The sequence below is a fragment of the Pseudomonas sp. UMAB-40 genome, assembly GCF_900095275.1.
Lineage (GTDB): Bacteria > Pseudomonadota > Gammaproteobacteria > Pseudomonadales > Pseudomonadaceae > Aquipseudomonas > Aquipseudomonas mandelii_B.
The window spans coordinates 1-57160 of record NZ_LT607571.1 but is presented as its reverse complement, the minus strand read 5'-3'; the positions used below and the strand labels follow the sequence as shown (position 1 = coordinate 57160).

Here is a 57160-nt window from a genome sequence, read left to right as displayed (position 1 = left end):
ATCTGCGGCAGAATGCCGAACGGACCGTGCCAGCCACCGAAGAACAAGGTCACCAGCAGCGCCGAAATCAACACGATGCCGATGTACTCGCCGACGAAGAACATGCCCCATTTCATGCCGGCGTATTCGATGTGGTAACCGTCGGCCAGTTCCTGCTCCGCTTCCGGCTGGTCGAACGGGTGACGGTGAGTCACGGCGACGCCGGCGATGAAGAAGGTCAGGAAACCGAAGATCTGCGGAATCACGAACCACAGGTTCTGCGCCTGATATTCAACGATGTCACGCATGTTGAACGAGCCGACCTGGATCACGATGCCCATCAGCGACAGGCCCATGAACACTTCGTATGACACGGTTTGTGCCGAGGCCCGCAAGCTGCCCAACAGCGCGAACTTGTTGTTACTGGACCAGCCGGCGAACAGCACCGCGTAGACCGACAGACCGGCCATGGCGAAGAAGAACAGGATGCCGATGTTGATGTCCGCCACACCCCAGGTCGGGGTGATCGGGATGATCGCGAAGGCAATCAGCAAGGCGCTCATGGCCACGACCGGTGCCAGGGTGAAGATCACCTTGTCGGCAAACGGCGGGGTCCAGTCTTCCTTGAAGAACATCTTGATCATGTCAGCCGCGATCTGGAACGCGCCGAACGGGCCGACGCGGTTCGGACCGTAACGGTCCTGCCAGAGGGCGAGCAGACGACGCTCGACCCAGCTCAGCAGCGCGCCGCACACCACAACGGCGAGCAGAATCACGATGGCCTTGAGGACCGCGATGATCACGTCAATCACTTCAGGCGTGAACCAGGTCATTGAGCTGCCTCCTGCAGACCGTCAACGGATTTGCCAAAGATCGCTGGCGGAATGCCGGCGATACCGGCCGGCAATGCGACCAGACCGGCACCCAGCTCTTCGTTGATGCGCAGCGGCAGACGCAAGGTCTGGCCGGCTACGTTCAAGCTGAGCATGGCGCCGTCATTGACACCCAGGCGATCGGCTTCGGATTTGGCCAAAGCGACGTAAGCGGCCGGAATGCGTTCCTGAACCGGAGCGGCTTTCGAAGAGTTCTCTTCGCTGCCGAACAGGTGGAAGAACGGCACGACCTGCCAGGTGCCTGGAGCCGGGTTGAACGCACGCGGAACACTGGCGAACCAGTTCAGCGAATCACCGGTGCTTTCGATCAGGCGGGTGCCCGGGTCGCCAGCGCGGATGTGACCACCGACTTCGTCCTGGAACTTGTTCCAGGCTTGCGGCGAGTTCCAGCCCGGAGACCAGGCGAATGGCACCTGCTGACGCGGTTCGACCGAGCCCGAGTAACCTTCCATGGAGAACGAGAACGCGGTGTCGTTATCCTGGGAAGTACGCGGCTCGTGCACGCTGATGTCGGCGCGCATGGCGGTACGGCCGGAGTAACGCAGCGGTTCGCGCGCCAGTTTCAGGCCTTTGATACGGAACGCGGCGGACGGCGCAGCGTCGACGATGCGCGCCAGTTGCGGCGTGCTGGCGGCGACGGCTGCGGTGACGTGGTCCAGTTGGGTCCAGTCGATCGGCTGGTTCAACAGGGTGGAGCGCAGGGCATGCAGCCAGCGCCAGCCTTCGTGAACCAGGATGCTCGCGTCGAGGTAAGTCGGGTCGAAGACCTGGAAGAAACGCTGGGCGCGGCCCTCCTGGCTGACCAGCGTACCGTCGCCTTCAGCGAAGCTGGCGGCTGGCAGAACCAGGTGCGCGCGATCGCTGGTGGCGGTCTTCTGATGGTCCGCCACGATCACCACTTTCGCGGCGGTCAGGGCGGCATCGACACGGGCTTTGTCGGTACGGGTGTACAGATCGTTTTCCAGCACGACGATGGCGTCGGCGTTACCGTCGATCACGGCTTGCAGCGCTTCGTCGACCGAATTGCCACCGAGCATGGCCAGGCCAAGGCTGTTGGCCTCTGGCACGATCAGGCTGATGGAACCGTTCTTCTCGCGCAGCTTCAAGGCTTTGGCGATGTTGGCGGCGGCTTCGATCAGGGCTTTGGAACCCAGGGAAGTACCGGCAATGATCAGCGGGCGCTTGGCCGCGAGCAGGGCGTCGGCGATGCGCTTGGCCAGTTCGAGGGCTTCAGCATCCAGGCCTTCAACCGCTGGGGCGCTGGCGTCGAGGGCGTGAGCCACGGCGAAACCGATGCGCGCCAGGTCGTCTGGGGCGGCGTGAACGCATTCTTCAGCGATGTCGTCGAGCTTGGTTTCAGCCAGGCTGGCGATGAACAGCGGGTTCAGCGCGTGCTGACCGATGTTCTTCACGGCGGCGTCGAGCCAAGGCTGAACGCGCATGGCATCGGCCATGTCTTCGGCTTTGCCTTTGACCGATTGACGCAGGGACAGCGCCATACGGGCCGCGGTCTGGGTCAGGTCTTCACCCAAGACGAAGATCGCATCGTGGTCTTCGATGTCGCGCATGTTCGGGATCGGCAGCGGGCTGTCTTTCAACACCTGCATGACCAGACGAATGCGTTCCAGCTCGGCGGCTTCGATACCGGAGTAGAAGTGCTCGGCGCCGACCAGTTCGCGCAACGCGTAGTTGCTTTCGAGGCTGGCACGCGGCGAACCGATACCGACGATGTTGCGACCGCGCAGCAGGTCAGCGGCTTTATCCAGCGCTTCGTCGAGGCTCAGCTTGGCGCCGTTGGCCAGCAGTGGCTGACGCGGACGGTCTTCGCGGTTGACGTAGCCATAGCCGAAACGGCCACGGTCGCACAGGAAGTACTGGTTTACCGAACCGTTGAAACGGTTTTCGATACGACGCAGTTCACCATAACGCTCGCCCGGGGAGATGTTGCAACCGCTGGAGCAGCCATGGCAGATGCTCGGCGAGAACTGCATGTCCCACTTGCGGTTGTAGCGCTCGGAGTGAGTCTTGTCGGTGAACACACCGGTCGGGCAGACCTCGGTGAGGTTGCCGGAGAACTCGCTTTCCAGGGTGCCGTCTTCAACGCGACCGAAGTACACGTTGTCGTGGGCGCCGAACACACCGAGGTCGGTGCCGCCGGCGTAGTCCTTATAGAAGCGCACGCAGCGGTAGCAAGCAATGCAGCGGTTCATTTCGTGGGAAATGAACGGGCCCAGTTGCTGGTTCTGGTGAGTGCGCTTGGTGAAGCGATAACGGCGCTCGTTGTGGCCGGTCATCACGGTCATGTCTTGCAGGTGGCAGTGACCGCCTTCTTCACAGACCGGGCAGTCGTGCGGGTGGTTGGTCATCAGCCATTCGACGACGCTGGCGCGAAACACTTTCGCTTCTTCGTCTTCGATGGAGATCCAGCTGCCGTCGGTGGCGGGGGTCATGCAGGACATGACGATCCGACCACGGGTGTCGTTGGCGTCGGTGTACTGCTTGACCGCGCACTGGCGGCAAGCGCCAACGCTGCCAAGGGCGGGGTGCCAGCAGAAATAAGGGATATCGAGGCCTAGTGACAGACATGCCTGTAACAGGTTGTCTGCCCCATCGACTTCGAGCTCTTTGCCGTCTACGTGGATAGTGGCCATGGTTCAAAGTTCTTCGTTGGCCCGGTGTCAGCGGGCGTGGCTAATGGAATCTTGTTATTCGCGTGAATCAACACAGCCGTTAAAGGCGTCATCACACGACAAAGCGAAGGGCACGGACCCTTCGCTTCTTTAAGCGTTTACGCGCCGACTACGATCGGCCTTGCCAGAGGCGGGACGACGGCGCTGGTGGGCGCGATGCCGGCTTCGAACTCATGGCGGAAGTATTTGATTGCGCTGCCCAACGGCTCCACGGCGCCCGGTGCGTGAGCACAGAAGGTCTTGCCCGGGCCGAGGAAACCGACCAGACCCAGCAGGGTCTCGATATCGCCGGCTTGCCCTTCACCGTTCTCGATCGCGCGCAGCAGCTTGACGCTCCACGGCAGACCGTCACGGCACGGGGTGCAGAAACCGCACGATTCACGGGAGAAGAACTCTTCCATGTTGCGCAGCAGGGACACCATGTTGACGCTGTCGTCCACCGCCATGGCCAGGCCGGTACCCATGCGGGTGCCCACTTTGGCGATGCCGCCGGCGTACATTTGTGCGTCCAGGTGTTCCGGCAACAGGAAACCGGTACCGGCGCCGCCTGGCTGCCAGCACTTGAGTTTGTAACCGTCGCGCATGCCGCCGGCGTAGTCTTCGAACAACTCGCGACCGGTGACGCCGAACGGCAATTCCCACAGGCCCGGGTTCTTGACCTTGCCGGAGAAGCCCATGAGCTTGGTGCCCATGTCTTCACTGCCTTCGCGCGCCAACGATTTGTACCAGTCCACGCCGTCGGCAATGATCGCCGGCACGTTGCACAGGGTTTCAACGTTGTTCACGCACGTCGGCTTGCCCCACACGCCAACGGCGGCAGGGAAGGGCGGCTTGGAGCGCGGGTTGGCGCGACGACCTTCGAGGGAGTTGATCAGTGCGGTTTCTTCACCGCAGATGTAACGCCCGGCGCCGGTGTGGACGAACAGCTCGAAATCGAAGCCGCTGCCCAGGATGTTCTTGCCCAGCAGGCCCGCTGCCTTGGCTTCTTCCACGGCACGGTTCAGGTGCTTGGCGGCGGTGGTGTATTCGCCACGCAGGAAGATGTAGCCACGGTAGGTTTTCAGCGCGCGAGCACTGATCAGCATGCCTTCGATCAGCAGATGGGGCAGTTGCTCCATCAGCATGCGGTCTTTCCAGGTGTTCGGTTCCATCTCGTCCGCGTTGCACAGCAGGTAACGGATGTTGATGGATTCGTCTTTGGGCATCAGGCCCCACTTAACGCCCGTGGGGAAGCCTGCACCGCCGCGACCTTTGAGGCCGGCGTCTTTCACAGTCTGGACGATGTCGTCCTGGGCCATGTCGGCGAAGGCTTTGCGCGCAGCGGCGTAACCGTTCTTGGCCTGGTATTCGTCGAGCCAGACAGCTTCGCCGTCGTCACGCAGACGCCAGGTGAGCGGGTGAGTCTCGGCCGACCGCTTGATGCGGTTGGCAGGACCGAAGGAAGTCAGGGTCATACGTAGCCCTCGAGCAATTTGGCAACGCCGGCAGGCTGCACATCACCGAAAGTGTCGTCGTCGATCATCAACGCCGGCGCCTTGTCGCAGTTGCCGAGGCAGCAGACCGGCAGCAGGGTGAAACGACCGTCGGCGGTGGTCTGACCCAGGCCGATGCCCAGATTGCTCTGGATTTCGCTGACGACCGATTCATGGCCGCCGATGTAGCAGACCATGCTGTCGCAGACGCGAATGATGTGGCGGCCAACCGGCTGACGGAAGATCTGGCTGTAGAACGTCGCCACTCCTTCAACGTCGCTGGCCGGGATGCCGAGGATCTCGCCGATGGCGTAGAGCGCGCCGTCAGGCACCCAGCCACGTTCCTTCTGGACGATCTTCAGGGCTTCGATCGACGCCGCGCGCGGGTCTTCATAGTGATGCAGCTCGTGCTCGATGGCCGAGCGCTCGGTTTCACTCAAGGTGAAACGGTCTGTCTGGATAAGCGTGCTATTCATGCTTAGCGGTCCACGTCGGCCATAACGAAATCGATACTACCCAGGTACGCGATCAAGTCCGCGACCATGCTGCCTTTGATCACCGAAGGGATCTGCTGCAGGTGCGGGAAGCTTGGGGTGCGAATCCGGGTGCGGTAGCTCATGGTGCCGCCATCGCTCGTCAGGTAATAACTGTTGATGCCCTTGGTCGCTTCGATCATCTGGAAGGATTCGTTGGCCGGCATGACCGGGCCCCACGAAACTTGCAGGAAGTGCGTGATCAGGGTCTCGATGTGCTGCAGCGTGCGCTCTTTCGGCGGCGGCGTGGTCAGCGGGTGATCCGCCTTGTACGGGCCTTCCGGCATGTTGCGCATGCACTGCTCGATGATCTTGATGCTCTGGCGCATTTCTTCGACGCGCACGATGCAACGATCGTAGGCATCGCCATTGACGGCCAGCGGCACTTCGAATTCGAAGTTTTCGTAACCGGAGTATGGGCGCGCTTTACGCAGGTCGAAGTCGCAACCGGTCGAACGCAAGCCTGCACCGGTAACGCCCCATTCGAAGGCTTCCTTGGTGTTGTAGGCGGCGACGCCGATGGTCCGGCCTTTGAGGATGCTGTTGTCCAGGGCGGCTTTCTGGTATTCGTCCAGACGCTTTGGCATCCACTCGACGAAATCTTTCACCAGTTTTTCCCAGCCGCGCGGCAGGTCGTGCGCGACGCCGCCGATGCGGTACCAGGCCGGGTGCAGACGGAAACCGGTAATGGCTTCGATCACCGTGTACGCCTTCTGACGGTCGGTGAACGTGAAGAACACCGGGGTCATGGCGCCGACGTCCTGGATGTAAGTCCCCAGGAACAGCAGGTGGCTGGTGATCCGGAAGAACTCGGCCATCATGATGCGGATGACGTCGACCTTCTCAGGCACCTTGATGCCGGCCAGCTTCTCGACCGAGAGCACGTAGGGCAGGTTGTTCATCACGCCGCCGAGGTAGTCGATACGGTCGGTGTACGGGATGAAACTGTGCCAGGACTGACGCTCGGCCATCTTCTCGGCACCACGGTGGTGGTAACCGACGTCCGGCACGCAGTCGACGATCTCTTCACCGTCCAGCTGCAGGATGATGCGGAACGCACCGTGCGCAGAAGGGTGGTTAGGACCGAGGTTGAGGAACATGTAGTCCTCGTTCGCACCGGATCGCTTCATGCCCCAGTCTTCAGGCTTGAAGCGCGCGGCTTCTTCCTCGAGCTGTTGCTTGGCCAGCGTCAGGCTGAACGGATCGAACTCGGTAGCGCGGGCCGGGAAATCCTTGCGCAGCGGGTGACCTTCCCAGGTCGGCGGCATCATGATGCGGGTCAGGTGCGGGTGACCGGCAAAGTTGATGCCGTACATGTCCCACACTTCACGCTCGTACCAGTTGGCGTTCGGCCAGATACCGGTCACGGTCGGCACGCTGAGGTCGCTCTCGGATAAGGCGACCTTGATCATGACGTCACTATTACGTTCGATCGACATCAAGTGATAGAACACAGTGAAGTCGGCGCCGCTTGGCAGCCCTTGACGCTTGGTGCGCAGACGCTCGTCCACGCCGTGCAGGTCATAGAGCATGACGTACGGCTTGGGCAGGTTGCGCAGGAAGGTCAGGACTTCGACGAGTTTGGCACGGGCAACCCAAAGCACCGGCATGCCGGTGCGGGTAGGCTGGGCGGTGAACGCCTCGGGGCCAAAACGGTTATTCAGTTCGACGACCACATCCTGGTCGTCTGCCTTATAAGGCGGGATGTACAGAGCACTGCCTGTAGTCATGGTTATTTATCGCTTTCGGTCAACGTAAAGAATGAAGCCAGTTTCTCGTTCTATAAAAGAAGCAGATCTGGATCAGACTTCGTCGGGGCTGCGCAGGTTGGTGACTGCGATTCGCTGTTCGCGGCGCTGTTCCTTTTGCGAAGGCATCTCGGCGCGGTACACGCCTTGATCACCGACGACCCAGGAAAGCGGACGACGCTCCTGTCCAATCGACTCTTGCAAGAGCATCAAGCCTTGCAGAAAAGCTTCAGGACGGGGCGGGCAGCCAGGCACGTAGACGTCCACGGGCAGGAACTTGTCCACCCCTTGAACGACAGAGTAGATGTCGTACATGCCACCGGAGTTGGCGCACGAACCCATGGAGATAACCCATTTAGGTTCGAGCATTTGCTCGTAGAGACGCTGAATGATCGGCGCCATCTTGATGAAGCAGGTACCGGCGATAACCATGAAATCCGCCTGGCGCGGCGATGCCCGGATAACCTCGGCGCCAAAGCGCGCGATGTCGTGGGGCGCCGTGAAGGCGGTGGTCATTTCCACGTAGCAGCACGAAAGACCGAAGTTATACGGCCACAGGGAGTTCTTGCGCCCCCAGTTGACTGTGCCGTTAAGCACGTCTTCGAGCTTGCCCATGAAGATGTTTTTGTGAACTTGATCTTCTAACGGATCGGAAACGGTTTCCCGTTCGCCAATCGGATACTGCTCGTTAGGAGCATCGGGGTCGATCCTGGTGAGATTGTATTGCATTGCCAAAGCCTCATTGTTTCAGCTTCGCCTGCCGCTTGCGACGAGCTTCCGGAGCCCAGTCAAGGGCGCCCACTCGGAACAGGTAGACAAGACCTGCCAACAGAATTGCTATGAAAACGAGAGCTTCGACGAATCCGGTCCAGCCGCTTTCGCGGACGGACACAGACCAGGCAAAGAGAAAGAGGGCTTCGATATCGAAGATCACGAAGAGCATCGCGACCAGATAGAATTTGGCTGAGAGCCGTAAGCGGGCGCCACCTGTAGGTAGCATGCCGGACTCGAACGGTTCGTTTTTGCTGCGGCCCCAGGCTTTTGACCCGAGGAGGCTGGAGACGCCGAGCATGAAGGCGCAAAGGCCGACGACGCCCAGAAGGAAAATGGCAAAGCCCCAGTTGTGGGCCATGAGTCCTGTCGCTTCGGGCATGCTGGTAATCCTTAACAGAGAGCAAAGGTCTCTGAGCTTGAAAAGAAACAAAGCAGTGACGATATGTCGCAGCAATCAATCCCGCTGATTTTATGGCACAACACCGTGCAAGTAAAATTCCTATAGCGAAATTATTTATAGGAATAAGGACATAACGCACCTTCAAAGCCCCGCAGCCCATGCGTTGCGGGCATTAGCCGGGTTTTCATCAATATTGTTTTGTAGAGAATGTAACGAGCATAGTTGCGGCTAAATGATAATCAATATTATTTGGCAGGGTTTTTAAACTGTTTAACGGGTAGATGAGTGGGAAGTTGCCTTATATAGCTTTTAATGCAAGTAGCGGCGATGCACGTTTTACCTCGGTTTTTTGCTCGCGGTACCGCTCTGGATCAATGTTTTTCCCACAAATTTTGGGTTGAGTCGTTCCCTGTGGTGGGGATGAAATCGCGGGCAAAAAAACGCCCCGAACCAGTCGGGGCGTCAGATGTGCGACGTTGCGGTTAGCTTTTTACTCGGTCCGCAACGGCCGTGTACTCAGTATCAGTGGAACTGTTCTTCTTCAGTCGAACCGGTCAGTGCGGTTACCGAAGACGAGCCACCTTGAATCACAGTGGTCATGTCGTCGAAGTAGCCGGTGCCCACTTCCTGCTGGTGAGCCACGAAGGTGTAACCCTTGGAGGCGTCAGCGAACTCTTGCTCTTGCAGTTTCACGTACGCAGTCATGTCGTTGCGGGCGTAGTCGTGCGCCAGGTTGAACATGCTGTGCCACATGTTGTGAATGCCGGCCAGGGTGATGAACTGGTGCTTGTAACCCATGGCGGACAGTTCGCGCTGGAACTTGGCGATGGTCGCGTCGTCCAGGTTTTTCTTCCAGTTGAAGGAAGGCGAGCAGTTGTACGACAGCAGTTGGTCCGGGTATTCCTTTTTGATCGCTTCAGCGAAGCGACGAGCTTCGTCCAGATCCGGCTTGGCAGTTTCGCACCAGATCAGGTCGGCATACGGAGCGTAAGCCAGGCCGCGAGCGATCGCCTGGTCCAGGCCGGCGCGTACTTTGTAGAAGCCTTCCTGGGTACGTTCGCCAGTCACGAACGGCTGGTCGTATGGGTCGCAATCGGAAGTCAGCAGGTCAGCCGCGTTAGCGTCGGTACGAGCCAAAATGATGGTCGGAGTACCGGCAACGTCAGCTGCCAGACGGGCAGCGGTCAGCTTCTGTACAGCTTCCTGGGTAGGAACCAGTACCTTGCCGCCCATGTGGCCGCATTTTTTCACGGAAGCCAGTTGGTCTTCGAAGTGAACGCCGGCGGCGCCTGCTTCGATCATGCTTTTCATCAGCTCGTAAGCGTTCAGAACGCCGCCGAAACCGGCTTCAGCGTCAGCTACGATTGGAGCGAAGTAGTCGATGTAGCCTTCGTCGCCCGGGCCTTTACCGGCTTTCCACTGGATCTGGTCGGCACGACGGAACGAGTTGTTGATGCGCTTGACCACGGTTGGAACCGAATCCACCGGGTACAGCGACTGATCCGGGTACATCGATTCGGCGGAGTTGTTGTCCGCAGCAACCTGCCAGCCCGACAGGTAAATCGCCTGGATACCGGCTTTGACTTGTTGTACAGCCTGGCCGCCGGTCAGGGCGCCCATGCAGTTGACGAAATCTTTATCAGGACGGAAGGATGGCTTGGCGCCCTGGGTCACCAGGTTCCACAGCTTCTCGGCGCCCAGCTTTGCAAAGGTGTGCTCAGGTTGAACCGAGCCGCGCAGGCGGACGACGTCAGCAGCGGAGTAAGCGCGTGTCACGCCTTTCCAGCGTGGGTTTTCAGCCCAATCTTTTTCGAGGGCTGCAATTTGCTGTTCGCGTGTCAGTGCCATGGAGATAAACCTCGTCGCATAGGTCTGGGTGGAAAATTCCTGCTCCTGCCAAGTACGCGATTCAATTGGGGCGTAAGAGGCTGCTCGCTGACCAGAAGCTTAGGTGGTCAAGTCGGATTCGGCGGGATTGGCGACGGGATGAACGATGGGCTCGAGGGGAAGTGAGCAGGTAAGGGCGAACTGGCGAGCGCATTCGGGCGTCGTGGGCCTTGGTACGAACTTCAGTGTGGAGCCGGGTTACCTAATTACGCTTCCGTCCCTCGGGACAACTTCGTTCCAGTCGGCAACCTCGTCAAACACACCTTGTGGGCGGTACAGACACGAAGCGGCTCGCGGGGTAGATACGAGCAGCGCCTCGAAGGCCCTTGCCAGGGCCCCTGATTAGCGGGAGCGAGGCCATCATGCCTTTGCTTTTTTCGATCGTCAAACGTTTTGTAGTGCTTTTTTTTAGGCACTACATCTTTGGTCTAATAAGACTAATCAGTCAGTTTTCGGTGGTTTAGTCCAAAGTATCGACTTTCACCCGCAACGTCATGTCATCCCGGCCCTGAGTCGAGTAGCTGCGGGTCAGGCCCTGTTTATCGGCCTGAGTCTGGCGGTTTACACCGGCCAGGGTGATCCACTCGCCCAGACGTCCTGTGACAGTTGTGTCGGTACTTTGCACATTCACTACATCGGGACGTTCCTGGCTCATGCGGTCACGGTTGGTACTGATCGAGAGGTGAACGATGTCGCCGGTGACGCTGGCGGTGACGTAGAAGCCCTGGGTGACGTTGCGGTACTCGGTCTGGCTGCGCAGGTCGCCGTAGGAATCGGTCTGAGAGCTGGTGAGCGGTACGCTTTGGCCGACCTGAATCAGCGCCGGTGCACCTTCACTGGCCTGAATCTGCTGGATGCCGCCATCGCGGCTGTCGGTGCTGCGATTGATGATGCGTGTCTGGCTCGGCTTGGCGCCGTTGATCGAGTAACCCTGGTCGCCCTGGAAGTTGTTTTCGTTGGTGTCGACGGTGATCAGCAGGCGCTTGGCGGCAACGTCGAGTTGTGCAACAAGGGCCTTAAGTTCGTCGATCTTGCGTTGATCGGCATTGACGATCAGCTGGTTGCCGTAGGCGCTGACCTGACCGTCCTTGCCAATGAAATCCTGCGCCATGGGGAGCATATCGGCACTGGTGCGGTAGTTCAGGGGCACGATCTCGGTGGCTGCCATGACTGAAAAACTGCACGTCAGCAGCAGCGTGGTGAGTAGGGTGCGTAGGGACATATCCGTTATCTCCGACATCTTGAAGTGTTGATATTGCCAGTTTGTCGGCCCGGCGTGGGGCAAGTTGAATCGTAGACAGCAAAACGCCCCGGCATCCGGGGATGGCGGGGCGTTTTGTGTGTTCTTTAGGCCGCCTTCGCGGGCAGGCCTCGCACCTAAGGTTCAGCATAAATCCTGTAGGAGCGAGGCTTGCCCGCGAAGGGTGCGACTCGGTGTCAGACCGAGTGCCGCACCATGTCCACATGCGGAATCCCGGCTTCCAGGAACTCCTCACTGACCAGGCTGAAGCCCAGGCGCTGATAGAACGCCGTGGCCTGGACCTGTGCGCTCAGCATTTGCTGCTTCAGATCGCGCTTCTCGGCTTCACCGATCACCGCTTGCATCAGCGCATCGCCGACTTTCAAACCGCGCCAGTCTTTGAGCACTGATACCCGGCCGATGTGCCCATCGGGCAGCAGGCGGGCGGTGCCAATTGGAAAGTCGCCTTCGAAGGCCAGAAAATGCACCGCCGTTGCGTCATCGGCATCCCATTCCAGCTCTGGCGGAACGGATTGCTCGGCAATGAACACCGTCTCACGAATGCGCCGGATCTCGGCGTTGTCCTTTTGCCAGTCTGCGACACGAACGTGAATTTTACTCATCGGCAAACCCCAGGCTTCCTTGCTTGATCAGTTCACACAGCAGGCCGCGGCCGTCTTCGTCGCTCAGCCACTCGCCCAGATTGTCGGTGTGCAGGGAGTCGGCAGCGCAGATCATTTTAAGCAGCTCACGCAGCTTGCCCGGCAGATAACGGCTCTGGCCGCTGGCGAACAGCAACAGGTCGTCATCGACTTCGGACCAGGCCAGGCGTGCGCTTGGGTTGCGGATCAGTATCGCGCCTTGCTCCAGGCTGGCGAGCAGGTCGTCTTCTTCGATCTCTTCCGGGCCCACCACCAGCTCCGGGTAGCGCGGCTCAGTCATGTACTGGCCAAACCAGGTCAGCAGCAGGCGCTCGTCGCTCATGTGCTCGGCCAGCAGGCTTTTGAGGCGATCAAGGGCGTCATGCTGGATTTGGTGCGGATCAACCGCAGGCAGCGCGTCGGCGTCGGTGTAGCGTTCTTCGTCCGACAGGAACTGGCTGAGGAAGTCAGTGAAGTGAGTCAGCACTTCAGCGGCGCTCGGTGCACGGAAGCCGACCGAATACGTCAGGCAGTCATCGACGGCCACGCCGCAGTGGGCCAGGCGTGGCGGCAGGTAGAGCATGTCGCCCGGTTCCAGGACCCACTCATCGGTGGCTTCGAAATCAGCGAGGATGCGCAGGTCCGCGTGTTGCAGCAACTTGCTCTCGGAATCGCACATCTGGCCGATTTTCCAGTTGCGCTTGCCGTGACCCTGCAGCAGGAACACATCGTAGTTGTCGAAGTGCGGACCGACGCTGCCACCCGGGGCGGCAAAGCTGATCATCACGTCGTCGACGCGCCAGCTCGGCAAGAAGCGGAAGCTCTCCAGCAGTTCAGCAACTTCCGGAACGAATTGGTCAACGGCTTGAACCAGCAGGGTCCAGTCGCGCTCCGGCAGTTTGCTGAATTCGTCTTCGGCGAACGGGCCGCGACGCAATTCCCAGGGACGCTCGCCGTTCTCGATCACCAGGCGCGATTCAACTTCTTCTTCCAGCGCCAGGCCGGCCAGTTCGTCGGCGTCGATCGGGCTTTCGAATTCAGGAATCGCCTGGCGGATCAGCAGGGGTTTTTTCTGCCAGTAGTCGCGCAGGAATTCGCGCGCCGTGATGCCGCCCAGAAGTTGAAGAGGAATGTCAGGATTCATGTGTAACCTATTGAAAAAAAGTACTTTTCAGACGGGAATAAAAACGCCCGGCGCTGCCGGGCGTCTCAAACGGGTAAAGCGGTCGATCAGATGCGTTTGGCTTGCTCTACAGCGTTACCGATGTAGTTCGCCGGGGTGAGCAATTTCAGCTCGGCCTTGGCGGCGGCTGGCATGTCCAGACCGTCGATGAAAGTTTGCAGTGCTTCAGGGCTGATGCCCTTGCCGCGCGTCAACTCTTTCAGCTTTTCATACGGGTTTTCGATGTTGTAGCGACGCATAACGGTCTGGATCGGCTCGGCCAATACTTCCCAGCACGCGTCCAGGTCAGCAGCAATCTTCTGGGCGTTGAGCTCCAGTTTGCTGATGCCTTTGAGGCTGGCTTCATAAGCGATCACGCTGTGGGCGAAGCCGACACCGAGGTTGCGCAGCACGGTGGAGTCGGTCAGGTCACGCTGCCAGCGGGAGATCGGCAGCTTGCTCGCCAAATGCTGGAACAGCGCGTTGGCGATACCCAGGTTGCCTTCGGAGTTCTCGAAGTCGATCGGGTTGACCTTGTGCGGCATGGTCGACGAACCGATTTCGCCAGCGATGGTGCGCTGCTTGAAATAACCCAGGGAAATGTAGCCCCAGATGTCGCGGTCGAAGTCGATCAGGATGGTGTTGAAGCGAGCGATCGCGTCGAACAGCTCGGCAATGTAGTCGTGCGGTTCGATCTGCGTGGTGTAAGGGTTGAAACCCAGACCCAGTTCGTCTTCGATGAAGGCGCGGGCGTTTTCTTCCCAGTCGATCTCAGGGTAGGCCGACAAGTGTGCGTTGTAGTTACCGACAGCGCCGTTGATCTTGCCCAGCAGCGGAACGGCAGCGACCTGAGCAATTTGACGCTCAAGACGGTAAACCACGTTCGCCAGCTCTTTGCCCAGAGTGGTCGGGGAGGCTGGTTGACCGTGGGTGCGCGACAGCATTGGCACGTCAGCGAAACGGATGGCCAGTTCGCGGATGGCGTCGCAGGTCTGGCGCATCAGCGGCAGCATCACGTCATCACGGCCTTCGCGCAGCATCAGGGCGTGGGACAGGTTGTTGATGTCCTCGCTGGTGCAGGCAAAGTGGATGAACTCGCTGACCTTGGCCAGTTCCGGCAGCTTGGCCGCCTGCTCCTTGAGCAGGTATTCGATGGCTTTTACGTCGTGGTTGGTGGTGCGCTCGATCTCTTTGACACGCTCGGCGTGCTCCAGAGCGAAGTTTTCCGCCAGGGTGTTCAACACCGCGTTGGCTTCGGCGGAGAACGCCGGCACTTCGCTGATGCCTGGGTGAGCAGCCAGGCGCTGGAGCCAGCGCACTTCAACCAGAACGCGAGCACGGATCAGGCCGTACTCGCTGAAAATTGGGCGCAGGGCCTGGGTTTTGCCGGCGTAGCGGCCGTCAACAGGGGAAACCGCAGTGAGCGAAGAAAGCTGCATGGGGTGTTCTCGGACAGTCGGGCAACGAAATGGGGCGCGTATCATACATGAAAAAATCCGCCGGTCCGTTGCCAACTGACCGGCGTATTACGCGTTACAGATCTAAAGCAGTGTTGCGGGCGCGGTTCAGCTGCTGCGCATCAGCGGGTAAAGCTCTTTGAGTAACTTGCGACGGCTGATGACCAGCTGCCAGCGATGGCCGCCCAACTGTCGCCACAAGCGCGCCGAACGAATCCCGGCCAGCAACAGGGCGCGGATTTTCGAGGCGTTGCTTGGTTGCTGCAGATTGCGCATGTCGCCGTGGACTTGAATCCGTTGGCGCAAGGTGCTCAGGGTGTCCTGGTACAACGCACCGCAGGCCGCAATCACGTTTTCGTGGGCCGGGCCGAAGTGTTCGACCTGGGACTGAATCTGCGGCAGACGCTTGCCGATCACATCGAGCATGTCGTCGCGCTTGGCCAACTGACGCTCCAGGCCGAGCATGGCCAGGGCGTAACGCAGCGGTTCGCGCTGCAGGGTGCTCGGGTCGCGTTCCAGGGCGCCGATCAATGCGCGATAGCCTTCACGCAGATTGAGGTCGTCGCCGCCGTACACTTCCAGGGTGTCCTTGGGGTCGCGGATCAGCAGGCTGCCGAGCATGCAGGTCAGGCCGGCTTCGGTGGTCTGGCCGGTCTTGGCAATCTTGTCGACGAGGACGGCGGCGAGAAACACGCCGCCCAGCGCCGTCAGTTGCTCCTGAGTGGGGTTCATGCCTTGCTGCTCCATGGCTCTGCGACTTCAATCACGCCGCCGCCCAGGCAGATTTCACCGTCATAGAACACCACGGACTGGCCCGGAGTGACCGCGCGCTGCGGGTCATCAAAGGTCGCGCGGTAGCCGGTCGCGGTTTTCTCCAGCATGCACGGCTGGTCGCTTTGGCGATAACGAACCTTGGCGGTCAACTTGCGCGGCTCGGTCAGGTCGATCGGGTTGACCCAATAGATGTCCGAGGCGAGCAGGGCGCGGGAGAACAGGTACGGATGATCATTGCCCTGGCCGACGATCAGCTCGTTGTGTTCCAGGTCCTTGATCAGCACGTACCACGGTTCGTCGCCGGCGTCTTTCAAGCCGCCGATGCCCAGGCCCTGCCGCTGGCCGATGGTGTGATACATCAGGCCGTGGTGACGGCCGATGACTTCACCTTCGGTGGTCTTGATCTCGCCCGGTTGGGCCGGCAGGTACTGCTTGAGGAAGTCGCTGAAGCGGCGTTCGCCGATAAAGCAGATCCCGGTGGAATCCTTTTTCTTCGCGGTGGCGAGTTCGTGTTTCTCGGCAATCGCGCGCACTTCGGGCTTTTCCAGTTCGCCGACCGGGAACAGCGTCTTGGCGATCTGTTCACCGCCGACGGCGTGCAGGAAGTAACTCTGGTCCTTGTTCGGGTCCAGGCCCTTGAGCAGTTCGGTACGGCCGTCGATGTCGCGGCGGCGCACGTAGTGGCCGGTAGCGATCAGGTCGGCACCGAGCACCATGGCGTAGTCGAGGAACGCCTTGAACTTGATCTCGCGGTTGCACAGGATGTCCGGGTTCGGCGTGCGACCGGCCTTGTATTCGGCCAGGAAGTGCTCGAACACGTTGTCCCAGTACTCGGCGGCGAAGTTGGCGGTGTGCAGCTTGATGCCAATCTTGTCGCACACGGCCTGAGCGTCCGCCAGGTCGTCCATGGCGGTGCAGTATTCCGTTCCATCGTCTTCTTCCCAGTTCTTCATGAACAGGCCTTCCACCTCATAACCCTGCTCGATCAGCAGGAGAGCGGAAACGGAAGAGTCCACGCCGCCGGACATACCGACAATGACGCGCTTCTTTTGTGTGTCAGAAGGGGCTGGATCACGCATAGGGATTCAATGAGTGTCTTGAAAAAGGACGCGATTCTAACAGGCCGAAGCCCGCAAGGCTAAAGAGAAGGGCGGATCAGTTCGAGACCGAAGAATTTGCCGTCCAGATAATCATCGATACAGCGGATGATCAGCTCACTGCGCCAGTTTGCGCGCTGTGCCATGAGTTCGTCACGCGTCAGCCATTTTGCGCCGACGATGCCGTCGTCCAGCTGATAGTCGGGGTGATGTTTCAGCGGTTTTGCGGTGAAACAGACCCGTTGGTAGGTCACGCCGTTGCTGGGGGCGGTGTAGAGGTAAATGCCCACCACGCCGGTCGGTTCGACGTCCCAGCCGGTTTCTTCCAGGGTTTCACGCACGGCGGCTTCGATCAGGGTCTCGTCCGGGTCGAGGTGGCCGGCGGGCTGGTTGAGCACCGTTCGTCCGTGCTTGGTTTCTTCGACCATCAGAAAACGGCCGTTGTTTTCGACGATGGTGGCGACGGTGATGTGGGGTTTCCAGTCCATGAAGCGTCCTCAAATGTTGAATAGTGAAATACAGGACCTGTGGGGGCTGGCTTGCCTGCGATAGCGGTGGGTCAGTCGACATCAGTGGTGGAGGATAAACCGCTATCGCAGGCAAGCCAGCTCCCACAGGGTTTTGTTTGGGCAGTCAGATCTGTGTAGAACCCACAAACAAAAACCCCGGCACGGGGCCGGGGCTTCTTTGCATCCTTACAACCTTAAACCAACGCAGCGATCGCGGCGTTGAAGGTGTTGCTTGGGCGCATGGCCTTGCTGATCAGCTCGGCATTGGCGTGGTAGTAACCGCCGATGTCCACTGGCTTGCCCTGGACAGCGTTGAGCTCGGCAACGATGGTTGCTTCCTTCTCGGTCAGGGTCTTGGCCAGTTCGCCGAACTGCGCTTGCAGTGCAGCGTCTTCGGTCTGGGCGGCCAGGGCCTGAGCCCAGTACAGCGCCAGGTAGAAGTGGCTGCCGCGGTTGTCGATGTTGCCGACTTTGCGCGATGGCGACTTGTTGTTGTCCAGGAACTGGCCGGTGGCCTGATCCAGGGTCTTGGCCAGCACCAGCGCTTTCGGGTTGTTGTAAGTAACACCCAGATGCTCGAGGGAAGCGGCCAGGGCCAGGAACTCGCCCAGGGAATCCCAGCGCAGGAAGTTTTCTTCCAGCAGCTGCTGAACGTGCTTCGGTGCCGAACCGCCAGCGCCGGTTTCGAACAGACCGCCGCCATTCATCAGCGGAACGATCGACAGCATCTTGGCGCTGGTGCCCAGTTCCATGATCGGGAACAGGTCGGTCAGGTAGTCGCGCAGTACGTTGCCGGTCACCGAGATGGTGTCCTTGCCTTCGCGGGTGCGCTGCAGGGTGAATTTCATCGCGTCGACAGGCGCCATGATCTGGATGTCCAGACCGGCAGTGTCGTGATCCTTCAGGTAGGCCTGAACTTTCTCGATCACCACGCCGTCGTGGGCGCGCATCGGGTCCAGCCAGAAAATAGCCGGGGTTGCGCTTGCACGGGCACGGTTGACAGCCAGTTTGACCCAGTCCTGGATCGGCGCGTCTTTGGTCTGGCACATGCGGAAGATGTCGCCGGCTTCAACCGACTGTTCCAGCAGGGTGCGGCCAGCGCCGTCGGAAACCCGAACCACGCCGTTGGCCTTGATCTGGAAGGTCTTGTCGTGGGAGCCGTACTCTTCGGCTTTTTTCGCCATCAGGCCAACGTTTGGCACGCTGCCCATGGTGGTTGGATCGAAAGCGCCGTGCAGCTTGCAGTCTTCGATCACCGCCTGGTAGATGGTGGCGTAGCAGCGATCCGGGATCACCGCCTTGGTGTCGTGCAGCTGGCCGTCGGTGCCCCACATTTTGCCGGAGTCACGGATCATGGCCGGCATCGAGGCGTCGACGATCACGTCGCTCGGCACGTGCAGGTTGGTGATGCCTTTGTCGGAGTTGACCATGGCCAACGACGGACGAGCGGCGTAGACCGCCTGGATGTCCGCTTCGATCGCAGCTTGCTGCTCAGTTGGCAGGGCTTTGATGCGAGCGTACAGGTCGCCGATGCCGTTGTTCAGGTTGAAGCCGATCTGTGCCAGCACGTCAGCGTGCTTGGCCAGTGCGTCTTTATAGAACTCGGCAACGATCTGGCCGAACATGATCGGGTCGGAGACCTTCATCATGGTGGCTTTCAAGTGAACCGACAGCAGCACGCCTTTTTGCTTGGCGTCTTCGATCTCGGCAGCGATGAAGCTGCGCAGAGCATTTTTGCTCATGACCGCGCAATCGAGGATCTCACCGGCTTGCACGGTGGTTTTTTCTTTCAGGACGGTGGTGTTGCCGTCTTGAGCGATCAGTTCGATTTTGACGGCATCAGCGGCGTCGATCAGGGCAGCTTTTTCGCTGCCGTAGAAATCACCGGTGCTCATGTGTGCGACGTGGGACTTGGAGTCCGCAGCCCAGGCGCCCATCTTGTGCGGGTGCTTGCGTGCATAGTTCTTGACCGACAGCGGTGCACGACGATCGGAGTTGCCTTCGCGCAGAACCGGGTTCACGGCGCTGCCCTTGATCTTGTCGTAACGCGACTTGGCGAGCTTGTCGGCGTCGGTGGTCACGGTTTCCGGGTAGTCCGGCAGGGCGAAGCCTTGGGCCTGCAGCTCTTTGATCGCGGCTTGCAGTTGCGGAACCGAGGCGCTGATGTTCGGCAATTTGATGATGTTGGCTTCAGGCGTAACGGCCAGGTCGCCCAGTTCGGCGAGGTGGTCGGCTACGGCTTTGTCACCCAATTGCTCGGGGAAGCTGGCCAGGATGCGCCCTGCAAGAGAGATATCGCGGGTTTCCACGGCGATATCAGCCGAAGCGGTGAACGCTTCTACGATAGGCAACAGTGAATAGGTGGCGAGGGCGGGAGCTTCGTCGGTGAAGGTATAGATGATCTTCGAGCGGGTGGGCATATTCGGATTAACTCTCTCTTCTTTGCTAAGCGTGCGCAGAAACTCGAGGGCGCCGGGTAAGCGCGTTCGTTCAAAGTCATCCATGAGCCGAATGTCGAGGTTTCTTTGCGGTGATGTTGGGTGCATCGGTCGAGCGTCAAGCGGGTGGACTGCGGTAACAGTCCTGCTTTTTCAGGCCCCAAGCCTCGTAGTAGAGAGGTCGGCCGTCGTGACTCTGTGGTCAGCGGGCGGCATTATACATAGGTAGCTGGCAATCTGCCGATGGTTCATATGCAACGATTCTCGTCCATTGGTCTAAAGGTCGCAGGGGCGAGGGGGGCGTAGAGTCTTGCACCGTGCTTGAGTTTGGCGCTTTTCCCTTTGCTTTCAGGCTTGTACGTCGCGAACTGTGCAGCTTTGCGGCAGATGGTTGGAACATAGGGTTTGCGTGCCGATTTAACTGGGGTACGCTCGAACGAAGCCAGATGTTCAATCCAAACAATGGAGTTCAGCATGGGATACAAGAAGATTCAGGTTCCAGCAGTCGGCGACAAAATCACCGTCAACGCGGACCATTCTCTCAATGTTCCTAACAACCCGATCATCCCCTTCATCGAAGGCGATGGTATTGGCGTTGATATCAGCCCGGTCATGATCAAGGTTGTCGATGCTGCTGTTAAGAAGGCTTACGGCGGCGAGCGCAAAATTTCCTGGATGGAAGTCTACGCCGGGGAAAAAGCGACTCAGGTTTACGATCAGGACACCTGGCTGCCTCAGGAAACCCTGGACGCGGTCAAGGATTACGTGGTTTCCATCAAGGGCCCTCTGACCACCCCGGTCGGTGGCGGCATCCGTTCCCTAAACGTGGCCCTGCGTCAGCAACTCGACCTTTATGTGTGCCTGCGCCCGGTGCGCTGGTTCGAAGGCGTGCCTAGCCCGGTCAAGAAGCCAGGCGACGTTGACATGACGATCTTCCGCGAGAACTCGGAAGACATCTACGCCGGTATCGAATGGAAAGCCGGTTCGCCGGAAGCGACCAAGGTCATCAAGTTCCTCAAAGATGAAATGGGCGTCACCAAGATTCGTTTCGACGAAAACTGCGGTATCGGCATCAAGCCGGTTTCCCTGCAAGGCACCAAGCGTCTGGCGCGCAAGGCGTTGCAATATGTGGTCGACAACGACCGCGACTCGCTGACCATCGTGCACAAAGGCAACATCATGAAGTTCACCGAAGGTGCCTTCAAGGAATGGGCCTACGAAGTGGCCGCTGAAGAATTCGGCGCGACCCTGCTCGACGGCGGTCCGTGGATGCAGTTCAAGAACCCGAAAACCGGCAAGAACGTCATCGTCAAGGACGCCATCGCCGACGCCATGCTCCAGCAGATCCTGCTGCGCCCGGCCGAATACGATGTGATCGCGACCCTGAACCTGAACGGCGACTATCTCTCTGATGCCCTGGCGGCAGAAGTGGGTGGTATCGGTATCGCACCGGGTGCCAACCTGTCCGACACCATTGCCATGTTCGAGGCGACCCACGGTACTGCGCCGAAGTACGCCGGCAAGGACCAGGTCAACCCGGGTTCCCTGATCCTGTCCGCAGAGATGATGCTGCGTCACATGGGCTGGACCGAAGCGGCAGACCTGATCATCAAGGGCACCAACGGCGCGATTTCCGCCAAGACTGTGACCTATGATTTCCACCGTCTGATGGAAGGCGCGAAACTGCTGTCTTCTTCGGCGTTTGGTGATGCGCTCATCTCGCACATGTAAACGAGTTCACGCACGACAAAAACCGCCCGATTCAGTGATTGAGTCGGGCGGTTTTTTTATGACTGGATGATCGGTCGTGTCAGCTCGACACTGTTTCTTGTTTGGTAGCAGGCGCGGTCTGTTCGTCAACGGAAGCGACAGAGCCAATCTTCACTGCGTGCAACCCTTTCGGGCCCTGGACGATATCGAAGCTTACGATTTGCCCGGCCTTGAGAGTCTTGTATCCGTCCATTTCAATGGCCGAATAGTGGGCAAAGAAATCAATAAGATGACCGTCTTCGTCGCGACCTTCTCTGGCGTCGGTGTTAATGAAGCCGAACCCCTTGGCATTGTTGAACCATTTCACCTTGCCGACTGACATACCCATATCCCTCTGCAACAGACTCCATCACTGGAGTATCATCCAGTACATCCGCAGTCGGATCTCGAAATAAGATTGACTCCGCGGACCTTTTTTACCCACTGTGGGCTCTATTGGTTGTAACACCGTTTTGCCGATAGTCAAGGTGACCGGGCGGTCGGAGTTGAAATCGTCCATAGCCGCCCCCACCACTGTATTTGCACAACTGACGAACCTTTCTTTCCATGCATGCAATCAGCCAGATTCGACTAACATTCAATCAGGATCGCCCGGCTCTCCAAAAAGATCACCCGGGGACACACGAGGACGATTCCGCAGGCATTGCTGTTCAGGAAGCAAAGCCTGCTTTACAGGCGCCACCGATGTACAAGGTGGTTTTGTTCAATGATGACTACACACCGATGGATTTCGTCGTCGAAGTGCTCGAGGTGTTTTTTAACCTGAATCGAGAGCTGGCGACCAAGGTCATGCTGGCCGTCCACACAGAAGGACGGGCAGTATGTGGAGTGTTTACCCGCGACATCGCCGAGACTAAGGCCATGCAGGTCAACCAGTACGCCAGGGAAAGCCAGCATCCGCTACTCTGTGAAATCGAGAAGGACGGTTAATCGCCGACCACTTGGGTATGAGGTGAAGCTATGTTAAACCGCGAGCTCGAAGTCACCCTCAATCTTGCCTTCAAGGAGGCTAGATCGAAGCGTCATGAATTCATGACCGTCGAACACCTCCTGCTGGCCCTATTGGACAATGAGGCTGCCGCCACCGTTTTGCGTGCCTGCGGCGCAAACCTCGACAAACTCAAGCACGATCTGCAGGAGTTCATCGACTCCACCACGCCATTGATCCCTGTTCATGACGAGGATCGCGAAACCCAGCCAACCCTGGGCTTCCAGCGTGTACTGCAACGTGCTGTTTTCCACGTACAGAGCTCGGGCAAACGCGAAGTGACTGGCGCTAACGTGCTGGTCGCCATCTTCAGTGAGCAAGAGAGTCAGGCAGTGTTCCTGCTGAAACAGCAGAGCGTTGCGCGCATTGATGTCGTCAACTACATCGCCCATGGCATTTCCAAAGTGCCGGGGCACGGCGATCACTCTGAAGGTGAGCAAGATATGCAGGACGACGAGGGCGGTGAGTCTTCTTCTTCAGGCAATCCTCTGGATGCTTATGCCAGCAACCTTAACGAACTCGCGCGCCAGGGTCGTATCGATCCGTTGGTAGGTCGTGAGCTGGAAGTCGAACGTGTCGCGCAGATCCTGGCGCGTCGTCGCAAAAACAATCCGCTGCTGGTGGGCGAGGCGGGCGTGGGTAAAACCGCGATTGCCGAAGGCCTGGCCAAACGCATTGTCGACAACCAGGTGCCAGACTTGCTGGCCAACAGCGTGGTCTATTCCCTTGATCTGGGGGCCTTGCTGGCTGGGACCAAATACCGTGGCGATTTCGAGAAACGCTTCAAGGCGTTGCTCAATGAGCTGAAAAAACGTCCGCAGGCGATCCTGTTCATCGACGAAATCCACACCATCATCGGTGCGGGTGCCGCGTCCGGTGGCGTCATGGATGCCTCGAACCTTCTCAAGCCGCTGCTGTCGTCGGGCGATATCCGTTGCATCGGATCGACCACGTTCCAGGAATTTCGCGGGATCTTCGAGAAGGACCGTGCCTTGGCCCGGCGCTTCCAGAAGGTCGACGTGTCGGAACCTTCGGTGGAAGACACCATCGGCATCCTGCGCGGCCTGAAAGGTCGTTTCGAAGCGCACCACAACATCGAATACAGCGATGAAGCGTTGCGTGCCGCCGCTGAACTGGCGTCGCGCTACATCAATGACCGGCACATGCCGGACAAGGCCATCGACGTCATCGACGAGGCGGGCGCCTATCAGCGTCTGCAACCAATCGAGAAACGCGTGAAACGCATCGAGGTGCCTCAAGTCGAGGACATCGTTGCGAAAATCGCGCGGATTCCGCCTAAGCACGTCACCAGCTCCGACAAAGAGCTGCTGCGTAACCTTGAGCGTGACCTGAAGCTGACGGTATTTGGCCAGGATGCTGCGATCGACTCGTTGTCGACCGCGATCAAACTGTCCCGTGCCGGGCTCAAGTCACCTGACAAACCAGTCGGTTCGTTCCTGTTTGCAGGGCCGACCGGTGTCGGTAAAACCGAAGCGGCGCGTCAGCTGGCCAAGGCGTTGGGCATCGAACTGGTTCGTTTCGACATGTCCGAGTACATGGAGCGCCACACCGTCTCGCGTCTGATCGGTGCGCCTCCAGGCTATGTCGGGTTTGATCAGGGCGGTCTGCTGACCGAAGCCATCACCAAGCAGCCTCACTGCGTGTTGTTGCTCGATGAGATCGAGAAGGCGCATCCGGAAGTCTTCAACCTGCTGTTGCAGGTCATGGACCACGGTACGCTGACCGATAACAACGGGCGCAAGGCGGATTTCCGTAACGTGATCGTCATCATGACGACCAACGCCGGTGCCGAAACAGCAGCGCGTGCTTCGATCGGTTTCACCCATCAGGACCACTCGTCCGATGCGATGGAAGTGATCAAGAAAAGCTTCACGCCGGAGTTCCGCAACCGTCTGGACACCATTATCCAGTTTGGTCGCCTCAGCCATGAGGTCATCAAAAGCGTGGTGGACAAGTTCCTTACCGAGCTTCAGGCGCAGCTGGAAGACAAGCGCGTGCAGCTGGAAGTGACCGATGCTGCGCGAAGCTGGCTGGCAGCCGGTGGCTACGACTCGGCAATGGGGGCTCGACCAATGGCGCGCTTGATCCAGGACAAGATCAAGCGTCCGCTGGCGGAAGAAATCCTCTTTGGCGAACTGGCCGACCATGGTGGCGTGGTGCACATCGACCTCAAGGATGGCGAGCTGACCTTCGAGTTCGAAACCACGGCTGAAATGGCCTGAAGGCTGTAAAGCGAAAAGGCGCCTTCGGGCGCCTTTTTTGTTGTCTATTAAATTGGGTGCATATCCGTTGCTGCGGTAACGGCGGCTTAGGGTTTCGCCCTTACGGCGACTCACTTTTTTTACAAGCGCCTAAAAAAAGTAAGCAAAAAAACGCTCGCCCCAAGCGTCCGGCCCCTCGCTTAAGGCTCGGCGTACCTTCGCTCCGGTATCCATCCGGGGACACTGCCCTCCGGTCTGCTTCGCGACGACCTACATGCAGCGTGTTCGACTGCGTCGAACGGCGCTGCGCGCCACTCCCCGGATGAACACCTCCACTCAGCCTCCCGAAAGGGGCGGGCAGATCAAAAGCTGAAGGCGAGCTAACGCTCGGCCTGATGAGTGGTGAAAAGCGCGCGTACATCCGCTCAACCGCATCCCTTTAGGGGGTTGTCGAGTGAAACGAGGCTGCGATTTTTTGCTTCGGCTTCGGCTTCGGCTTCGGCTTCGGCTTCGGCTTCGGCTTCGGCTGTGGCTGTGGCTGTGGCTGTGGCTGTGGCTTTTGACGTTGATCCTGCTTTTGACCTTTTGCCCCTTCGGCAGGCCGAGCGTAGGTGTTCATCAGGGGATTAGGCGCGTAGCGCCGTTCGGCGAAGCCGAACACATCGAGAGGAGGTCGTCGCGAAGCAGACCGTAGGCGATGTCCCCTGATGGATACCGTAGCGAAGTGCCGTACGCCGGGGCAAAGCCTTAATGAGATGGTCAGCCCGGCGAGAACCTCGGCGAGTCTAAACTTGCCGGGGCGCTCTCTTTACCGAAGGAGGATCTCTCATGAATACCGTGACGCTTCTGGGTATCGACATCGGCAAGAACACTTTCCACCTGCATGGACAGGACGCCAGGGGCCATCAGGTGCTGCGTAAAAAGCTCAACCGCAACCAATTGCTCCCCTATCTGGCGCAGATTTCGACCTGCAAAATTGCCATGGAGTCTTGCGGCGGTTCTCAGTGGCTTGCCCGGAAAATCAAGGAGCAAGGCCATCAAGTGCAGTTGATCGCACCGCAACATGTGAAGGCCTATGTCACCGGCAACAAAAACGACTTCATTGATGCCGAGGCCATTTGTGAAGCGGCCTCGCGCCCTAGAACCCGTTCGGTCCAAGTCAAAACCGTAGAACAGCAGTTGCTGTGCACTGAGCACCGACTGCGCAAGTCATTGGTCAGTCGACGCACCGCCGTCATCAATCAAGTGCATGGATTTCTCCTGGAGTTCGGCGTCATCTTTCCCGCCGGATACGCCGCCCTTGATCGGGTCTCGGGCCTGATGCAAAGCCGTGAACTGCCCATCCGTTTGATAAACGCCATTGAGCGCATGCTTGAAGATATTCGGCACCTGACTGGCGAGATCAAAAAACTGGATGTCGAGATCAAGCAAAACCTCGTCCAAAGTGACGCCGGCCAACGCTTGCAAAGCATCCCCGGCATCGGCCCCCTCATCGCTAGCGCTCTGGTGGCCGATGTCGGCGACGCTTCGGTTTTCAAATCGTCCCGCGACTTCGCCGCCTCGTTGGGGTTGGTGCCGCGACAGTATTCAACAGGTGGCGAAACGGTCCTCCTCGGCATCAGCAAACGGGGCGATAAATACCTAAGAAGCCTGCTGGTACAGGGCGCTCACACCGTTTTGTACCGAGTCGATCACCGCACCGACGCCCTTGGTAGGTGGGCCAATAACTTGCTCGCCCGCAAGCCGCTGAACAAAGTGGCCTGTGCCCTGGCGAACAAAATGGCCAGAATCATCTGGGTGTTATTAACCAAGGGCGGCACCTACAACTCACAGCTTTTGGCTTGATCCGTACGCTTTACCACCGGCTTTTGCGACGTCAGTAGCTGATGACGATAAACGGCAGACATCCTGGCTGAAAACCTGATAAGCAAAAAAGCTTTGGAGGCTGAAGCCTTTTTAAAGGACAGGCAGGAGCGACTACTCATCAAGGGCCGAGCACTATCCGTGCTCACACTGAGCCCGGATACATTAGCGCAAGCTCGATTTACCGTTCATCAATGCTGGGTGGCAGAAGATGGGCTGACCATACATTTGCTTACTTTTCGGCGTTTGGAAAAGTGAGTCGCTGTAAGAGCGAAACCATATTCAGCCGTTACCGCAGCAACGGATATACACCCAAAACCCAAGAACCAAAAAAACCACCAAATCGCACAAACAAAAACGCCCGGCATACACCGGGCGTTTTGTATTGACTTGATTAGCGAGCGCGGTAAGTGATGCGCCCTTTGCTCAAGTCATAGGGCGTCAGCTCGACGCGCACTTTGTCACCGGTAAGAATACGAATGTAGTTCTTGCGCATCTTGCCGGAGATATGCGCGGTTACGACGTGCCCATTTTCCAACTCCACACGAAACATGGTGTTGGGCAGGGTGTCGACGACAGTGCCTTCCATTTCGAAGCTGTCTTCTTTCGACATGCAGTAAAGCCCTCGGTGTCCAATGAATGGCCCGGTGCAACTGCGCCAGGCAAAAGCGGCGTGCATTGTGCCCGAAAAATGGGGTTTAAGCCAAGGGGTTCTAGTTCAGGATGACCCAGCGCTGATTAATCAGCAGTTCGATGGGGCGATATTGCGTCTTATAGCTCATCTTTTTGCAGTTTTTGATCCAGTAGCCGAGGTAGACCGCTTCCAGTCCAAGGCGCTGGGCCTCGGCGATTTGCCAGAGGATCGCGTAGCGACCCAGGCTGCGGCGTTCTTCTTCGGGCTCGTAGAAGGTGTAGACCGCCGACAGACCGTTCGGCAGCAAGTCGGTAACGGCGACCGCCAGTAGCCGGCCTTCGAGTCGAAATTCGTAGAATCGCGAGAACGGCAGGTCACGCACCAGGAACGTCGAAAACTGGTCGCGACTCGGCGGGTACATATCGCCATCGGCGTGACGCTGTTCGATGTAGCGTTGATAGAGATCGAAATACTCTTCGCTGAATTTCGGCCGGGCCGGGCGCACTTGCAGGTCGGCGTTACGTTTGAAAATGCGTTTCTGCTGACGGTTGGGCGTAAATTGCGCCACAGGGATGCGCGCCGGGACGCACGCATTGCAATTCTGGCAATGAGGCCGGTAAAGATGATCGCCGCTGCGACGGAAACCCATTTCAGACAGGTCTGCGTAGACATGCACATCCATGGGCTGACTAGGGTCGAGGAACAGGGTCGTGGCCTGCTCCTCGGGCAGATAGCTGCAAGAGTGGGGCTGAGTGGCATAAAACTTCAAACGCGCCAACTCGGTCATGATCAACCCTCGGGAATAAGCTTTGGATTAAGTGTAAGCCACACGGGCAAAAGTCGCTCAGCAAACCCAGGTGGCGCTGCTGGGTTGATCGAGATGTTGCGCGAGAAAGTTGGCGAAATCGCGCCGAGGAATCGCTCGGGCGCCGAGGCTGTGCAGATGGTCGGTCGGCATCTGGCAGTCGATCAGTACAAAACCTGAGTCTTTCAGGTGTCGTACCAGCGTGGCAAAGCCATATTTCGAGGCATTGTCGGCGCGGCTGAACATGGATTCACCGAAAAACAGCTGACCCATCGCCAGGCCATAGAGCCCGCCGACCAGCACGCCATCATCCCAAACCTCCACGGAATGCGCGTAGCCACGCCGATGCAGTTCGAGGTAAGCCGTCTGCATCGCGTCAGTGATCCAGGTCCCGTCGGCGTAATCCCGAGGCGCGGCGCAGGCGCTGATCACCGAGGCAAAATCCTGATCGAAGGTCACTTGATAGCGTTGCTGGCGCAGCAATTTATTCAGGCTGCGCGAGACATGCAGTTCGTCGGGAAATAACACGGTGCGCGGATCCGGCGACCACCACAGGATCGGCTGGCCTTCCGAGAACCATGGAAAGCAGCCGTGGCGATAAGCCTGAATCAGACGATCGGCGGACAGATCGCCGCCCGCGGCCAACAAACCGTTGGGGTCGCGCATGGCTTTTTCCAGCGGCGGAAACGTCAGGGTGTTGCGTTGTAACCAAGTCAGCATGGCATCCGGGCTTGCAGAAGGGGAGGGCGGTGGCGGGCTGGAGGGCCCGCCGTGAAGTGTGCCGTCAAACGGTGGGAATGTCGTCGAGGTATTTCTCGGCGTCCAGCGCGGCCATGCAGCCAGCCCCTGCGGAGGTTACGGCCTGGCGGTAGACGTGATCGGCCACGTCGCCGGCGGCGAACACGCCCGGGATCTCGGTGGCCGTGGCATCGCCTTCGCTGCCGCCCTTGACCAGCAGATAGCCGTCACGCATTTTCAGCTGGCCTTCGAACAGGTCGGTGTTGGGCTTGTGGCCGATGGCGATGAACACGCCGGCCAGCGCCAATTCACGGGTTTCGCCCGTGAGGCTGTCGCGCAGGCGGGCGCCGGTCACGCCACTGGCATCACCCAGCACTTCATCGAGATTCTGGTTCCAGTGCAGGCGGATATTACCGTTGGCGGCTTTTTCGAAGAGTTTGTCCTGGAGAATCTTCTCCGAGCGCAACTTGTCGCGCCGGTGAATCAGGTGGACTTCCTTGGCGATGTTCGACAAGTACAGCGCTTCTTCAACGGCGGTGTTGCCGCCGCCGACCACCGCGACCACTTGATTGCGATAAAAAAATCCGTCGCACGTGGCGCAGGCCGAAACCCCTCGGCCGGCAAAGGCTTCTTCCGAAGGCAGCCCCAGGTACTGCGCGGAAGCGCCGGTCGCGATAATCAGGGCGTCGCAGGTGTAAGTGTCGCCATCACCGATCAGCTCAAACGGGCGTTGTTGCAACTTGGCGGTATGGATGTGGTCGTAAACGATCTCGGTGGCAAAGCGCTCGGCGTGTTTTTGCATGCGTTCCATCAGCACCGGGCCGGTGAGGCCTTCAACGTCGCCGGGCCAGTTATCGACTTCGACGGTCGTGGTCAGCTGGCCACCTGCCTGTATGCCGGTAATGACAACGGGTTTGAGGTTGGCGCGGGCGGCATAAACGGCTGCGCTGTATCCGGCAGGGCCGGAACCCAGAATGATCAGGCGGGAATGCTTCGGTTCGCTCATAAAAACACCTCATAAGCCTTTGTCACAAAAGAGAATGCATGCTCAAATTGAAACGCGCGTAACGTGCTTTTGGCTATGCTACACCGAAGGGCTTCAAGCATGGCATCGGGCGAACAAACCCGTACAATGCCGTCTGTAACAGTGGTTGAAACAAAATAAGCTGTGCGTACCGTGTTTATAAAAACCGGGGCGCAATGTTAAAAGTAGTCCCAGTTGCGCGTGTTAACTTTTTTACCTGCCTGGATTGGGCAGTTTTTTATAGTCATTCAACAGATGGACGCGCCCAGGGCGCAGGAAAAGAAGCGTTTTGAAGAAATCCACCGCAGCACCCAAAACAGTCGTCGTTCCACTCTGGCGCCAGCACTTGCACTACCGGCTCAAGGAAGGTGCATTGATCGCCATCGGCGGCCTGTGCCTGTTCCTGATGATGGCCTTGTTGACCTATGGCAAGGACGATCCGGGCTGGAGCCATAACAGCAAGATCGACGACGTACAGAACTTCGGCGGGCCGGTCGGCTCCTACAGCGCCGATATCCTGTTCATGGTGCTGGGTTACTTCGCCTACATCTTCCCGCTGTTGCTGGCGATCAAGGCCTATCAGATCTTCCGTCAGCGCCACGAACAGTGGCAGTGGAGCGGCTGGCTGTTCTCCTGGCGCCTGATCGGCCTGGTGTTTCTGGTGCTGTCGGGCGCGGCCCTCGCGCATATCCATTTCCATGCGGCGACCGGTCTGCCGGCCGGTGCTGGCGGTGCGTTGGGCGAAAGCCTTGGCGACCTGGCCAGGAACGCGCTGAACATCCAGGGCAGCACGCTGTTGTTCATCGCGCTGTTCCTGTTCGGCCTGACGGTGTTCACCGACCTGTCGTGGTTCAAGGTGATGGACGTTACCGGCAAGATCACCCTCGACCTGTTCGAACTGTTCCAGGGCGCGGCCAATCGCTGGTGGAGCGCCCGTGTCGAGCGCAAACAACTGGTGGCGCAGCTGCGTGAAGTCGACGACCGTGTGCATGACGTGGTTGCGCCGACCGTCACCGACAAACGCGAGCAAGCCAAGGTCAAGGAACGCCTGATCGAACGTGAGCAGGCCCTGAGCAAACACATGTCGGACCGCGAGAAGCAGGTGCCGCCGGTGATTGCCCCTGCGCCGCCGAAGCCATCGGCGCCCAGCAAACGCGTGGAAAAAGAGAAACAGGCGCCGTTGTTCGTCGACAGTGCCGTCGAAGGCACCTTGCCGCCGATCTCGATTCTCGACCCGGCAGAAAAGAAACAACTCAATTACTCGCCTGAATCCCTGGCTGCGGTTGGCCATCTGCTGGAAATCAAGCTCAAGGAATTCGGCGTCGAAGTCTCGGTGGATTCGATCCACCCGGGCCCGGTGATTACCCGTTACGAAATCCAGCCTGCGGCCGGCGTCAAGGTCAGCCGCATCTCCAACCTGGCGAAAGACCTGGCACGTTCCCTGGCCGTGACCAGCGTGCGCGTGGTGGAAGTGATTCCAGGCAAGACCACCGTTGGTATCGAGATTCCCAACGAAGACCGCCAGATCGTGCGCTTCTCCGAAGTGCTGTCGACCCCCGAGTACGACAACTTCAAGTCGCCGGTTACGTTGGCCCTGGGCCACGACATCGGCGGCAAGCCGGTCATCACTGACCTGGCGAAAATGCCGCACTTGCTGGTAGCTGGTACAACCGGTTCCGGTAAATCGGTGGGCGTGAACGCGATGATCCTGTCGATCCTGTTCAAGTCCGGCCCGGAAGACGCCAAGCTGATCATGATCGACCCGAAAATGCTCGAGCTGTCGATCTACGAAGGCATTCCGCACTTGCTGTGCCCGGTCGTGACCGACATGAAGGACGCGGCCAACGCCCTGCGCTGGAGCGTGGCGGAGATGGAGCGTCGCTACAAACTGATGGCGAAGATGGGCGTTCGAAACCTGTCGGGCTTCAACGCCAAGGTCAAGGAAGCCCAGGATGCCGGTACGCCGCTGACCGACCCGTTGTACAAGCGCGAAAGCATTCACGACGAAGCGCCGCTGCTGACCAAGCTGCCGACCATCGTTGTGGTCGTCGACGAATTCGCCGACATGATGATGATCGTCGGCAAGAAGGTTGAAGAACTGATCGCCCGTATCGCGCAGAAGGCCCGTGCGGCCGGTATCCACTTGATCCTCGCGACCCAGCGTCCGTCCGTTGACGTGATCACCGGTCTGATCAAGGCCAACATTCCGACGCGCATGGCGTTCCAGGTGTCGAGCAAGATCGACTCCCGGACCATCATCGACCAGGGCGGCGCCGAACAACTGCTGGGCCACGGTGACATGCTCTACATGCCGCCGGGCACCAGCCTGCCGATCCGTGTCCACGGTGCGTTCGTGTCCGATGACGAGGTTCACCGGGTGGTTGAAGCCTGGAAACTGCGCGGTGCACCGGAATACAACGACGAGATCCTGGCCGGTGTAGAAGAGGCCGGTAGCGGTTTCGACGGCGGCAGTGGCGGTGGCGACGAAGACAGCGAATCCGATGCGCTCTACGACGAAGCGGTGCAGTTCGTACTGGAAAGCCGTCGTGCGTCCATCTCTGCGGTTCAGCGCAAGCTGAAAATCGGCTACAACCGCGCCGCACGCATGATCGAAGCCATGGAAATGGCCGGGGTCGTGACGTCCATGAATACCAACGGTTCGCGTGAAGTCCTGGCACCTGGCCCGGTACGCGACTGATTTGAATCTGCCTTGAATTGAAAAGCGGCGGCGCGGTGATGCGCCGCCGCACCCCCCACGAATGTTATGAGGACTCCCATGCGTCTTATCCGCATGCTGTTGCTGCCGGTACTGGCTTTGACCACGCTCTCGGCCCACGCCGATGACAAGGACGTGGCGCGTCTGACCCAACTGCTGGAAAAATCCCAGACCCTGACTGCGCGCTTCTCTCAGCTGACGCTGGATGGCAGCGGCACCCAGTTGCAGGAAACGGCCGGGCAAATGTCCCTGCAGCGTCCTGGCCTGTTTTACTGGCATACCGACGCACCGCAAGAGCAATTGATGGTTTCCGATGGCAAAAAGGTGTCCCTGTGGGACCCGGACCTGGAGCAGGTCACCATCAAGACCCTTGACCAGCGCCTGACCCAGACCCCGGCGCTGCTGCTGTCCGGCGACGTGTCCAAGATCAGCCAGAGCTTCGACATCAGTGCCAAGGAAGCTGGCGGCGTGATCGACTTCACCTTGAAGCCGAAAACCAAGGACACCCTGTTCGACAGCCTGCGTCTGTCGTTCCGCAATGGCCTGGTCAATGACATGCAACTGATCGACAGCGTCGGTCAGCGCACCAACATCCTGTTCACCGGCGTGAAGGCCAACGAGCCGATCCCGGCGTCCAAGTTCAAGTTCGACATCCCCAAGGGTGCCGACGTGATCCAGGAGTAAAGCGCAAAACCCTTGTAGGAGCCGGCTTGCTGGCGATGGCGGTTTGTCATTCAACATTAGTGTCGACTGATCCACCATCGCCAGCAAGCCGGCTCCTACAGAGGGATGCGGTGTTCATAGCGAGGTTTTAAAAGTACGTGATGGACCTGTTTCGCAGTGCCCCGATCGCTCAACCTTTGGCTGCACGCCTGCGTGCGGCCAATCTGGACGAGTACGTCGGTCAGGAACACCTGCTCGCTCGCGGCAAGCCTTTGCGCGAAGCCCTGGAGCAGGGTGCCCTGCACTCGATGATTTTCTGGGGCCCGCCGGGCGTGGGCAAGACCACCCTGGCGCGATTGCTGGCGGAAGTCTCGGATGCGCACTTCGAAACGGTCTCGGCGGTACTGGCTGGCGTGAAGGAAATCCGTCAGGCGGTGGAAATCGCCAAGCAGCAGGCCGGCCAATACGGCAAACGCACCATCCTGTTCGTCGATGAAGTGCATCGCTTCAACAAGTCGCAGCAGGATGCATTCCTGCCGTACGTTGAAGACGGCACGCTGATTTTCATCGGCGCGACCACGGAAAACCCTTCGTTCGAACTCAACAACGCGTTGCTCTCCCGGGCACGGGTTTACGTGCTCAAAAGCCTCGACGAAGCGGCCCTGCGCAGATTGGTGCACCGGGCGCTGACCGAAGAGCGTGGCCTGGGCAAGCGGCAGTTGACCCTCAGCGATGAAGGCTTCCAGATGCTGCTGTCCGCTGCGGATGGCGATGGCCGACGGCTGCTGAACCTGTTGGAAAACGCTTCGGACCTGGCGGAAGACAACAGCGAGATCGGTGTCGATCTGCTGCAAAGTCTGCTCGGTGATACCCGTCGGCGTTTCGACAAGGGCGGCGAAGCGTTCTACGACCAGATTTCCGCACTGCATAAATCGGTGCGCGGCTCCAATCCCGACGGCGCGTTGTACTGGTTCGCGCGGATGATCGACGGCGGTTGCGATCCGCTGTACCTGGCTCGGCGCGTGGTGCGCATGGCCAGCGAAGACATCGGTAACGCCGACCCGCGTGCCCTGAGCCTGTGCCTGGCGGCGTGGGAAGTGCAGGAGCGCCTCGGCAGTCCCGAAGGTGAATTGGCGGTGGCCCAGGCCATCACCTATCTGGCTTGCGCGCCGAAAAGCAACGCGGTGTACATGGGCTTCAAGGCCGCCATGCGCAGCGCCACCGAACACGGTTCGCTGGAAGTGCCGCTACACCTGCGTAACGCACCGACCAAGCTGATGAAGCAACTGGGTTACGGCGATGAATACCGTTACGCCCACGATGAGCCGGACGCCTATGCCGCCGGCGAAGACTATTTCCCGGAAGAACTCGAGCCGCAACCGTTCTATCAGCCCGTGCCTCGTGGCCTGGAGCTGAAGATCGGCGAAAAGCTCAATCACCTCGCACAACTTGACCGTCTAAGCCCCCGGCAGCGGAGAAAATAAGTGATTCCTTTGGTTATTGCGGTCTCCGTTGGCGGTGTCGCCGGGACTCTGTTGCGTTTTGCCACCGGTAATTGGGTCAACGCTAATTGGCCGCGGCACTTCTATACCGCGACGCTGGCCGTTAATATCGTCGGCTGTTTGCTGATCGGCGTTCTATACGGTCTGTTTTTGCTACGCCCGGAGGTGCCGATCGAGGTGCGCGCCGGGTTGATGGTCGGCTTCCTCGGGGGGCTGACGACTTTTTCATCCTTTTCACTGGATACGGTGCGCCTGCTCGAAACCGGGCAAATGCCGCTGGCCCTGGGCTATGCTGCCATCAGCGTATTCGGCGGGCTGCTCGCGACCTGGGCTGGCCTGTCCTTGACCAAACTTTGATAACGAGAGACCGACATGCTCGATTCCAAACTGTTACGTAGCAACCTTCAGGACGTAGCGGACCGCCTGGCATCCCGTGGCTACACGCTGGATGTTGCGCGCATCGAAGCGCTGGAAGAACAGCGCAAGACCGTCCAGACCCGCACCGAAGCACTGCAGGCTGAACGTAATGCGCGCTCCAAATCCATCGGTCAGGCCAAGCAGCGCGGCGAAGACATTGCGCCGTTGATGGCCGACGTCGAGCGCATGGCGAACGAGTTGAGTGCCGGTAAAGTCGAGCTGGACGGGATCCAGACCGATCTGGATTCGATCCTGCTCGGCATCCCGAACCTGCCGCACGAATCCGTGCCAATTGGTGATGACGAAGACGGCAACGTCGAAGTGCGCCGCTGGGGCACCCCGACCGCGTTCGATTTCCCGGTCCAGGACCACGTGGCCCTGGGTGAGAAGTTCGGCTGGCTGGACTTCGAAACTGCCGCCAAGCTGTCCGGCGCTCGTTTTGCCCTGCTGCGCGGCCCGATCGCTCGCATGCACCGCGCCCTGGCGCAGTTCATGATCAACCTGCACACCAGCGAACACGGTTACGAAGAGGCTTACACGCCGTATCTGGTCCAGGCTCCAGCGCTGCAAGGCACCGGTCAGCTGCCGAAGTTCGAAGAAGACCTGTTCAAGATCAGCCGCGAAGGCGAAGCCGATCTGTACCTGATCCCGACGGCTGAAGTGTCGCTGACCAACATCGTCGCTGGCGAAATCGTCGATTCGAAACTGCTGCCGATCAAGTTCGTCGCCCACACCCCGTGCTTCCGCAGTGAAGCCGGTGCATCGGGTCGCGATACCCGCGGGATGATCCGTCAGCACCAGTTCGACAAGGTCGAAATGGTCCAGATCGTTGAGCCGTCGACCTCGATGGACGCGCTGGAAGGCCTGACGGCCAACGCCGAGAAAGTTCTGCAACTGCTGGAACTGCCTTATCGCACGATTGCACTGTGCACCGGCGACATGGGTTTCAGTGCGGTCAAGACTTACGACCTGGAAGTGTGGATCCCGAGCCAGGACAAGTACCGCGAGATTTCGTCGTGCTCCAACTGCGGCGACTTCCAGGCCCGTCGTATGCAAGCGCGTTTCCGCAACCCGGAAACCGGCAAGCCTGAGCTGGTTCACACCCTGAACGGTTCGGGTCTTGCGGTCGGTCGTACCCTGGTGGCGGTGCTGGAAAACTACCAGCAGGCCGACGGTTCGATCCGTGTGCCTGAAGTGCTGAAACCGTACATGGGTGGCCTCGAGGTCATCGGCTAAATGGATTATCTGCCGCTGTTTCATAACCTTCGCGGCAGTCGTGTGTTGGTCGTTGGTGGGGGGGAGATTGCCTTGCGCAAATCCCGCCTGCTGGCCGAAGCCGGTGCGCTGCTGCGGGTGGTCGCACCTGAAATCGAACCGCAACTGCGCGAACTGGTTGTCGGCAGCGGTGGCGAGTGCCTGTTACGGGGCTACCTCGAAGCGGACATGGACGGTTGCGGGCTGATCATTGCCGCCACCGACGACGAACCGCTGAACGCGCAAGTCTCCGCCGATGCCCATCGGCGTTGCGTGCCGGTCAATGTGGTGGATGCGCCCGCCTTGTGCAGCGTGATCTTCCCGGCGATCGTCGACCGTTCTCCCTTGATCATCGCGGTGTCCAGCGGCGGCGACGCGCCGGTGCTGGCGCGGCTGATCCGCGCCAAACTGGAAACCTGGATTCCTTCCACCTACGGTCAACTGGCCGGTCTGGCGGCGCGTTTTCGCAGCCAGGTCAAACGCCTGTTCCCGGATGTGCAGCAGCGTCGGGCATTCTGGGAAGATGTGTTCCAGGGCCCGATTGCCGACCGGCAACTGGCCGGGCAGGGCGCTGAAGCCGAACGCTTGATGCTGGCAAAGATCAATGGCGAAGCGCCGGTCGCCACCGGTGAAGTGTATTTGGTGGGCGCGGGTCCCGGTGATCCCGACTTGCTGACCTTCCGTGCCTTGCGCCTGATGCAGCAAGCCGATGTGGTGCTCTACGACCGTCTGGTCGCCCCGGCGATTCTCGATTTGTGCCGTCGCGATGCCGAGCGGGTCTACGTCGGCAAGCGTCGCGCCGATCACGCCGTGCCGCAGGACCAGATCAATCAGCAATTGGTGGACCTGGCCAAGCAAGGCAAACGGGTCGTGCGATTGAAGGGCGGTGATCCGTTCATCTTCGGTCGCGGCGGTGAAGAGATCGAAGAACTGGCGGCCCATGGCATCCCGTTCCAGGTCGTGCCGGGTATCACGGCCGCCAGCGGTTGCGCGGCGTATGCCGGGATTCCGCTGACTCATCGTGATTACGCGCAGTCGGTGCGATTTGTCACCGGCCACTTGAAGGATGGTTCCACCGACTTGCCGTGGGCCGACCTGGTCGCGCCGGCACAAACCCTGGTGTTTTACATGGGGCTGGTGGGCTTGCCGATCATCTGCGAGCAGTTGATCAAGCACGGTCGCGGGGCGGACACCCCGGCGGCGCTGATTCAGCAGGGCACCACGGTCAATCAGCGGGTATTTACCGGCACGCTGGCTGATCTTCCTCGACTGGTGGCGGAGCATGAAGTGCATGCGCCGACACTGGTGATCGTTGGGGAAGTGGTGCAATTGCGCGAGAAACTGGCGTGGTTTGAAGGGGCTCAGGCGCAAGTTTAGAGACCGAGTCGTTCCCATCGCGGGCAAGCCCGCTCCCACAGGTCATGTGGTGAAGCTGCAATCTTTGGCATCACTCAAATCCCTGTGGGAGCGGGCTTGCCCGCGATGGGCCCTCAAACGCTACCTAAATATCACGCCCTGCGCCAAACCCCTTTCCCGTTCAACCGCGCCCGATCATGGGTTGCTGTGAAATCCTGCACCGGTCCTTTCGGCACAATCCCGGTCGGGTTGATGGTCTTGTGACTGCCGTAGTAGTGATTTTTGATGTGCTGGAAATCCACCGTCTCGGCAACGCCCGGCCACTGATACATCTCCCGCAGCCAGTTCGACAGATTCGGATAATCGGCGATCCGCCGCAGATTGCACTTGAAGTGGCCGTGATACACCGCGTCAAAGCGAATCAGCGTGGTGAACAGCCGAATATCCGCTTCGGTCAGGTACTCGCCGACCAGGTATCGATTGGCGCCCAGCAGCTGCTCCAATCGGTCCAGTTCGGCAAACACATCATCAAACGCTTCTTCATAAGCCTGCTGTGACGTGGCAAACCCGGCGCGATAAACGCCGTTGTTCACTGCCGGATAAATCCGCTCATTCAACGCATCGATCTCGCCGCGCAGGGGCGCCGGGTAGAAATCCAGGTCATTGCCGGTCAGGTCATCGAAGGCGCCGTTGAACATGCGGATGATCTCCGCCGACTCATTGCTGACGATGCGGTTTTGCTGTTTGTCCCAGAGCACCGGCACGGTGACGCGGCCGGTGTAGTCGGCGGTATCGGCGGTGTAGCGCTGGTGCATGAAATTGAAATGATCGAGCTTGTCGCCGGTCGAGCCCAGGTTCTGGTCGAAGGTCCAGCCGTTTTCCAACATCAACCAGCTGACCACGGACACGTCGATCAGGCTTTCAAGGCCTTTGAGTTTGCGCAGGATCAGCGTGCGATGCGCCCATGGGCAGGCGAGGGACACATAAAGGTGGTAGCGGCCAGCCTCGGCAGCAAACCCACCGACGCCTGTCGGGCCGGGCTTGCCGTCGGCGGTCAGCCAGTTGCGACGTTGCGCCTGCTCGCGCTGGAACGCGCCGTCCTTGCTGCTTTCGTACCACTGGTCGTGCCAGCGACCTTCAACTAACAAACCCATGTTCAAGACTCCTCAATCAATAAGCGTTGGAGAGGAGTCTATTCGCATAGGTTCGATAAAATAGCGCAAAGGTTCGGGGTTTATGATCGGTTAAATCGATCTGTCCCGTGCGTCCCAATACTGCTGAGCCGTTTCGAAGGCCTGTTTGCGGGTCTGACCGAGGCCACGCAGCGCGAGGGCCATGGTCGAGATCAAGGCCATTTGCGGGTAGCTGTCGACCACGTCACCGCGCCAGACGGCTTTCAAGTGTTCAGGATCGAGCGCGGCGGGTTTGACGTGGCGTTGGGTCGACAACTGCGACCATTCCTCGTCCCAGCTTTCGCCGCCGGTGGTGCCGTACAGGTGGCTGTCGGCGTCCGGGTTGATCTCGATTTCGCCACCGTCGCCCTTGACCACAATCGCAGTGTCGCCGAGCAAGCCGCTGGCATCGCGATGCACCGCCTGATAGCCGGGATGGAAAATGCTTTGCAGGCCGCAGCGAGCGCCCAGCGGGTTGAGGATGCGGGTGAGGGAGTGGATCGGCGAGCGCAGGCCCAAGGTGTTGCGCAGGTCGATCATGCGCTGCAGCTGCGGTGCCCAATCCACCAGCGGCATGAACGCCAGGCCACCGTTATCCAGCGCCGAGCCGACCTGTTGCCAGTCGCGGCACAACGGGATGTTCAAGCCTTCCAGCAATTGCTCGCTATACAGCCGGCCGGCCGTATGGGCGCCACCGCCATGCATGAAGATGCGCACACCGTTTTGCGCCAGGCATTTGGCCGCCAGCAGGTACCACGGCAGGTGACGCTTCTTGCCGGCATACGTCGGCCAATCCAGGTCCACCGCCAGGGCTGGCGGGTTCAAACGTTCACGCAGGGCTTCGGTGAAACCGGCCATTTCCTCGGCGCTTTCTTCCTTGTGCCGCAACAGCATCAGAAACGCGCCGAGCTGGGTGTCCTCGACCTTGTCGTCGAGCACCATGCCCATGGCTTCACGCGCTTCGGCCCGGGTCAGGTCGCGGGCGCCACGCTTGCCTTTGCCGAGGATCCGCACGAACTGGGCGAATGGGTGTTCGGCGGGCGTTTCGAGGGTCAGCGCTGGAAAGTCAGTCATAAGCAATTCGTCGGTTTGGGCAGGCCCGCCAGTTTCGCGGCGAGTTTGGCAGGGGTGCCTTTGAACAGTCGGTTGAGGTGCAGGCTGTTGCCTTTTTCCGGGCCGAGCTTCAACGCGGTGTACTTGATCAGCGGGCGGGTGGCCGGGGACAGCTGAAATTCGGCGTAGAAGCTGCGCAGCAACTCGAGGATTTCCCAGTGTTCCGGACTCAACTCGATGTCTTCGGCGGCGGCGAGGGCGGTGGCCACCTCGTTCGACCAGTCACTCAGTTCGACCAGGAAACCGTCCTTGTCCAGCTCGATGGCGCGTGCGCCGACCGTCATGGAATTCATAGCCAACTGTTCACCTTGTCGTAGTGAATCGACAGCTCGACAAAGGCGGGGTAATCAATGGCCCTGGCCGCGTCAGGAATCGCCAGCGCACGAGCCTGGGCGTCTTCGGCCAGTACGAACAGATTCAACGGGCGAGCGTTCAGCGCGTTGAACGGCGCAGTGCCTGGCTGCAACGCATACACCGCGTCACCGGTCAGCAACAGCGCATCGTTCGTGCCGATCACGCGCAGGCAACTGGTCAGGCGGTCATCGCCGAATGGGGAGTGAGACAACACATGCAAAGTCGACATCAGAGGGTAATCACCTGGTCGTAACGGTCAATAAGCGCTGTGATTTCCTGGGCGGTCAGCACCCGGGCTTCTTCAAGCGACCGACCGTCGAGGTCCAGGCCCCGTTCGGCAGCGCTGTCGCCACAGACAAACAGGTCTTCCACACCGAACATCGGCAACGCTTGCAGGTTGGCGCTCAGGTCTTTCTGTTGCAGGGCTTTGGCGTCCTGTTTCGCAGCGAGCTGGAACACCCCGTCATCGAGAAACAGCAGGCCGATCGGCAGGTCGAACGCGCCGCCGGCCAGCACGATGTCCAGCGCTTCCCGAGCGTTCGGCCCGGACCACGGGGCCTGGCGGCTGATGATCAACAAGGATTTGGGCATCTCACGCGCCTCCGAAACAGATCAGGCGGTCAGCGTCTTGCACCGCGTCATGCAACTGGCCGAGGCCGGACAATTCCCACGGCACGCCCACGGCAACGGCGTCACGCTGATAGCGTCCTGCTTCTTCTTCGTTCAACACACCACGGCGCAGGGCAGCGGCGATGCATACGACGCCATCCAGCTGATGCTCGGAGACGAAGGCGCGCCATTGCTTGGGCAGGTCCTGCTCATCCTGGGGCGTGACCACGCTGCCAGAAGCGTTGTAGACGCCGTCCTGATAGAAAAACAGCCGGACAATCTCATGCCCGCCGGCCAGCGCTGCCTGGGCAAACAGCAAGGCACGGCGCGAGGAGGGCGCATGGGCGGCGGAAAACAGCGCGATGGCGAACTTCATGACAGACTCGATCAGCAAAACTGCGGTCATGATAAAGCTTTATCGGCGGGGCGGCTAAATCGATGTTATCTGTGCCGGCCCCATCGCGGGCAAGCCCGCTCCCACAGGGATCTGTGCGTCACCACATAACCTGTGGGAGCGGGCTTGCCCGCGATGGGGGCCCAACAGTCAATACAAGACTTAACGAGGCATATAGCCCAACTGCCACCGCCGCGGAATCTTGAGCGAGAGCAATCCAATCGCGCCCGCCAGCAACCCGCTGACAAACAACGCCTTGAGCCCTAGGTGATGTTCCAGCACCGCGCCCAGCACGGCACCGGCAAACATTCCGGTCCAGGGAATCAACTGAACCCGCCAGCCATTACGCCGTTCACCTAGCATCCAGCGCCCCAGCCCGCGCCCGAAGCGCGACAAGGCACCGGTGACGTAAGTGAGGCCGACCGGCAGGCCGTTCACTTCTTCCACTGCCGCGTTGAGCATGCCCATGGCGATGATTGCCGCCAGCAGCGCCGGCAATTGATCGTCATAAGGCCAGGCCGCGGCGCCGCAGAGCAGCATCGCGATGCACAGCAGCAAGGGCAGCGCCCGGCGGCCACCGAGGCGGCTGACGACAATGCCCAAGGCGTTGCCGACGATAAACGTGGCGACGAGGATCAGCAGACGCAGGGTCAGTCCGAAATCACCGTCACTGATCGCAACGGCGAGGCGGGTGGTGTTGCCGCTCATGAAGGAGACAAAGTCGCCGCTGGCCATGAAGCCGATGGCGTCGGTCATGCCGGCGAGCACCGAGAGCGCAGCCACCAGCACCATGCCGATGCGTCCGCGCCATTTCTGGATTTGAAGATGGCCCGGGCTGGCGCGAGAAGTCGAGAGGGATGGCAGCATCGGCGGTAGTCGTCCTCAGGCAGCGACCGTCAGGGTCACTTGCTCAATCCATATAACTCGCAATACTCCAGCCAGTCCATACCGGCCATCTCGGCTACTTCCTTGTGCACTTCCATGCGTTGGGCCTGATAGTCCTCGGCCGTCGCGGCGGTCAATTGCAATGTCAGCTCCCAGGCAAACAGACCCAGACGCTCGGCCTCGGCTTCGAAGGCCTCATGCAAGCGCTCGTCACGGTATTGCGCCGCAGTCTCGCCCTTGGCCTGAGCCAACAGCGGATTGAGGTTGTCGAGTTCGTGGCGCAGTTCGGGGCGCTCATCGAGAAACTTCTTCAGCGCCTGTTCGTGTTGCTGTTCGGTTGCCGCCATGGTCGCTCCTTGAGGCTGGGGTTACGAAGATTGCTTCTTACTGGCTTTGGCCGCAGCGGCCAGGCACTCGAGGGCAAACTGCTCGGGGTAGGTCATCTGGATCGGCGTGGTTTCGCCTTTGACGGTGCGTTCGCCGTCGAGGATGTAGCGGATTCGTTTGTCGGTGACGCCAATGCGCTTGGCGATCCAGGACGGCGTCTGGCCGATCTGGCTGATCAGCTTGTCAGCGTATTCGGCGGTCGGTTTGTAATACTCGGCGTTGGGTGTCATGACCTTTCCAGAAAAAATGAGCCCGGAAAAAACGGGCGATGCGACGTTAATGGCGCGACAGGGTGCGCGAATCGTCACGCGGTGTCGCGGTTTAAATGAAGTAAAGCAGAACGATACGCCGTGCCACGGTGATACAGTCCGCTTTTTCTTGATGAGCGAACACAATGCGAATTCTGATGGTGGCGCTGGCCGTGACGTTGCTGGCGGGATGCGCCGGCTCGGTGATGAACGATGCCCGCACCAAAGCCCCTTACAAAACCCTGAACTCGGACAAACCGGAAAAAGTCGTCGCCCAGTGCGTGCAGTTTTCCTGGCAGGACGAGGCGGTGTTCGGTGTCGATGCCGGCGCGTATTTGCAGCCGGGCGAGAAGGGTGGGTCCACCGTTTACACGCGTTCTGCGGAGTCCTTTGTCGACGTGACCACCGATGCGTCAGGCACTGTGTTGAGTTACTACGCACAGCGTGACGACTTTGTGGCCAAGCGCCGCCTGGCGGCGCTGGCGACCTGCCTCTGACCTGATGGCCGACGCAGTACCCCTGTGAGAGCGAGCCTGCTCGCGATAGCGGTGGGTCAGTCGACATCAATGTTGGATGTCACTCCGCCATCGCGAGCAGGCTCGCTCCCACAGTTGGATGGTGTGGATCATACGAGCAGGTTATACGTCGTTGATCAGGCGCTTCTGGAAAAAGAAGCGCTTATGCCCCGGCGGATAGTCGACAATCTGGCCGAACTCGCTATAGCCCAGTTTCTTGTAGAACTCCGGCGCCTGGAAGTCGAAGGTGTCGAGCCAGATCCCGGCGCATTCTTTCTTCCGCGCCAGGTCTTCGGCCATTTGCATCAACTTCGTGCCTATGTCCTGTCCCCGGGCCTGCTCCGGCACCGACAACAACTCGAGGTGCAACCACTGATAAAAAAACCGGCCATACAAGCCGCCGAGAATCTCGTCGTGTTCGTCGCGGACCAGCCAGGCAATGGGCTCCGGCTTCGAGGCGCCGGCTTTTGAGGCGTTATAGAGGCGCAAAGGCAGCAAGATCGCCTGCTCCTCGTCTTCGGTGGGGTTTTGTGACTCTTCGATTCGCAGTTTCATCAGCTCAATCCTTATGGCCATGAGGGAACAACGCCGGCAAGCCTAACCTGTGCCCCGGCGGTTGTTCCAGCCCCTTGAGTGGAACCCTCGCTCGCGCCCGGATGTCTAGCCTGAATAGCGTCCTTCCAGAACGCGGCCAATGAGGATCACCCCGTGAATATTTTTGAAGCCCTGCGTGAAAGTCACGACCGCCAGCGCACCTATGCCAAAGCGCTCATCAAGACCAGCGGCGACACCCCGGAGCGGGTCGAGGCTTACAAACAGCTCAAATCCGAACTCCAGGCCCACGAAACCGCCGAAGAGCGCCATTTCTACATCCCGCTGATGGAGTTCGACAATGGCGTCGATCTCAGCCGCCACGCCATCTCCGAACACCACGAGATGGATGAAATGATGGAAGAGCTGGATGAGACGGAAATGTCCAGCCCGGCCTGGCTGGCGACCGCCAAGAAGCTGTCCGAGAAGGTTCATCATCACTTGGAAGAGGAGGAGCAGAAGTTCTTCCAGATGGCCGGCAAGCTGCTTGACGACAAGCAGAAAGAGGCCCTGGCCGGCCAATACGAAAAGGAATACAAGGCACAGCTTCCTTAGAGGGTGCGATGGCCCCGATTGCTGCCTTGCGTTGTAATCCTTTTGCTACACAGGGCGTAGGACTTGAATCAGAGTACTGGTTTTATATCCAGTATTTGCGAGTGATCTGCGAAGGCAGGTTCATTCGGGGCACAAATGGGCAGATGGACAAAAAAAACAGCTCCGTTAGGTTGGAGGCCTCTCCTCAGGAAGGAGAGGTCTCAAATCAACGGAGTGAAAAAAATGAACCAACCACAGACTCAACCTCAACTTCGACACGGTCGTGTCACATCCCCCTCCAGCCGCGGTGCGGTCGCCGTAGAGCTGGGGTTGCTGGGTAACTGGCAAGTCAACGAAATGGAAGGCGGCAAGAACTTCCCGTCGCTGACCGCGGGGCCCTTTGCGGCGCCGTATCAAACCGACAGCGACAGTGTCACGCCACCTGCCGACGGCTACATCCTCAGTGGCGGCAAGTCGGATGCCCGAGACTGCATCAACTTCACCAACGAGGAAATGAGCCTCAAGCTCGGCCGCCCATTCACCTGGCCTTTGTTGAACGTCGATCCGGGCCAGGCCTTCAAGGTCACCTGGGAATACACCGCGCCCCATGTCACCCGTGGCTACAGCTGGTTCATCACCAAGGATGGCTGGAACCCGAAACAGCGCATCAACCGTGCGCAACTGGAGCCGAAATCGTTCTTCGACGACTTCTATACCCAGGTTCCGTACTACAGCCATTCCGCCGAGATGAAGGCCAAGGTCAACCACGAAGTGAAATTACCGGGCAACAAGAAAGGCCATCACGTCATCGTGCTGATGTGGATCGTGGCCAACACCGGCAACGCCTTCTACCAAGCGTTCGACGTGGACTTCCAGTAAGCCACGGCGATAAACCCCACACGTTCTGAAGGAATAGAACATGTCTACTTTCGATTTTACGCTACTCAAATCGCCACTCGCCGATGCGGCGTCGTTGATGCCGAGCATTGCCGGCAAAAAGATCCTCATGGGCTTCTGGCACAACTGGCCCGCCGGGCCGAGCGACGGTTACCAGCGTGGCCAGTTCGCCAACATCGCGCTGCAGGATGTGCCCAAGGATTACAACGTGGTGGCCGTGGCCTTCATGAAGGGCAACGGCATCCCGACCTTCAAGCCTTACAACCTGTCCGACGCCGAGTTCCGCCGCCAGGTCGGCGTGCTGAACAGCCAGGGCCGGGCGGTGCTGATTTCCCTCGGGGGCGCCGATGCGCACATCGAACTGCACAACGGCAACGAACAGCCGCTGGCCAATGAAATCATCCGTCTGGTGGAAACCTACGGCTTCGATGGGCTGGACATCGATCTTGAACAGAGTGCGATTGATTTCGCCGACAACAAGACCGTCCTGCCTGCCGCGCTGAAGCTGGTCAAAAACCATTACGCCGGTGAAGGCAAACACTTCATCATCAGCATGGCGCCGGAGTTCCCGTACCTGACCACTGCCGGTAAGTACGTCGGTTATCTCCAGGCTCTGGAAGGCTATTACGACTTCATCGCCCCGCAGTATTACAACCAGGGCGGCGATGGTATCTGGGTGCCGGAAGCCAATAACGGCAACGGCGCGTGGATTGCCCAGAACAACGACGCGATGAAAGAGGACTTCCTGTTTTACCTGACCGAAAGCCTGGTGAGCGGTACTCGCGGGTTCACGAAGATCCCGGCGGACAAGTTCGTGATCGGCCTGCCCGCCAACATCGACGCGGCGGCCACCGGTTACGTGATTAACCCGGCGGCAGTGGTGAATGCCTTCAAGCGTCTGGACGCCAAGGGGCTTTCGATCAAGGGCCTGATGACCTGGTCGGTGAACTGGGACAATGGTGTAAACAAAGACCATGTGCCCTACAACTGGGAGTTCAGCCGTCGTTATGGACCATTGATCAACGGCGCGCGACTCTCGTCCCACGGGGAAGGGCTCGCGGCGCCTGAAGTCGCCAGCCAGCTGTAATAAAGAAGCCCGGCAGAGATGCCGGGCTTTTCCGTTTTCGCCTACCATGGCGATCTTCTGACGAAAAAAGGATGCTTTGTGATGGTGAACACAGCCGAACGGGTCAACATCGTTGAAACTCAGGTGTTGTCCCACGACTGGTACCTGCTGAAGAAAATCACCTTCGACTTTCAGCGTAACAACGGCGACTGGCAGCGTCAGACGCGAGAGGTGTATGACCGTGGCAATGGCGCGGCCATTCTGTTGTTCAACCGCGAGAAAAGAACTGTTGTGCTGACGCGTCAGTTTCGGCTACCGGTGTTCGTCAACGGCCATGATGGTTTGCTGATCGAGGTCGCGGCCGGATTGCTTGAGGGCGCCGATCCTGAAGAACGCATCCGCGCTGAAGCCGAAGAGGAGACCGGTTATCGCGTTCACCACGTGCAAAAGGTGTTCGAGGCCTACATGAGCCCAGGCTCGGTCACCGAAAAACTGCACTTCTTCATCGCAGAATATGACGCGGCGTCGAAAGTCAGCGAGGGCGGTGGGCTGGAAGAAGAAACCGAAGAACTGGAAGTGCTGGAGTGGAGCTTCGACGAGGCGCTCGAAGCGTTCTATCGCGGGGAGATCTGCGATGCGAAGACCATCATGCTGCTGCAATATGCGGCGATGAAAAATATCTTCGTCGCTGCCTGAGACCTGAGCCCCGAGATCTGAACCCAGAACCCTGTGGCGAGCGAGCTTGCTCGCACTGGGCCGCGAAGCGACCCCAAAATATTGGCTTTGTCGGAGATTTTTGCCAGTGCTACGCACTGGAGCGGGAGCAAGCTCCCTCGCCACGGAGATCGGAGGCAGTCAGCTTAAAACAATTCGCCCGTTTGACTGGCCCCGGACCACTCGCAACCCTCCAGCGTCAACAACCGCTCCTTCGCCTCAAGCCCACCCGCAAACCCCGTTAACTTCCCCGACGCCCCAATCACCCGATGGCAAGGCGCAACAATCGAAATCGGGTTCTTGCCATTCGCCGCGCCCACCGCCCGGACCGCACTTGGATTGCCGATCTGCTCGGCGATCTGGCTGTAACTGCGCGTCTCGCCAAACGGAATGGTCAGCAGCGCCTGCCACACCTTCTTCTGAAAGTCCGTCCCGGCGAAATCCAGTTCCAGATCGAAGCGATTACGCGTGCCGGCAAAGTATTCCTGCAACTGTTGAACGGCGCGTAGGAGGATCGGATTGTCCGGGGCTTCGCTCATCGGCCCGAGCCTTACGCGGTGAGGCTTGTCGTTTTCCCAGAGGATGGCGGCCAGTCTTGAATCTTTCGCGACCAATTTCAGCTCACCGACCGGGGACGCCAGGGTGGTGAAGGTGTAAGTCATGCCGGCGAACTCCTCGGAAGGGCTGAACAGAGGCCAAGCATACTGCCTCGGCGAGGAGGCGCAAAACGCAATCCCGGCCATACTTGCCTCTGCTTTGAAACGTTTCCTTCGTTTTTAAACACAGCCTAAAAACAAAAAGAGACCGACTCATGAAGTTCGAACCTTTTGCCAAATCGCTGATTGCGACCTCATTGGCGCTCAGCTGCCTCAGTGCTTACGCTGCCTCCGTGGCCCCGGTCGCGGCCGAAAACGGCATGGTCGTCACGGCCCAGCATCTGGCCTCCCATGTGGGCGTCGATGTGCTCAAGAACGGTGGCAACGCCGTCGATGCCGCCGTCGCCGTGGGTTATGCGCTGGCGGTGGTTTATCCCGCTGCGGGTAACCTGGGGGGCGGTGGATTCATGACCGTTCAACTGGCGGACGGGCGCAAGACCTTCCTCGATTTCCGCGAAAAAGCGCCGCTGGCCGCAACTGCAGACATGTACCTCGACAAAGAGGGCAACGTCGTGCCGGACCTGAGCACCCGTGGCCACCTGGCGGTTGGCGTGCCGGGCACAGTGTCCGGCATGGAACTGGCGCTGAAGAAATACGGCACCAAACCCCGCAAGGAAGTGATCGCCCCGGCGATCAAACTGGCCGAAGACGGTTTTGTGCTGGAGCAGGGCGATGTCGAATTGCTGGAGTACGCCACCGATGTGTTCAAGAAGGACATCAAGGATTCCGGCTCGATCTTCCTGAGCAATGGCGAGCCGATGCAGGTCGGGCAAAAACTGGTGCAGAAGGACCTGGCCAAAACCCTGCGGGAAATTTCCGAGAAGGGTGAAGACGGTTTCTACAAAGGTTGGGTGGCCGACGCCATCGTCACCTCCAGCCAGGCCAACAAGGGCATCATCACCCAGGCCGACCTCGACAAATACAAGACCCGTGAACTGGCGCCGATCGAGTGCGACTACCGGGGTTATCACGTGGTGTCGGCACCGCCGCCCAGCTCCGGTGGTGTGGTGATCTGCGAGATCATGAACATCCTCGAAGGCTACCCGATGAAAGACCTGGGCTACCACTCGGCCCAGGGCATGCATTACCAGATCGAAGCGATGCGCCACGCCTACGTGGACCGCAACAGCTACCTCGGCGACCCGGACTTCGTGAAAAACCCGATTGCCCACTTGCTGGATAAAAACTACGCGACCAAAATCCGCGCGGCGATCAATCCGCAAAAAGCCGGCGTGTCCCGCGAACTCAAACCCGGCGTAGCGCCCCATGAAGGCAGCAACACCACGCATTACTCCATCGTCGATAAATGGGGCAACGCGGTGTCGGTGACCTACACCCTCAACGACTGGTTCGGCGCCGGTGTAATGGCCAGCAAAACCGGGGTCATCCTCAACGACGAAATGGACGACTTCACCTCGAAAATCGGCGTGCCCAATATGTACGGCCTGGTGCAAGGCGAAGCCAACGCCATCGCGCCCGGCAAGGCACCGCTGTCGTCCATGAGCCCGACCATTGTCACCAAGGACGGCAAAGTGGTGATGGTTGTCGGTACTCCGGGCGGCAGTCGCATCATCACCGCGACCTTGCTGACCATGCTCAACGTGATCGACTACGGCATGAACATCCAGGAAGCGGTCGATGCACCGCGTTTCCACCAGCAATGGCTGCCGGAAGAGACCAACCTGGAGACCTTCACCACCAGTCCGGACACGGTGAAAATGCTGGAAAGTTGGGGGCACAAGTTCGCCGGGCCGCAGGATGCCAACCATGTGGCGGCGATCCTGGTGGGCGCGCCTTCGCTGGAAGGCAAACCGGTGGGCAAGAACCGCTTCTATGGGGCCAATGACCCGCGCAGGAACACGGGGTTGTCGCTCGGCTACTAAGGCGTAAGTCCATGGCCACCCTCAAGCGTCGAGGGTGGCCCGACCGACAAGGTTATTCGTCGGGCTTGGTGACGAGGTTATCCGCCTCGTCCACCTGATACGGCACATGCGCTTCCACGCCATCTTTGCCGGTATGCGCCACGACATTCTTGTAACGCTTGCCGTTCCAGCATCGGAAAATCAACGTCGCATTCTCGCCTCCGGTCAGCGTCGAACCCAGGCTGGCGATGAGCTTGCTGCGGGCGCCGCCCACCAGGATGCTGTTTTTACCCGCCGTCAAAACGCTTTTATCGCCGCCCATCAACGTGCAGTCATCGCCCGCCGTCAGCTTGCTGCGATCACCCGCCGTGAGGTGGCTATTGCTGCCCGCCAACAGCTTGCTGCGGTCGCCGGCGATCTGGGTGCTGTCCTTGCCGGCGATCAATTTGCTGCGATCACCCGCCGTCTGGACGCTACCGGCACCCGCGATGAGGGTGCTGCGATAACCCGCGGTCTGTGAGCTGTCCTTGCCGGCAATCAACATGCTTTTGTGCCCGGCAATCTGCGTACTGTCGGGGCCGGCGATCAAAGAGCTTTGATAACTGGCGATCTGGTTGCTGCCGTATCCGGCGGTCAGGGTGCTGTGCATGCCGGAGGTCAGGCTGCTGCCATAACCGGCGGTCAATACACTGCGCAATCCGCTGATCAGCGTGCTGCCGTATCCGGCCGTGAGGAAGCTGCGGATGCCGCTGGTCAGGGTGCTGCCGTAGCCGGCAATCAAGGAACTGTCCTGGCCCGCGGTTTCGGTGCTGCCGTAACCGGCGGTGAGGGTGCTGTTGTGTTGAGCGGTAAGGGTGCTGCCGTAGCCAGCGATCAATGTACTGTCGTAGCCCGCCGTTTCGGTGCTGCCATAACCGGCGGTAAGGGAGCTGTTGTCCTGAGCGGTGAGGGTGCTGCCGTAACCCGCCGTCAGCGTGCTGTCGTAACCGGCGGTTTGCGTGCTGCCGTAACCGGCGATCAACGAACTTTCGTAGCCGGCGGTTTCGGTGCTGCCATAACCAGCGGTGAGGGAGCTGTTGTCCTGAGCGGTGAGGGTGCTGCCATAACCTGCCGTCAGCGTGCTTTCGTACCCGGCGGTTTGTGTACTGCCGTAGCCAGCGATCAGCGAACTGTTGCTGCCGGCGGTTCCGGTACTGCCGTAGCCGGCGGTGAGAACACTACTTTCCCGTGCGGTTTGCGTACTGCCATAACCAGCGGTCAGAGTGCTTTTGTAACCCGCCGTCTGGGTGCTGCCGTAGCCGGCCGTGAGTGAACTGTTTTCCCGAGCGGTGAGGGTGCTGCCGTAACCCGCCGTCAGACTGCTTTCATAGCCAGCGGTCTGGGTCGTGCCATAACCGGCGATCAGGGAACTGGCGTACCCGGCGGTTCCGGTGCTGCCATAGCCTGCCGTCAGGGAACTGCTTTCCTGGGCGGTCTGAGTGCTGCCGTAGCCGGCGGTCAGCGTGCTCTCATAACCGGCCGTTTGCGTACTGCCGTATCCGGCGATCAGCGAACTGTCGTGCCCGGCCGTTGCGGTGCTGCCATAGCCTGCGGTGAGCGAACTGCTTTCCTGTGCGGTCTGGGTGGTGCCATACCCGCCGGTTAGCGTGCTTTCATGACCGGCGGTTTGCGTACTGCCGTAACCGGCAATCAACGTACTGTCGGATCCCGCCGTTGCAGTGCTGCCGTACCCGGCCGTGAGGGAACTGTTTTCCTGGGCGGTTTGGGTGCTGCCATACCCTGCGGTCAGGGTGCTTTCGTGGCCGGCGGTTTGGGTGCTGCCGTAACCGGCGATCAACGAGCTTTCCGGCCCCGCTGTGCCGGTGCTGCCATAGCCAGCGGTGAGGGCGCTGCTGTCTTGGGCGGTTTGGGTGGTGCCGTAACCCGCGGTCAACGTACTGTCCTGTCCCGCCGTTTGCGTGCTGCCGTAACCGGCAATCAAGGCGCTATCCGATCCGGCTGTTTCGGTGCTGCCGTAGCCTGCGGTGAGGGCGCTGCCCTCTTGGGCGGTTTGAGTGCTGCCATAGCCTGCGGTCAGCGAGCTGTCGCTTCCCGCTGTTTCGGTACTGCCATAACCCGCAACGAGCGTGCTGCCATCCTGGGCGGTCTGGCTGCTGCCGTAATCGGCGGTCAGTGTGCTTTTCTGCCCGGCGATCTGGGTGCTGCCGTACCCGGCGATCAGCGAGCTGTCATCGCCGGCCATTTCCGTACTGCCATACCCAGCGGTCAATGAGCTGCTGTCGGCGGCCGTCAGGGTGCTGCCGTATCCGGCAATCAATGAGCTCTGACCGCCGGCTGTTTCCGTACTGCCGTAACCCGCTAGCAGATAACTTTGATGCCCGCCGGTGAGCGTGCTGCCATAAACAGCGGTTTCGAAAGTTTGCGAGGCGTCGGTTTTAGCGCCGATGCCGGAAGGGGTGTAACCCTGTGCTCGCCGACTTTCGAATTCGCGACGGGAGGTTTTATTTGGTGATTGAAGTGGGGTGTCGATTAAAGGAATGTTTGCTGATTGATAGTGTTCAATGTGCGCTGCAATGTAATTGATCGAGCTGTCTTGAGTGCCCGTGTGAACAACTTCCGCCTCCGGGAACTTGATCATGCCGTCTTCATCAAGTTTTATAATCTGATCAATGTGAACTTCGCACACAACCCATTTGGCATCGGCTCGCAAACTAAGTTGAGTAGAGGAACCTTCTCCCCACAATAAACCGACCAGGCCGTTCTCGAGTTTTTTGCTGGGCTTCCAGTGTTTGCACACCACCAAGCCCGTGTCCGGCCAGACCTGGCCGGCATGGTCCGACATGTCGTTGGCGCAAGTGCGCAAGACAAGGACTTTGTTGTCACTCATATCATATGTGCTCAATGAATATAACGGCATCAGCGGGAATCAGGATTGTAAGTGCCCATAGCGCTCAAATAGAACGGTCTGGTATTACTTACACGTCACTGGCTGAAATCCATTAAGAGCCAGCGGCAAAGCCGCAGTCCTGTCATTAAACAGGTCGCAGTCCTTGGCGAAACTTCTCGATATCGAAGATTCACCCTAAAGCAATGACTCAGGCATGACCACACTTATTGTGCTTTGGAAGTGTTTAATGTTGTTCGTTGCAATAGATAAATTAATATCGAAATAGTTGATGTGGTTTAATGAATTTTCAATTCAGCTTAGCGGCATTGGGGCGGGCTCTATCCGACTGGATAAAATCGCGGACAGGCAACGATTTCAAGCTATTCCATCGTAGGTGTTTTGCGGCATTATCGACGGTACGCAATCTGTACTCGGCCCCAGGGAGCAGGTGGCGTACCCCTTAATCTGAAGGACTACTTTAAGGCCTGAGCCCATGACCACTGCACTGCTGATCATCGACGTCCAGCACGCCCTGTGCACCGGCGAATACGAATGCTTTGAGATCAAACGCGTCATCGAGAATATCAACGGCCTGAGCGCCAGGGCCCGAGAAGCCGAGATACCGGTCATCTTCATCCAGCACGAGGAGGGCGACCTGCTGAAACACGGCTCCGAAGGCTGGCAACTGGCCGGCGGACTGGAAACGTCACCGCAAGACCTGCGGGTGCGCAAAACCACACCGGATTCGTTCTACCAGACCAGCCTGCGTCAATTGCTGCAAAAGCGGGAGGTTGATCGCCTGATTATCTGCGGCCTGCAAACCGACTATTGCGTCAACGCCACCGTTCGCCAGGCCCTGGCATTGGGCTACGACGTGGTGCTTGTTGCCGACGCTCATTCCACTGTCGACAACGGCAATATGACTGCCGACGACATCATCGCCGAGCACAACAAGGATCTGGCGCACCTGACTGGGTCTGTGGCGCGGATCGACGTTATCCCGGCCAGTAAAATACACATCTAAGAACCGAAAACATCGATCAGCTCGTTCAGGAACGCGCTCACCAAATCCCGCTGCCGCGCCGAATGCCGAACCGCTGCATGAAACCCCACCTCATAGCGAAGCAGCTCGGGATTCAGCGGATGCAACTGCCCCAGCTGTTCATGCTTCGCCGCATAGTGCTGCGGCAGAAACCCCAGATGCTGCCCCGACAGAATGAGCAGCGCCGCGCCGTCCATGCTGTCGGTGAGCACGGTCAGGCGTTCAATCGAGGTGGGCGCGGGCATTTCCGGCAAGGGGTGGCTGGGCCATACCCAGTCGTAATCGCGGACGTCATCCCGGGTCAGCTCGCCCACATGCTCGAACAGAGGATGAGCCGGGGCGCAGTAGGCGATCTGGGTTTCCTGAAACAAGGGGAAGTAATCGATGTTCGGCAAGCGGTGCCAGAAGTAACCGATCGCCAGATCAATATGGCTGTTGATGATTTTCTCTTCCAGCAGCGACGACGACAGTTCCGTGAAGTGGAAATACAACCCCTCATGGCGGGCCCTTAAGCGCGCAATAGCGAGGGCGATCTTCTTGTTGGCAACGGGGTCGATCTGACCGAGCAAACCGATGTTGATGTTGCCCGACACCTTGCGATTGATGTGCTGGACTTCCACCCGGAAACCTTCGGCCGCCGCCAGCAACCGGCGGGCTGCCTCGACAAACTGGCCGCCCTTGGGCGTCACCGAAAATCCACCGCGCCCTCGCTCGCACAGGCGAAATCCCACCCGCGCTTCCAGCGTCGCCAGTTGCGCACTGATAGTCGGTTGAGTGGTATTGAGCGCGGTTTGCGCGGCCGAAATGCCGCCCGCCTCAACGACGGTGAGAAAGACCCGGATCAAGCGCAGATCCAGTTCCGATACAGTGCCCAGCATGGGTGTCCCTCAATGTTCATTCACATAGACGCGGATCTATGTAAACAGTGTGCCTGCGATATTTTATAGCCCTGATCCAGGCCCTACATTGCAATGAAACCGGCGCTTTGCCCATAAAAACAACAATCAACTGCATAGGAACAATCGTATGTCAGGGTCTCCTCATTCTGCGCACGCCCTTGAGGCGAGTGGCGGGTTGGCCATCGAAGGCCACTCGATCGATTACATTCCGGAAAACGAACGTCACGCCAAGCTCAGCAGCCAAGGGCCTTTCTGGTTTTTAGGCAACTTCCACTTCTTCACCATCTCCATCGGTTTTGTCGGCCCAAGCCTTGGGTTGTCGGCGCTGTGGACGATGCTGGCCGGTGCGCTCGGGATCATGTTCGGCACCATCTTCATGGCCTTCCACGGTTCGCAAGGCCCCGAAATGGGCCTGCCGCAAATGATCCAGTCCCGTGCCCAGTTTGGTTATCGCGGCGTGATCCTGGCCTTGATCGCGACGATGTTTGTGTTTGTCGGCTTCAACGTGGTGAACATCTCGCTGATCATGAACGGCCTCGAACACGTCTTCGGCATCGACCCGACTATTGTCGCCGTTGCCGTGGTGTTGATCGGCGCGCTGCTGTCGATCTACGGCCACGACCTGATGCATAAAGCCTTCAAATGGGCGTTGATGGCGACCTTGCCGCTGTATGCGCTGGTCACCATCGCCTTGATCTTCGGCGCCGGGCAAGAGGGCGTCACACCGGCGACCGATCTGGGCTTCAACTGGGTTGCGTTCGCGACGCTGTTTGCCATCGGCGCGAGCTACAACATCTCCTACGCGCCCTATGTCTCCGACTATTCCCGCTACCTGCCGAAAAACACCAGCCGGCCAAAACTGATCGCCGCCATCTTCATCGGCGCATCGTTGTCGGGGAGCTGGATGATCGGCCTCGGCGCCTGGCTCGCGCAGCAGTTGAAAGCGGCGGACGCGCTGGTGGCGCTGAACCAGGTCGGATCGTCGATGATCCCAGGCTTGGGCAATGTGCTGGTCATCGTCTCGGTGCTGGGCTTCCTGCCGATCATCGCGCTCAATACCTACAGCGCTATGCTGACTTTATTGACCGGCGTCGACTCGATCAAAAAGATCACGCCAACCCCTCGCGCCCGAGTCATGTCGATCTCCGCGATCAGCCTCATCCTGTTGACCTGCGTGCTGTCGATCAAAGGCGATGGCATCGCGTTGTTGAACACCTTCCTCGTGCTGCTGTTGTACTTCCTCGTGCCCTGGACCGCGGTCAATCTGGTCGACTACTTTTTCGTGCGCAAAGGCCGCTACGCGATCCCGCATTTCTTCACACCGAAGGGCATCTACGGTGCCTGGCAATTCCGAGGGATCGTCTCGTACCTGATCGGTTTTGCCGCGATGGTGCCGTTCTTCTACATCTTCGATGCCGCCGCCGGCAAAGAAGTGTTCGTCGGCCCGCTGGCGCGCATGCTCGAAGGCGTGGACATCGCCTGGCTGGTCGGCCTGGTGGTTTCAGGCCTGACGTACTACCTCCTCAGCCGTTCGATCGACCTTGAATACGAACGCCGGATCATCGACTCAATCACCGAGAGCGACATGGTTGCCATGGCTCATCAACCTATGGAGGAGGGCCGTTGAACAGCGTGAAAAATACCGTGGTCGCCTGCTGCCAGGTCGCACCGAAAATCGGCGACCTCGCTTACAACCGGACGCTGACAGAACGGGCGATTCGTTCAGCGGCGTTGCAAGGTGCGCAAGTGGTGGTGCTGCCCGAACTGGTGCAGAGCGGTTACCTGTTTGCTGACCGTGACGAAGCGTTGTCCTTGTCCGAAACAACCGACGGACCAACCCTGCGGCTGTGGACGGCGCTGGCGAAGGAATTGAACGTCGTTGTCGTGGGCGGATTCTGCGAGCGACTGCAAGGCGATGAACTGGCCAACAGCGCGGCGATGATCGATGCCCAGGGCCTGCGCGCCGTGTACCGCAAGGCGCACCTGTGGGACGCGGAGAGCGAAATCTTCAGCCCCGGCAACGACGCGCCGCCAGTGGTCGAAACGGTCCATGGACGGATCGGCCTGCTGATTTGCTACGACCTGGAGTTTCCTGAATGGGTGCGCCTGCCGGCACTGGCCGGTGCAGAATTGCTCTGCGCGCCGGTCAACTGGCCCGATGGGCCGAGGCCGCCCACCGAGCGCCCGGCGGAAGTGGTACGGGTTCAGGCCAATGCGTCGGTGAACCGGATGTTCATTGCCGCGTGTGATCGGCATGGGCATGAGCGTGGGGTGGGTTGGGTGCAGGGTTCGGTGATTGTTGATGCGGATGGTTACCCGTTGGCCGGGCCGGCGGAGCAGGGGGGGGAGCAGATTTTGTTGGCGACACTTAACCTTGCTGAGGCGCGGAATAAGCGGATTAGTACGCGTAATGATTTGCATCGGGATCGGCGGTTGGGGTTGTATGGATGTGTTGGGGGGTGAAGTGGTATCCCGTTCCTGTTTTGGCATATCAGATGCCGAGGTAGGGAAGGGCCGACTTCTACTTTTTTGTGTAAACCGCTCATGAGTTTTTTAGCGACGTACTGTTCAGGGGCGGGATTTGCCTGACTGCCCACACTGCTTCTGGCCGATTTTCTGTCTGATACGAAGGACAGAAATCGACCCAAAGCTGACCTTCAGGTGGGTAAATTTTTGTCACCTCGTGAAT

General features: G+C 59.3%; 52 protein-coding genes and 1 pseudogene (1 of these 53 cut by a window edge). 19 read left to right on the top strand and 34 right to left on the bottom strand.

Annotated elements, in window-relative coordinates; all coding sequences use genetic code 11:
* The 16 genes from nuoH to K0F88_RS25340 all read right to left on the bottom strand — a co-directional run.
* Positions 1–812, bottom strand: the 5' portion of a protein-coding gene (gene nuoH, locus K0F88_RS25415; protein ID WP_008146046.1) for an NADH-quinone oxidoreductase subunit NuoH. Its footprint begins 196 nt before the window's first position; the window shows 812 of its 1008 coding nt (coding positions 1–812); the start codon lies at positions 810–812; its stop codon lies beyond the left edge, outside the window.
* On the bottom strand, positions 809–3523 hold the full coding sequence (gene nuoG, locus K0F88_RS25410; RefSeq protein WP_219097046.1) for an NADH-quinone oxidoreductase subunit NuoG: 2715 nt from the start codon (positions 3521–3523) through the stop codon (positions 809–811). The genes nuoH and nuoG overlap by 4 nt, the downstream gene beginning before the upstream one ends.
* 137 nt (positions 3524–3660) lie before the next feature.
* A complete protein-coding gene (gene nuoF / locus K0F88_RS25405) occupies positions 3661–5016 on the bottom strand; it encodes an NADH-quinone oxidoreductase subunit NuoF (protein ID WP_017339604.1) in 1356 nt (451 codons plus the stop codon).
* On the bottom strand, positions 5013–5510 hold the full coding sequence (gene nuoE / locus K0F88_RS25400) for an NADH-quinone oxidoreductase subunit NuoE (protein WP_007946422.1): 498 nt from the start codon (positions 5508–5510) through the stop codon (positions 5013–5015). Before nuoE ends, nuoF begins: the two co-directional genes overlap by 4 nt.
* A 2-nt stretch (positions 5511–5512) precedes the next feature.
* Positions 5513–7297: an NADH-quinone oxidoreductase subunit C/D gene (gene nuoC, locus K0F88_RS25395; RefSeq protein WP_010458865.1), complete on the bottom strand. Its 1785-nt coding sequence runs from the start codon at positions 7295–7297 to the stop codon at positions 5513–5515.
* 72 nt (positions 7298–7369) lie between these two features.
* Positions 7370–8044, bottom strand: coding sequence for an NADH-quinone oxidoreductase subunit B family protein (locus K0F88_RS25390; protein ID WP_010458867.1), 675 nt, complete (start codon positions 8042–8044; stop codon positions 7370–7372).
* 10 nt (positions 8045–8054) lie between these two features.
* Entirely contained in the window at positions 8055–8468 is a 414-nt protein-coding gene (locus K0F88_RS25385) for an NADH-quinone oxidoreductase subunit A (RefSeq protein WP_003223812.1), read from the bottom strand.
* Between the two features lie 543 nt (positions 8469–9011).
* Positions 9012–10337 (bottom strand): isocitrate lyase, encoded by a 1326-nt coding sequence (gene aceA, locus K0F88_RS25380; RefSeq protein WP_033057066.1) that lies wholly within the window; start codon positions 10335–10337, stop codon positions 9012–9014.
* Positions 10338–10836: 499 nt separating this feature from the next.
* Positions 10837–11598, bottom strand: a complete 762-nt coding sequence (locus K0F88_RS25375) for a secretin N-terminal domain-containing protein (RefSeq protein ID WP_094468052.1) — start codon at positions 11596–11598, stop codon at positions 10837–10839.
* A gap of 215 nt (positions 11599–11813) precedes the next feature.
* Positions 11814–12239 (bottom strand): GNAT family N-acetyltransferase, encoded by a 426-nt coding sequence (locus tag K0F88_RS25370; protein ID WP_094468051.1) that lies wholly within the window; start codon positions 12237–12239, stop codon positions 11814–11816.
* Complete coding sequence (locus tag K0F88_RS25365; RefSeq protein WP_219097045.1) at positions 12232–13401, bottom strand: cupin domain-containing protein; 1170 nt, start codon at positions 13399–13401, stop codon at positions 12232–12234. Before K0F88_RS25365 ends, K0F88_RS25370 begins: the two co-directional genes overlap by 8 nt.
* 86 nt (positions 13402–13487) lie before the next feature.
* The gene (gene purB, locus K0F88_RS25360; RefSeq protein WP_219097044.1) at positions 13488–14858 is read right to left on the bottom strand and encodes an adenylosuccinate lyase; all 1371 of its coding nucleotides are present in this window, start codon (positions 14856–14858) and stop codon (positions 13488–13490) included.
* Positions 14859–14984: 126 nt separating this feature from the next.
* Positions 14985–15608, bottom strand: coding sequence for a high frequency lysogenization protein HflD (gene hflD / locus K0F88_RS25355; protein ID WP_219097043.1), 624 nt, complete (start codon positions 15606–15608; stop codon positions 14985–14987).
* The gene (gene mnmA, locus K0F88_RS25350; RefSeq protein WP_219097042.1) at positions 15605–16729 is read right to left on the bottom strand and encodes a tRNA 2-thiouridine(34) synthase MnmA; all 1125 of its coding nucleotides are present in this window, start codon (positions 16727–16729) and stop codon (positions 15605–15607) included. The genes hflD and mnmA overlap by 4 nt, the downstream gene beginning before the upstream one ends.
* A 59-nt stretch (positions 16730–16788) precedes the next feature.
* Entirely contained in the window at positions 16789–17235 is a 447-nt protein-coding gene (locus K0F88_RS25345; protein WP_219097041.1) for an NUDIX hydrolase, read from the bottom strand.
* A gap of 215 nt (positions 17236–17450) precedes the next feature.
* A complete protein-coding gene (locus K0F88_RS25340) occupies positions 17451–19676 on the bottom strand; it encodes an NADP-dependent isocitrate dehydrogenase (RefSeq protein ID WP_219097040.1) in 2226 nt (741 codons plus the stop codon).
* 492 nt (positions 19677–20168) lie between these two features.
* Here K0F88_RS25340 and icd point away from each other — a divergent pair, with 492 nt between their 5' ends.
* Positions 20169–21425 carry an NADP-dependent isocitrate dehydrogenase gene (icd, locus tag K0F88_RS25335; protein ID WP_010458895.1) on the top strand — a complete coding sequence of 419 codons (1257 nt, stop codon included), beginning with the start codon at positions 20169–20171 and terminating at the stop codon, positions 21423–21425.
* 79 nt (positions 21426–21504) lie between these two features.
* Here icd and K0F88_RS25330 read toward each other — a convergent pair whose 3' ends face one another.
* Positions 21505–21786 (bottom strand): cold shock domain-containing protein, encoded by a 282-nt coding sequence (locus K0F88_RS25330; protein ID WP_094468044.1) that lies wholly within the window; start codon positions 21784–21786, stop codon positions 21505–21507.
* 224 nt (positions 21787–22010) lie between these two features.
* Here K0F88_RS25330 and clpS point away from each other — a divergent pair, with 224 nt between their 5' ends.
* The 3 genes from clpS to K0F88_RS25315 all read left to right on the top strand — a co-directional run bounded on the left by clpS (position 22011) and on the right by K0F88_RS25315 (position 26519).
* Positions 22011–22394 carry an ATP-dependent Clp protease adapter ClpS gene (gene clpS, locus K0F88_RS25325; protein WP_094468037.1) on the top strand — a complete coding sequence of 128 codons (384 nt, stop codon included), beginning with the start codon at positions 22011–22013 and terminating at the stop codon, positions 22392–22394.
* Positions 22395–22424: 30 nt separating this feature from the next.
* Positions 22425–24695: an ATP-dependent Clp protease ATP-binding subunit ClpA gene (clpA, locus tag K0F88_RS25320; protein WP_007946437.1), complete on the top strand. Its 2271-nt coding sequence runs from the start codon at positions 22425–22427 to the stop codon at positions 24693–24695.
* A gap of 807 nt (positions 24696–25502) precedes the next feature.
* The gene (locus K0F88_RS25315; protein ID WP_219097039.1) at positions 25503–26519 is read left to right on the top strand and encodes an IS110 family transposase; all 1017 of its coding nucleotides are present in this window, start codon (positions 25503–25505) and stop codon (positions 26517–26519) included.
* Between the two features lie 412 nt (positions 26520–26931).
* On the opposite strand, the gene infA is transcribed toward K0F88_RS25315, so the two are convergent.
* The 4 genes from infA to trxB form a co-directional block, all read right to left on the bottom strand.
* Positions 26932–27150 (bottom strand): translation initiation factor IF-1, encoded by a 219-nt coding sequence (infA, locus tag K0F88_RS25310; protein WP_002553999.1) that lies wholly within the window; start codon positions 27148–27150, stop codon positions 26932–26934.
* 100 nt (positions 27151–27250) lie between these two features.
* Positions 27251–27958: an arginyltransferase gene (locus K0F88_RS25305; protein ID WP_219097037.1), complete on the bottom strand. Its 708-nt coding sequence runs from the start codon at positions 27956–27958 to the stop codon at positions 27251–27253.
* Between the two features lie 57 nt (positions 27959–28015).
* Positions 28016–28696: a leucyl/phenylalanyl-tRNA--protein transferase gene (gene aat, locus K0F88_RS25300; protein ID WP_094468034.1), complete on the bottom strand. Its 681-nt coding sequence runs from the start codon at positions 28694–28696 to the stop codon at positions 28016–28018.
* Between the two features lie 64 nt (positions 28697–28760).
* A complete protein-coding gene (trxB, locus tag K0F88_RS25295; RefSeq protein WP_094468033.1) occupies positions 28761–29720 on the bottom strand; it encodes a thioredoxin-disulfide reductase in 960 nt (319 codons plus the stop codon).
* Between the two features lie 307 nt (positions 29721–30027).
* Here trxB and K0F88_RS25290 point away from each other — a divergent pair, with 307 nt between their 5' ends.
* The 6 genes from K0F88_RS25290 (at position 30028) to cysG (ending at position 37667) form a co-directional block, all read left to right on the top strand.
* Positions 30028–32436, top strand: a complete 2409-nt coding sequence (locus K0F88_RS25290; RefSeq protein ID WP_219097035.1) for a DNA translocase FtsK — start codon at positions 30028–30030, stop codon at positions 32434–32436.
* A 78-nt stretch (positions 32437–32514) separates the two neighbouring features.
* Positions 32515–33138 carry an outer membrane lipoprotein chaperone LolA gene (gene lolA / locus K0F88_RS25285; protein WP_007904916.1) on the top strand — a complete coding sequence of 208 codons (624 nt, stop codon included), beginning with the start codon at positions 32515–32517 and terminating at the stop codon, positions 33136–33138.
* Between the two features lie 140 nt (positions 33139–33278).
* Positions 33279–34601 carry a replication-associated recombination protein A gene (locus K0F88_RS25280; protein ID WP_219097033.1) on the top strand — a complete coding sequence of 441 codons (1323 nt, stop codon included), beginning with the start codon at positions 33279–33281 and terminating at the stop codon, positions 34599–34601.
* Entirely contained in the window at positions 34602–34976 is a 375-nt protein-coding gene (crcB, locus tag K0F88_RS25275; protein WP_010458911.1) for a fluoride efflux transporter CrcB, read from the top strand. It abuts the gene before it with no gap.
* A gap of 15 nt (positions 34977–34991) precedes the next feature.
* The gene (serS, locus tag K0F88_RS25270; RefSeq protein ID WP_010458913.1) at positions 34992–36272 is read left to right on the top strand and encodes a serine--tRNA ligase; all 1281 of its coding nucleotides are present in this window, start codon (positions 34992–34994) and stop codon (positions 36270–36272) included.
* The gene (gene cysG / locus K0F88_RS25265; RefSeq protein WP_219097032.1) at positions 36273–37667 is read left to right on the top strand and encodes a siroheme synthase CysG; all 1395 of its coding nucleotides are present in this window, start codon (positions 36273–36275) and stop codon (positions 37665–37667) included. It begins immediately after the preceding gene.
* 131 nt (positions 37668–37798) lie between these two features.
* Here cysG and K0F88_RS25260 read toward each other — a convergent pair whose 3' ends face one another.
* The 9 genes from K0F88_RS25260 to K0F88_RS25220 form a co-directional block, all read right to left on the bottom strand.
* Positions 37799–38800, bottom strand: a complete 1002-nt coding sequence (locus tag K0F88_RS25260) for a glutathione S-transferase family protein (RefSeq protein ID WP_219097031.1) — start codon at positions 38798–38800, stop codon at positions 37799–37801.
* A gap of 90 nt (positions 38801–38890) precedes the next feature.
* On the bottom strand, positions 38891–39892 hold the full coding sequence (locus tag K0F88_RS25255; protein ID WP_219097030.1) for a glycosyl transferase family protein: 1002 nt from the start codon (positions 39890–39892) through the stop codon (positions 38891–38893).
* On the bottom strand, positions 39889–40224 hold the full coding sequence (locus tag K0F88_RS25250; protein ID WP_219097029.1) for a TusE/DsrC/DsvC family sulfur relay protein: 336 nt from the start codon (positions 40222–40224) through the stop codon (positions 39889–39891). Before K0F88_RS25250 ends, K0F88_RS25255 begins: the two co-directional genes overlap by 4 nt.
* Positions 40221–40514 (bottom strand): sulfurtransferase complex subunit TusB, encoded by a 294-nt coding sequence (gene tusB, locus K0F88_RS25245; RefSeq protein WP_094468024.1) that lies wholly within the window; start codon positions 40512–40514, stop codon positions 40221–40223. The genes K0F88_RS25250 and tusB overlap by 4 nt, the downstream gene beginning before the upstream one ends.
* Positions 40514–40876 (bottom strand): sulfurtransferase complex subunit TusC, encoded by a 363-nt coding sequence (gene tusC, locus K0F88_RS25240; protein WP_219097028.1) that lies wholly within the window; start codon positions 40874–40876, stop codon positions 40514–40516. The genes tusB and tusC overlap by 1 nt, the downstream gene beginning before the upstream one ends.
* Position 40877: 1 nt before the next feature.
* Complete coding sequence (gene tusD / locus K0F88_RS25235) at positions 40878–41270, bottom strand: sulfurtransferase complex subunit TusD (protein WP_094468022.1); 393 nt, start codon at positions 41268–41270, stop codon at positions 40878–40880.
* Between the two features lie 180 nt (positions 41271–41450).
* Positions 41451–42155 (bottom strand): YoaK family protein, encoded by a 705-nt coding sequence (locus tag K0F88_RS25230; RefSeq protein ID WP_094468021.1) that lies wholly within the window; start codon positions 42153–42155, stop codon positions 41451–41453.
* 35 nt (positions 42156–42190) lie between these two features.
* Complete coding sequence (locus tag K0F88_RS25225) at positions 42191–42520, bottom strand: DUF6388 family protein (RefSeq protein ID WP_094468020.1); 330 nt, start codon at positions 42518–42520, stop codon at positions 42191–42193.
* A gap of 21 nt (positions 42521–42541) precedes the next feature.
* Positions 42542–42790, bottom strand: coding sequence for a hypothetical protein (locus tag K0F88_RS25220; RefSeq protein ID WP_008154823.1), 249 nt, complete (start codon positions 42788–42790; stop codon positions 42542–42544).
* Positions 42791–42954: 164 nt separating this feature from the next.
* On the opposite strand from K0F88_RS25220, the gene K0F88_RS25215 reads away from it, so the two are divergent.
* Complete coding sequence (locus K0F88_RS25215) at positions 42955–43305, top strand: hypothetical protein (RefSeq protein ID WP_094468019.1); 351 nt, start codon at positions 42955–42957, stop codon at positions 43303–43305.
* 141 nt (positions 43306–43446) lie between these two features.
* Here the strand turns inward: K0F88_RS25215 and K0F88_RS25210 are convergent, their stop codons facing one another.
* On the bottom strand, positions 43447–43878 hold the full coding sequence (locus K0F88_RS25210; RefSeq protein ID WP_094468018.1) for an N-acetyltransferase: 432 nt from the start codon (positions 43876–43878) through the stop codon (positions 43447–43449).
* Positions 43879–44031: 153 nt separating this feature from the next.
* Between K0F88_RS25210 and K0F88_RS25205 the strand changes: the two genes are divergently transcribed.
* The 4 genes and pseudogenes from K0F88_RS25205 (at position 44032) to K0F88_RS25190 (ending at position 47107) form a co-directional block, all read left to right on the top strand.
* Positions 44032–44469, top strand: coding sequence for a hemerythrin domain-containing protein (locus K0F88_RS25205; RefSeq protein ID WP_094468017.1), 438 nt, complete (start codon positions 44032–44034; stop codon positions 44467–44469).
* A gap of 222 nt (positions 44470–44691) precedes the next feature.
* Positions 44692–45327, top strand: coding sequence for a lytic polysaccharide monooxygenase auxiliary activity family 9 protein (locus tag K0F88_RS25200; RefSeq protein WP_219097027.1), 636 nt, complete (start codon positions 44692–44694; stop codon positions 45325–45327).
* Positions 45328–45367: 40 nt separating this feature from the next.
* A pseudogene (locus K0F88_RS25195) lies at positions 45368–46369 on the top strand (chitinase); the annotation flags it as partial.
* Between the two features lie 144 nt (positions 46370–46513).
* The gene (locus tag K0F88_RS25190) at positions 46514–47107 is read left to right on the top strand and encodes an NUDIX domain-containing protein (RefSeq protein WP_094468043.1); all 594 of its coding nucleotides are present in this window, start codon (positions 46514–46516) and stop codon (positions 47105–47107) included.
* A gap of 164 nt (positions 47108–47271) precedes the next feature.
* Here the strand turns inward: K0F88_RS25190 and K0F88_RS25185 are convergent, their stop codons facing one another.
* Positions 47272–47787 carry a methylated-DNA--[protein]-cysteine S-methyltransferase gene (locus K0F88_RS25185; protein ID WP_219097025.1) on the bottom strand — a complete coding sequence of 172 codons (516 nt, stop codon included), beginning with the start codon at positions 47785–47787 and terminating at the stop codon, positions 47272–47274.
* Between the two features lie 149 nt (positions 47788–47936).
* Between K0F88_RS25185 and ggt the strand changes: the two genes are divergently transcribed.
* The gene (gene ggt / locus K0F88_RS25180) at positions 47937–49664 is read left to right on the top strand and encodes a gamma-glutamyltransferase (protein WP_219097023.1); all 1728 of its coding nucleotides are present in this window, start codon (positions 47937–47939) and stop codon (positions 49662–49664) included.
* Positions 49665–49716: 52 nt separating this feature from the next.
* Here ggt and K0F88_RS25175 read toward each other — a convergent pair whose 3' ends face one another.
* The gene (locus tag K0F88_RS25175) at positions 49717–52530 is read right to left on the bottom strand and encodes an Ice nucleation protein (protein WP_219097022.1); all 2814 of its coding nucleotides are present in this window, start codon (positions 52528–52530) and stop codon (positions 49717–49719) included.
* A 493-nt stretch (positions 52531–53023) separates the two neighbouring features.
* Here K0F88_RS25175 and K0F88_RS25170 point away from each other — a divergent pair, with 493 nt between their 5' ends.
* On the top strand, positions 53024–53554 hold the full coding sequence (locus tag K0F88_RS25170) for a cysteine hydrolase family protein (RefSeq protein ID WP_094468012.1): 531 nt from the start codon (positions 53024–53026) through the stop codon (positions 53552–53554).
* Here K0F88_RS25170 and K0F88_RS25165 read toward each other — a convergent pair.
* The gene (locus K0F88_RS25165; RefSeq protein ID WP_094468011.1) at positions 53551–54450 is read right to left on the bottom strand and encodes a LysR family transcriptional regulator; all 900 of its coding nucleotides are present in this window, start codon (positions 54448–54450) and stop codon (positions 53551–53553) included. The genes K0F88_RS25170 and K0F88_RS25165 overlap by 4 nt on opposite strands.
* Before the next feature lie 148 nt (positions 54451–54598).
* On the opposite strand from K0F88_RS25165, the gene K0F88_RS25160 reads away from it, so the two are divergent.
* Together K0F88_RS25160 and K0F88_RS25155 are read left to right on the top strand one after the other, a co-directional pair.
* On the top strand, positions 54599–56098 hold the full coding sequence (locus K0F88_RS25160) for a cytosine permease (RefSeq protein ID WP_094468010.1): 1500 nt from the start codon (positions 54599–54601) through the stop codon (positions 56096–56098).
* Positions 56095–56934 (top strand): nitrilase family protein, encoded by an 840-nt coding sequence (locus K0F88_RS25155; protein WP_094468009.1) that lies wholly within the window; start codon positions 56095–56097, stop codon positions 56932–56934. Before K0F88_RS25160 ends, K0F88_RS25155 begins: the two co-directional genes overlap by 4 nt.
* Positions 56935–57160 lie beyond the last annotated feature (226 nt).

What these genes read in the sequence shown, in the direction of transcription:
- K0F88_RS25210 (WP_094468018.1), bottom strand. Translation starts at nt 43,878, where the DNA reads ATGAAACTGCGAATCGAAGAGTCACAAAACCCCACCGAAGACGAGGAG.
- K0F88_RS25230 (WP_094468021.1), bottom strand. Translation starts at nt 42,155, where the DNA reads ATGCTGCCATCCCTCTCGACTTCTCGCGCCAGCCCGGGCCATCTTCAA.
- cysG (WP_219097032.1), top strand. Translation starts at nt 36,273, where the DNA reads ATGGATTATCTGCCGCTGTTTCATAACCTTCGCGGCAGTCGTGTGTTG.
- mnmA (WP_219097042.1), bottom strand. Translation starts at nt 16,729, where the DNA reads ATGCGTGATCCAGCCCCTTCTGACACACAAAAGAAGCGCGTCATTGTC.
- purB (WP_219097044.1), bottom strand. Translation starts at nt 14,858, where the DNA reads ATGCAGCTTTCTTCGCTCACTGCGGTTTCCCCTGTTGACGGCCGCTAC.
- infA (WP_002553999.1), bottom strand. Translation starts at nt 27,150, where the DNA reads ATGTCGAAAGAAGACAGCTTCGAAATGGAAGGCACTGTCGTCGACACC.
- trxB (WP_094468033.1), bottom strand. Translation starts at nt 29,720, where the DNA reads ATGAGCGAACCGAAGCATTCCCGCCTGATCATTCTGGGTTCCGGCCCT.
- K0F88_RS25255 (WP_219097030.1), bottom strand. Translation starts at nt 39,892, where the DNA reads ATGACTGACTTTCCAGCGCTGACCCTCGAAACGCCCGCCGAACACCCA.
- K0F88_RS25365 (WP_219097045.1), bottom strand. Translation starts at nt 13,401, where the DNA reads ATGAATCCTGACATTCCTCTTCAACTTCTGGGCGGCATCACGGCGCGC.
- icd (WP_010458895.1), top strand. Translation starts at nt 20,169, where the DNA reads ATGGGATACAAGAAGATTCAGGTTCCAGCAGTCGGCGACAAAATCACC.
- nuoG (WP_219097046.1), bottom strand. Translation starts at nt 3,523, where the DNA reads ATGGCCACTATCCACGTAGACGGCAAAGAGCTCGAAGTCGATGGGGCA.
- tusD (WP_094468022.1), bottom strand. Translation starts at nt 41,270, where the DNA reads ATGAAGTTCGCCATCGCGCTGTTTTCCGCCGCCCATGCGCCCTCCTCG.
- K0F88_RS25175 (WP_219097022.1), bottom strand. Translation starts at nt 52,530, where the DNA reads ATGAGTGACAACAAAGTCCTTGTCTTGCGCACTTGCGCCAACGACATG.
- K0F88_RS25280 (WP_219097033.1), top strand. Translation starts at nt 33,279, where the DNA reads ATGGACCTGTTTCGCAGTGCCCCGATCGCTCAACCTTTGGCTGCACGC.
- nuoF (WP_017339604.1), bottom strand. Translation starts at nt 5,016, where the DNA reads ATGACCCTGACTTCCTTCGGTCCTGCCAACCGCATCAAGCGGTCGGCC.
- K0F88_RS25385 (WP_003223812.1), bottom strand. Translation starts at nt 8,468, where the DNA reads ATGCCCGAAGCGACAGGACTCATGGCCCACAACTGGGGCTTTGCCATT.
- tusB (WP_094468024.1), bottom strand. Translation starts at nt 40,514, where the DNA reads ATGTCGACTTTGCATGTGTTGTCTCACTCCCCATTCGGCGATGACCGC.
- K0F88_RS25225 (WP_094468020.1), bottom strand. Translation starts at nt 42,520, where the DNA reads ATGGCGGCAACCGAACAGCAACACGAACAGGCGCTGAAGAAGTTTCTC.
- K0F88_RS25315 (WP_219097039.1), top strand. Translation starts at nt 25,503, where the DNA reads ATGAATACCGTGACGCTTCTGGGTATCGACATCGGCAAGAACACTTTC.
- K0F88_RS25165 (WP_094468011.1), bottom strand. Translation starts at nt 54,450, where the DNA reads ATGCTGGGCACTGTATCGGAACTGGATCTGCGCTTGATCCGGGTCTTT.
- lolA (WP_007904916.1), top strand. Translation starts at nt 32,515, where the DNA reads ATGCGTCTTATCCGCATGCTGTTGCTGCCGGTACTGGCTTTGACCACG.
- nuoC (WP_010458865.1), bottom strand. Translation starts at nt 7,297, where the DNA reads ATGACTACAGGCAGTGCTCTGTACATCCCGCCTTATAAGGCAGACGAC.
- aat (WP_094468034.1), bottom strand. Translation starts at nt 28,696, where the DNA reads ATGCTGACTTGGTTACAACGCAACACCCTGACGTTTCCGCCGCTGGAA.
- K0F88_RS25260 (WP_219097031.1), bottom strand. Translation starts at nt 38,800, where the DNA reads ATGGGTTTGTTAGTTGAAGGTCGCTGGCACGACCAGTGGTACGAAAGC.
- K0F88_RS25170 (WP_094468012.1), top strand. Translation starts at nt 53,024, where the DNA reads ATGACCACTGCACTGCTGATCATCGACGTCCAGCACGCCCTGTGCACC.
- clpA (WP_007946437.1), top strand. Translation starts at nt 22,425, where the DNA reads ATGTTAAACCGCGAGCTCGAAGTCACCCTCAATCTTGCCTTCAAGGAG.
- K0F88_RS25370 (WP_094468051.1), bottom strand. Translation starts at nt 12,239, where the DNA reads ATGAGTAAAATTCACGTTCGTGTCGCAGACTGGCAAAAGGACAACGCC.
- K0F88_RS25250 (WP_219097029.1), bottom strand. Translation starts at nt 40,224, where the DNA reads ATGAATTCCATGACGGTCGGCGCACGCGCCATCGAGCTGGACAAGGAC.
- K0F88_RS25215 (WP_094468019.1), top strand. Translation starts at nt 42,955, where the DNA reads ATGCGAATTCTGATGGTGGCGCTGGCCGTGACGTTGCTGGCGGGATGC.
- K0F88_RS25160 (WP_094468010.1), top strand. Translation starts at nt 54,599, where the DNA reads ATGTCAGGGTCTCCTCATTCTGCGCACGCCCTTGAGGCGAGTGGCGGG.
- K0F88_RS25375 (WP_094468052.1), bottom strand. Translation starts at nt 11,598, where the DNA reads ATGTCCCTACGCACCCTACTCACCACGCTGCTGCTGACGTGCAGTTTT.
- nuoE (WP_007946422.1), bottom strand. Translation starts at nt 5,510, where the DNA reads ATGAATAGCACGCTTATCCAGACAGACCGTTTCACCTTGAGTGAAACC.
- hflD (WP_219097043.1), bottom strand. Translation starts at nt 15,608, where the DNA reads ATGAACCCCACTCAGGAGCAACTGACGGCGCTGGGCGGCGTGTTTCTC.
- K0F88_RS25305 (WP_219097037.1), bottom strand. Translation starts at nt 27,958, where the DNA reads ATGACCGAGTTGGCGCGTTTGAAGTTTTATGCCACTCAGCCCCACTCT.
- K0F88_RS25390 (WP_010458867.1), bottom strand. Translation starts at nt 8,044, where the DNA reads ATGCAATACAATCTCACCAGGATCGACCCCGATGCTCCTAACGAGCAG.
- K0F88_RS25340 (WP_219097040.1), bottom strand. Translation starts at nt 19,676, where the DNA reads ATGCCCACCCGCTCGAAGATCATCTATACCTTCACCGACGAAGCTCCC.
- tusC (WP_219097028.1), bottom strand. Translation starts at nt 40,876, where the DNA reads ATGCCCAAATCCTTGTTGATCATCAGCCGCCAGGCCCCGTGGTCCGGG.
- aceA (WP_033057066.1), bottom strand. Translation starts at nt 10,337, where the DNA reads ATGGCACTGACACGCGAACAGCAAATTGCAGCCCTCGAAAAAGATTGG.
- K0F88_RS25190 (WP_094468043.1), top strand. Translation starts at nt 46,514, where the DNA reads ATGGTGAACACAGCCGAACGGGTCAACATCGTTGAAACTCAGGTGTTG.
- K0F88_RS25185 (WP_219097025.1), bottom strand. Translation starts at nt 47,787, where the DNA reads ATGACTTACACCTTCACCACCCTGGCGTCCCCGGTCGGTGAGCTGAAA.
- serS (WP_010458913.1), top strand. Translation starts at nt 34,992, where the DNA reads ATGCTCGATTCCAAACTGTTACGTAGCAACCTTCAGGACGTAGCGGAC.
- K0F88_RS25200 (WP_219097027.1), top strand. Translation starts at nt 44,692, where the DNA reads ATGAACCAACCACAGACTCAACCTCAACTTCGACACGGTCGTGTCACA.
- K0F88_RS25345 (WP_219097041.1), bottom strand. Translation starts at nt 17,235, where the DNA reads ATGGACTGGAAACCCCACATCACCGTCGCCACCATCGTCGAAAACAAC.
- ggt (WP_219097023.1), top strand. Translation starts at nt 47,937, where the DNA reads ATGAAGTTCGAACCTTTTGCCAAATCGCTGATTGCGACCTCATTGGCG.
- clpS (WP_094468037.1), top strand. Translation starts at nt 22,011, where the DNA reads ATGCATGCAATCAGCCAGATTCGACTAACATTCAATCAGGATCGCCCG.
- K0F88_RS25330 (WP_094468044.1), bottom strand. Translation starts at nt 21,786, where the DNA reads ATGTCAGTCGGCAAGGTGAAATGGTTCAACAATGCCAAGGGGTTCGGC.
- K0F88_RS25220 (WP_008154823.1), bottom strand. Translation starts at nt 42,790, where the DNA reads ATGACACCCAACGCCGAGTATTACAAACCGACCGCCGAATACGCTGAC.